Source organism: Butyrivibrio sp. AE3006 (assembly GCF_000424165.1).
Lineage (GTDB): Bacteria > Bacillota > Clostridia > Lachnospirales > Lachnospiraceae > Butyrivibrio.
Map to the genome: position 1 here is coordinate 1 of NZ_AUJJ01000026.1, position 57671 is coordinate 57671.

46 protein-coding genes (1 of these 46 running past the window's edge) are annotated in these 57671 nt (G+C 42.4%); 40 read left to right on the forward strand and 6 right to left on the reverse strand.

Going from position 1 to position 57671, the window contains the following annotated elements; genetic code table 11:
- Both G603_RS0113400 and G603_RS0113410 read left to right on the forward strand, forming a co-directional pair.
- Positions 1-201, forward strand: a 201-nt coding sequence (locus G603_RS0113400) for a transposase (RefSeq protein WP_051198106.1), incomplete at its 5' end; no start/stop codon positions are given.
- 595 nt (positions 202-796) lie between these two features.
- On the forward strand, positions 797-1117 hold the full coding sequence (locus G603_RS0113410) for a hypothetical protein (protein WP_026670554.1): 321 nt from the start codon (positions 797-799) through the stop codon (positions 1115-1117).
- 86 nt (positions 1118-1203) lie between these two features.
- Here G603_RS0113410 and G603_RS0113415 read toward each other — a convergent pair whose 3' ends face one another.
- Together G603_RS0113415 and G603_RS0113420 are read right to left on the reverse strand one after the other, a co-directional pair.
- On the reverse strand, positions 1204-1578 hold the full coding sequence (locus tag G603_RS0113415; RefSeq protein WP_051207878.1) for a hypothetical protein: 375 nt from the start codon (positions 1576-1578) through the stop codon (positions 1204-1206).
- Positions 1562-2614 (reverse strand): phosphodiester glycosidase family protein, encoded by a 1053-nt coding sequence (locus tag G603_RS0113420; RefSeq protein ID WP_026525371.1) that lies wholly within the window; start codon positions 2612-2614, stop codon positions 1562-1564. The genes G603_RS0113415 and G603_RS0113420 overlap by 17 nt, the downstream gene beginning before the upstream one ends.
- A gap of 207 nt (positions 2615-2821) precedes the next feature.
- Here G603_RS0113420 and G603_RS0113425 point away from each other — a divergent pair, with 207 nt between their 5' ends.
- The 5 genes from G603_RS0113425 (at position 2822) to G603_RS0113445 (ending at position 9425) form a co-directional block, all read left to right on the forward strand.
- Positions 2822-3520: an ABC transporter ATP-binding protein gene (locus G603_RS0113425; RefSeq protein ID WP_026670556.1), complete on the forward strand. Its 699-nt coding sequence runs from the start codon at positions 2822-2824 to the stop codon at positions 3518-3520.
- A 79-nt stretch (positions 3521-3599) separates the two neighbouring features.
- The gene (locus G603_RS0113430; RefSeq protein WP_026670557.1) at positions 3600-5990 is read left to right on the forward strand and encodes an ABC transporter permease; all 2391 of its coding nucleotides are present in this window, start codon (positions 3600-3602) and stop codon (positions 5988-5990) included.
- Positions 5991-6190: 200 nt separating this feature from the next.
- Positions 6191-7624 (forward strand): glucuronate isomerase, encoded by a 1434-nt coding sequence (gene uxaC / locus G603_RS0113435; protein ID WP_026525368.1) that lies wholly within the window; start codon positions 6191-6193, stop codon positions 7622-7624.
- Between the two features lie 24 nt (positions 7625-7648).
- Entirely contained in the window at positions 7649-8740 is a 1092-nt protein-coding gene (locus G603_RS0113440; protein ID WP_026495788.1) for a sugar kinase, read from the forward strand.
- A gap of 40 nt (positions 8741-8780) precedes the next feature.
- Positions 8781-9425 carry a bifunctional 4-hydroxy-2-oxoglutarate aldolase/2-dehydro-3-deoxy-phosphogluconate aldolase gene (locus G603_RS0113445; RefSeq protein WP_026525367.1) on the forward strand — a complete coding sequence of 215 codons (645 nt, stop codon included), beginning with the start codon at positions 8781-8783 and terminating at the stop codon, positions 9423-9425.
- On the opposite strand, the gene G603_RS0113450 is transcribed toward G603_RS0113445, so the two are convergent.
- On the reverse strand, positions 9409-9804 hold the full coding sequence (locus G603_RS0113450) for an RrF2 family transcriptional regulator (protein ID WP_026525366.1): 396 nt from the start codon (positions 9802-9804) through the stop codon (positions 9409-9411). The two genes, G603_RS0113445 and G603_RS0113450, sit on opposite strands and share 17 nt — an antisense overlap.
- A 148-nt stretch (positions 9805-9952) precedes the next feature.
- On the opposite strand from G603_RS0113450, the gene G603_RS0113455 reads away from it, so the two are divergent.
- The 3 genes from G603_RS0113455 (at position 9953) to G603_RS0113465 (ending at position 13264) form a co-directional block, all read left to right on the forward strand.
- A complete protein-coding gene (locus G603_RS0113455) occupies positions 9953-11251 on the forward strand; it encodes a hypothetical protein (RefSeq protein ID WP_026525365.1) in 1299 nt (432 codons plus the stop codon).
- A gap of 206 nt (positions 11252-11457) precedes the next feature.
- Complete coding sequence (locus G603_RS0113460) at positions 11458-11814, forward strand: BlaI/MecI/CopY family transcriptional regulator (protein ID WP_026525364.1); 357 nt, start codon at positions 11458-11460, stop codon at positions 11812-11814.
- Between the two features lie 103 nt (positions 11815-11917).
- A complete protein-coding gene (locus G603_RS0113465) occupies positions 11918-13264 on the forward strand; it encodes a M56 family metallopeptidase (protein ID WP_026525363.1) in 1347 nt (448 codons plus the stop codon).
- Positions 13265-13297: 33 nt separating this feature from the next.
- Here G603_RS0113465 and G603_RS22425 read toward each other — a convergent pair whose 3' ends face one another.
- Complete coding sequence (locus G603_RS22425; RefSeq protein ID WP_155831043.1) at positions 13298-13459, reverse strand: hypothetical protein; 162 nt, start codon at positions 13457-13459, stop codon at positions 13298-13300.
- A 212-nt stretch (positions 13460-13671) separates the two neighbouring features.
- Here G603_RS22425 and G603_RS0113475 point away from each other — a divergent pair, with 212 nt between their 5' ends.
- Together G603_RS0113475 and G603_RS0113480 are read left to right on the forward strand one after the other, a co-directional pair.
- Positions 13672-14880, forward strand: coding sequence for a hypothetical protein (locus tag G603_RS0113475; RefSeq protein WP_026525362.1), 1209 nt, complete (start codon positions 13672-13674; stop codon positions 14878-14880).
- A 63-nt stretch (positions 14881-14943) separates the two neighbouring features.
- On the forward strand, positions 14944-15237 hold the full coding sequence (locus G603_RS0113480; RefSeq protein ID WP_026525361.1) for an STAS domain-containing protein: 294 nt from the start codon (positions 14944-14946) through the stop codon (positions 15235-15237).
- Between the two features lie 242 nt (positions 15238-15479).
- Here G603_RS0113480 and G603_RS0113485 read toward each other — a convergent pair whose 3' ends face one another.
- Positions 15480-16244: a hypothetical protein gene (locus G603_RS0113485; protein ID WP_026670558.1), complete on the reverse strand. Its 765-nt coding sequence runs from the start codon at positions 16242-16244 to the stop codon at positions 15480-15482.
- Positions 16245-16368: 124 nt separating this feature from the next.
- On the opposite strand from G603_RS0113485, the gene G603_RS20415 reads away from it, so the two are divergent.
- Positions 16369-18081 carry a PP2C family protein-serine/threonine phosphatase gene (locus G603_RS20415; RefSeq protein ID WP_051207881.1) on the forward strand — a complete coding sequence of 571 codons (1713 nt, stop codon included), beginning with the start codon at positions 16369-16371 and terminating at the stop codon, positions 18079-18081.
- Between the two features lie 29 nt (positions 18082-18110).
- Positions 18111-20438: a ferrous iron transport protein B gene (gene feoB, locus G603_RS0113495; RefSeq protein WP_026670559.1), complete on the forward strand. Its 2328-nt coding sequence runs from the start codon at positions 18111-18113 to the stop codon at positions 20436-20438.
- A gap of 465 nt (positions 20439-20903) precedes the next feature.
- Here the strand turns inward: feoB and G603_RS0113500 are convergent, their stop codons facing one another.
- Complete coding sequence (locus G603_RS0113500; protein ID WP_081669939.1) at positions 20904-21800, reverse strand: helix-turn-helix domain-containing protein; 897 nt, start codon at positions 21798-21800, stop codon at positions 20904-20906.
- 578 nt (positions 21801-22378) lie between these two features.
- Here G603_RS0113500 and G603_RS20420 point away from each other — a divergent pair.
- The 26 genes from G603_RS20420 to G603_RS0113635 all read left to right on the forward strand — a co-directional run.
- Complete coding sequence (locus tag G603_RS20420; RefSeq protein WP_051197997.1) at positions 22379-24328, forward strand: beta-L-arabinofuranosidase domain-containing protein; 1950 nt, start codon at positions 22379-22381, stop codon at positions 24326-24328.
- A gap of 150 nt (positions 24329-24478) precedes the next feature.
- The gene (locus G603_RS0113510; RefSeq protein WP_026525174.1) at positions 24479-25450 is read left to right on the forward strand and encodes a hypothetical protein; all 972 of its coding nucleotides are present in this window, start codon (positions 24479-24481) and stop codon (positions 25448-25450) included.
- A gap of 99 nt (positions 25451-25549) precedes the next feature.
- Positions 25550-27130, forward strand: a complete 1581-nt coding sequence (locus G603_RS0113515; protein ID WP_051197998.1) for a Y-family DNA polymerase — start codon at positions 25550-25552, stop codon at positions 27128-27130.
- Positions 27131-27200: 70 nt separating this feature from the next.
- Entirely contained in the window at positions 27201-27605 is a 405-nt protein-coding gene (locus tag G603_RS0113520) for a hypothetical protein (RefSeq protein ID WP_026525176.1), read from the forward strand.
- 173 nt (positions 27606-27778) lie between these two features.
- Positions 27779-29146 (forward strand): hypothetical protein, encoded by a 1368-nt coding sequence (locus tag G603_RS0113525; RefSeq protein ID WP_026525177.1) that lies wholly within the window; start codon positions 27779-27781, stop codon positions 29144-29146.
- Between the two features lie 377 nt (positions 29147-29523).
- A complete protein-coding gene (locus G603_RS0113530; RefSeq protein ID WP_026525178.1) occupies positions 29524-31002 on the forward strand; it encodes an MBOAT family O-acyltransferase in 1479 nt (492 codons plus the stop codon).
- 64 nt (positions 31003-31066) lie between these two features.
- Positions 31067-32221, forward strand: coding sequence for an alginate O-acetyltransferase AlgX-related protein (locus G603_RS0113535; protein WP_026525179.1), 1155 nt, complete (start codon positions 31067-31069; stop codon positions 32219-32221).
- Between the two features lie 91 nt (positions 32222-32312).
- A complete protein-coding gene (locus G603_RS0113540; RefSeq protein ID WP_026670561.1) occupies positions 32313-33356 on the forward strand; it encodes an NAD-dependent epimerase/dehydratase family protein in 1044 nt (347 codons plus the stop codon).
- A 137-nt stretch (positions 33357-33493) separates the two neighbouring features.
- On the forward strand, positions 33494-34915 hold the full coding sequence (locus G603_RS0113545; RefSeq protein ID WP_026670562.1) for a GGDEF domain-containing protein: 1422 nt from the start codon (positions 33494-33496) through the stop codon (positions 34913-34915).
- Positions 34916-35017: 102 nt separating this feature from the next.
- A complete protein-coding gene (locus tag G603_RS0113550) occupies positions 35018-35977 on the forward strand; it encodes an ArsR/SmtB family transcription factor (RefSeq protein ID WP_026525182.1) in 960 nt (319 codons plus the stop codon).
- A 173-nt stretch (positions 35978-36150) separates the two neighbouring features.
- A complete protein-coding gene (locus G603_RS0113555; protein WP_026670563.1) occupies positions 36151-37977 on the forward strand; it encodes a glycoside hydrolase family 2 protein in 1827 nt (608 codons plus the stop codon).
- Between the two features lie 176 nt (positions 37978-38153).
- Complete coding sequence (locus tag G603_RS21645; protein WP_051207883.1) at positions 38154-41996, forward strand: starch-binding protein; 3843 nt, start codon at positions 38154-38156, stop codon at positions 41994-41996.
- Between the two features lie 185 nt (positions 41997-42181).
- The gene (locus tag G603_RS20435) at positions 42182-43198 is read left to right on the forward strand and encodes a LacI family DNA-binding transcriptional regulator (protein WP_051198001.1); all 1017 of its coding nucleotides are present in this window, start codon (positions 42182-42184) and stop codon (positions 43196-43198) included.
- Positions 43199-43473: 275 nt separating this feature from the next.
- A complete protein-coding gene (locus tag G603_RS0113575) occupies positions 43474-44799 on the forward strand; it encodes an extracellular solute-binding protein (protein ID WP_026670564.1) in 1326 nt (441 codons plus the stop codon).
- Between the two features lie 93 nt (positions 44800-44892).
- Positions 44893-46254, forward strand: coding sequence for a carbohydrate ABC transporter permease (locus tag G603_RS0113580; protein ID WP_051207886.1), 1362 nt, complete (start codon positions 44893-44895; stop codon positions 46252-46254).
- Positions 46254-47516: a sugar ABC transporter permease gene (locus tag G603_RS0113585; RefSeq protein WP_081669940.1), complete on the forward strand. Its 1263-nt coding sequence runs from the start codon at positions 46254-46256 to the stop codon at positions 47514-47516. The genes G603_RS0113580 and G603_RS0113585 overlap by 1 nt, the downstream gene beginning before the upstream one ends.
- Before the next feature lie 13 nt (positions 47517-47529).
- Positions 47530-49380, forward strand: coding sequence for an alpha-amylase family glycosyl hydrolase (locus G603_RS0113590; RefSeq protein WP_196808077.1), 1851 nt, complete (start codon positions 47530-47532; stop codon positions 49378-49380).
- A 198-nt stretch (positions 49381-49578) separates the two neighbouring features.
- Positions 49579-50100: a cysteine hydrolase family protein gene (locus tag G603_RS0113595; protein ID WP_026525191.1), complete on the forward strand. Its 522-nt coding sequence runs from the start codon at positions 49579-49581 to the stop codon at positions 50098-50100.
- A 92-nt stretch (positions 50101-50192) separates the two neighbouring features.
- Positions 50193-52166, forward strand: a complete 1974-nt coding sequence (locus G603_RS0113600; protein WP_026670567.1) for a glycoside hydrolase family 31 protein — start codon at positions 50193-50195, stop codon at positions 52164-52166.
- A gap of 35 nt (positions 52167-52201) precedes the next feature.
- The gene (locus G603_RS0113605; RefSeq protein WP_035793275.1) at positions 52202-52684 is read left to right on the forward strand and encodes a PTS sugar transporter subunit IIA; all 483 of its coding nucleotides are present in this window, start codon (positions 52202-52204) and stop codon (positions 52682-52684) included.
- A 41-nt stretch (positions 52685-52725) separates the two neighbouring features.
- Positions 52726-54165 (forward strand): N-acetylglucosamine-specific PTS transporter subunit IIBC, encoded by a 1440-nt coding sequence (gene nagE / locus G603_RS0113610; RefSeq protein WP_026670569.1) that lies wholly within the window; start codon positions 52726-52728, stop codon positions 54163-54165.
- Between the two features lie 103 nt (positions 54166-54268).
- Positions 54269-54565, forward strand: a complete 297-nt coding sequence (locus tag G603_RS0113615) for an STAS domain-containing protein (RefSeq protein ID WP_026525195.1) — start codon at positions 54269-54271, stop codon at positions 54563-54565.
- A gap of 114 nt (positions 54566-54679) precedes the next feature.
- On the forward strand, positions 54680-56266 hold the full coding sequence (locus G603_RS0113620; protein WP_026670570.1) for a bifunctional metallophosphatase/5'-nucleotidase: 1587 nt from the start codon (positions 54680-54682) through the stop codon (positions 56264-56266).
- A 5-nt stretch (positions 56267-56271) separates the two neighbouring features.
- Positions 56272-56538, forward strand: coding sequence for a GIY-YIG nuclease family protein (locus G603_RS0113625; protein ID WP_026525196.1), 267 nt, complete (start codon positions 56272-56274; stop codon positions 56536-56538).
- A 69-nt stretch (positions 56539-56607) separates the two neighbouring features.
- Positions 56608-57534: an aldo/keto reductase gene (locus G603_RS0113630; protein WP_026525197.1), complete on the forward strand. Its 927-nt coding sequence runs from the start codon at positions 56608-56610 to the stop codon at positions 57532-57534.
- Positions 57535-57578: 44 nt separating this feature from the next.
- Positions 57579-57671: the start of an aldo/keto reductase gene (locus G603_RS0113635; RefSeq protein ID WP_081669941.1), read on the forward strand. The gene runs 1038 nt beyond the window's last position; the window shows 93 of its 1131 coding nt (coding positions 1-93); the start codon lies at positions 57579-57581; the stop codon falls past the right edge of the window.

Below are 57671 nucleotides of genomic sequence, written 5' to 3' on the forward strand. Positions count from 1 at the left end.
AGCATCCAGGGAGCACTCCTTAGAATGAACAGATCCATTCAAGCGGAAGGTACTTTCGGAATCATAAAAAATGATCGTTGGTATAAAAGAATAGTCCGAAAAGGAATAGAATCCGTAAAACTTGAGGTTCTTTTGGTTTCAATAGGTCATAACTTATATAAATATCACAATAAAAAGATGCATCTCCAAGAAGCTGCCTGAGTTTAAAAAGTTTGTAGTTCTTGGGGAAAGGGGTATTATACTCTGTTTTTGCCAGAAACAGCATGCCTCACAAAAAAATGATATAAAAAGGGAGCTGGAAAAAATGATTATCTCATTTTTTCACAGCCCCTATTAAAATCTTAAATCAGAAAAGTTCCAATTGCCAGTGCGCTTGCAACAATTACAAAGCTGCACACTAAAGAAAGGACTTTCCTTCGAAATTCCGCGGCATCAGTGTACCGACCATTGTAGACTACTGTGTCAATAATCTTAGGACTCATTTTCTTAATATTATTTTCCATAATATCTCTCCCTAAACCCAAATGTTGATGGTAACCATAAGCGTTTAGTCTATATTATCGCGAAATTGTGTCTAAATTCGTACAAATGCATAAAGGGAATCTAAAAAAGTATAATAAAATACTAAAAAATTTAATTAAAAATGCTAAAATTGTCAGGCTATCAGCGGATGTTCTTGCAATTCTTCTCCGCGATGATGTAAAATACTGAATGTTTGACGCCGTAAGAATGGCAAATAGCATTAAATGTGGGATTAAAGACACAGAATATTTTAAATCCCGCATCAAGGAGGAACATGACAAAGGACGAATTTTTAAAAGCACTTCTGGCAGAGGGTTTTGTATGCGAAAAGAGCAGCCAGTATCCATCAGTGGTTTGCGATGCAAAGGATGTGAAGAAGACCGCCAAAAAGGTAAGAGCAGTAGCAAAAGATAAGGGCTACTCCTCATCATTCGCCATAAGAAGCTATAGAGATGGAATGGAGCTTATCTCCAAGGACGGCGCGGTTTCAAAGGATATGAGAAATGAGACAGTGGAAGAGCAGACAGAAGCAGCGACAGTTTCAATTAACGAGCCTATCCCCATGACTGCTCGTGCAGAGAATGCAAGCGCATAAGTTTAATTGCTTAATTCAAAGCGAAGTTTACATTCACAATGGATTTACGGTCCCTCTTTACCGAATAAACCGGTAAGGAGGGATTTTTAAATATAATAAACTGCTGCAGCTATAAGTGTTGCAATCAGTAAAACTGTTCCTGCCACAGGATAAACAAAAATCAAAGCATTTGTGGTTCCGTATATCGAGAGTACACCGGCAAATACGCTGCCTACACTATATGTGAGAATCGATGAATTCCATAGATTGATCAGCAATACAGGCAGTTGAATGTTTTTGATAAGCATGAAGGAATAGGGCACAACTCCCATAACCAGCGGGATTGCAAATGCATATATCATATAATATGAGTAAACGCCGTGGCTGAAATATTCATAGATTGCACCGAAGACAGCAAGGAATACCGTGCCCGCCAAACTGTAAATAAGATGATATTTTGCTGTGTCACGCGATGTAAACAATGTCGCTCACTCCTCTCTCTTTGATACTTCTTCCGGAAGTCGGATTATTCACTATCTGACCATTAAAATACATGGTTGATGATCCGCCGCCATCAAGATTATAAGCGGTAGTTACTCCAAGGTCCTGCATAAATTCTGCAAGCTCATAGAGACTAAGTCCTTCACTTTCTGAGGTTCTGCCGTCAGATACTACGAAAACATAGTGATTAGTATCTATGATGCCAATGGCGGTTCTGGGATTACTTGCCATTGCCATATCAACTTCATCATCTGTATCCACTGATATCGCGCCGTTTTCAATAAGCCCTGGGCCAAAGGAAAATGCCTGCCATACGCCTTTTTCCACAAGATCTTCCGCAGTATATTCACTGTCATTAATTACTTCCATTGTTCCGTTCGCATAGATGCACAGCACCTCAGAACCATCACCTTCACTTCTGTATACTATTCCGTTTCTGATCACATATCCGCTTTCCTGAACACCGTAGAAATCGCCGTTGATGGCTAGAATAGCGCTGTTTTCTTCTGCCATTTCCGAAGTGGTAGCTGTGATGTTTTTGCCATAGGTGTCATTGGCAAAAGCAGTTTTTAGGTATTCAGCGGAGGAAAGGGTTACGTCTGCTACATAAATTTTGGTATTGTACTGATCATATTCCGAAAGATTGATTGTTATGTTGTCGTCGCTGTAAGTGGTATCCCCTGTGTAGCTGTCTGACGCATCGATGGAGGATGAGGTCTCATTGGAGGCTTCTACTTCACTGACGGTATTAGTATTCACGGATTCAGAATTATGATGCTTCCTGTGCTTGCTAGTGCCATCCCCCTGAGATTCCTGCTTTATGGGTGTGTCAGAGGTACTTGATGAGCTAGCTGCAGAGTTATCAGCCGCTGCCTCTAAATCCTCAAATGCCGAGGCACTCATGGCCGATGCATTGGTAGTATAGCTTTTTGTAAGTACAAAAGTGTCCAAAGTGATATATATGGTAAATGCCGTCAGAGCAGCCGAGTATCCAATTATCCATAGGTATTTTTTCATTTTAAAAATCCTCAATTAGCGAATGTGCAAAATTTGAATCACCTAAGCCCGCATTTGTAAATACCGGGGTTGGCGATATCCTATAGACTAATTTTGTCTCATAAACCTAAAATTTACCTAAAAGAGAAACATCTAATATTGAAATTGCAGTTAGGCTCTGCTAACATATACCACAGAAATAAAAACAGCACATAAGAAGGGGAGAATATGCAGCTGGAATTACAGAATATTAAAAAGTCATACGGCGAAGGCGGAAGCCGCGTTGAGGTACTGAAGGACATAAGCCTCTGCGTGGAGAAGGGAGAGTTTGTGGTACTCCTTGGGCCGTCCGGATCCGGAAAATCTACGTTACTAAACATCATCGGGGGAATCGACACTGCCGATTCAGGCAAGATCATCATCAGAGAAAAAAGCATGTCCGACATGGACGAAAAGACATTAACTGCCTACAGAAGAGAGCATCTGGGCTATATCTTCCAAATGTACAATCTCATTCCAAATCTCACTGTAAGAGAAAATATTGAGGTCGGCGCATATCTTTCAAAAAATCCACTTAACATCGATGAAATAATTGAGACGCTGGGTCTTACAGAGCACCAGAATAAGGTTCCAAGTCAGCTCTCAGGCGGACAACAGCAGCGCTGTGCTATCGGAAGAGCAATCGTGAAAAATCCCGACATTCTGCTTTGCGATGAGCCCACGGGAGCTCTTGATTACAACACCTCCAAGGAAATCCTTTCACTTATTGAAGAGGTTAACCACAAGTATGGAAATACAGTTATCATGGTAACCCACAATGATGCCATAAAGAATATGGCTGATTTTGTAGTGAAGCTTCGTGATGGCGTTATCAGGAAAAGCTACAGAAACGAGACGAAGCAGACGGCTGCGGAGCTTGACTGGTAAATACAGGTTCCGGACAGTGTTCTTTTTAGTTAGGCACACAGGATAAGTGGCAACCGGCACAGACAAATAGGGGAGTTTTATGAGAAATCCGTTAAACAGAAGGCTTCTACGGGAGCTGACAGGGGATATAGGAAAATACATAGTTATCTTTGTTTTGATGGTATTGTCCATCGGCTTTGTTTCAGGCTTTTTGGTAGCAGGCGAGAGTATGAGTACTGCTTATGATGAAAGCTTTGAAAAATACAACATAGAGGATGGAAATTTCAGAACAGAGGAGAAGCTGACAAAATCCGAGAGAAAACACATAGAGAAAAAAGGTGTCACAATCTATGACAATTTCTATGTAGAAAAAAGCTTCGACAACAACACAAAGCTCAGGATTTTCGCAAACAGAGAAGAGATCGACAAGGTCTGTGTTATGGAGGGAAGACTTCCTGAAAACATAGGGGAGATCGCCATCGATAGAATGTATGCGGATAACAACGGACTTACGGTGAATGATACTTTGACATTAAAGCCCGGTCCCGGCGATAACCTTACTGCATCAGCCGGAAATAAAGCCATAGATAATACTTTATCTTCCGACGGCAAGACCTATAAAATCGTCGGTCTTGTGGCGCTCTCTGACTACAGCGCACTTTTTTACAGCAATAATGACATGATGTTTGATTCCTCTGCCTTTGGCGTAGCTGTGGTTTCAAAAGGTCAGTTTGACGAATATGATGAGGATGCCATTCATTACAACTACGGATGGCTTTATGATGAAAAGCCTGCTAACGAACTGGAAGAGAAAGATCTTTCCGATGATCTCATGGAGAGGATTTCTAAAAAAGTAACTCTGGAAAACTTTATTCCCCGCTATCTGAACCAGTCCATAACCTTTACAGGAGAGGATATCGGAAAAGACAGAGCGATGATGACAGTGCTCTTATATATAATGATTATCATTATCGCTTTTGTATTCGGCATCACAATAAACAATACAATTCACAGGGAATCAAATGTAATAGGAACTCTTAGGGCTTCTGGATATACCATAAATGAGCTTATACGCCATTACATGGCGATGCCTCTTATAGTGACGCTTATTGCAGCACTAATCGGTAATATCATGGGGTATACCTACTTTAAAAATGTTTGCGTGGCGATGTATTACGGAAGCTATTCACTACCTACATATGTTACCCTGTGGAACGCTGATGCATTCCTTAAGACCACAATAATTCCGATAATCATAATGCTTGTGATTACCTATTGTATCCTTAGAAGTAAACTTGCGCTTAGCCCGCTTAAGCTAATAAGGCGTGACCTTTCAGGAAAAAGACAAAAGCGTGCCATCATACTAAATAAGGCAATAAGATTCTTTGACAGATTCCGCATTCGAATACTTATACAGAACAAGAGCAGTTACATAACGCTTTTCGTTGGACTGTTTTTTGCAAATGTACTGCTGTTTTTCGGAATGATGCTGCCACCGCTTCTTACACACTTTCAGGGAGTGGTTACGGATAGCATGCTTGCGGAGCATATATATCTTTTGCAGATTCCCGTAGGAGCTATAGATGATGACAATCAGATAAATGTGGCGTTTTCATACGTTTTCCTGCAAAACAAAATACTTACCAATAATCCGGATGCAGAGAAATTCTCAGCATACAGCCTGAAAACTACGGGCGCAGACGGAAGCAGAGTAGATGAGGTGACAATCTACGGAGTTCGTGATGACAGCCGCTATATACACGCAGATTTCGATGAAAAAACAGTGCTGATATCCTCTGCATATGCAGATAAATACGGATACAAAGCAGGGGATGTAATAACTCTGAAAGAGCCCTATGAGGATAAATACTATGGCTTTAAGGTTACAGGAATTTATCCTTATGACGGCGGAATCACTGTGTTCATGAGCAAAAAACATCTGAATAGCACTGTTGGTATGGATGAAGATTTTTTCTCGGGGTATTTTTCAAGTAGCGAAATTACTGACATCGACAGCAAATACATTGGAACAGTAGTTGATAAGGAGTCGCTCACACGAGTGTCCAGACAGCTTATGATATCTATGGGCAATATCATGTACATGGTGGATGGATTCTCGGTAATCCTTTTTATAGTCCTGATCTACCTGCTTTCTAAGCTGATAATCGAGAGAAATGCCCAGTCCATCTCCATGGCGAAAATTCTCGGATATTCCCAGAAAGAGATCGCAGCTCTGTACATAATTCCTACAGCAATCGTGGTTGTGGCATCGCTCCTTATATCATATCCCATAATCACCTACGTGATGGTGTGGATATTCAGAGTTATGTTAAAGCAGATGATGAGCGGCTGGATGATTATCTGGCTTGACCCTAAGGTATACGCGGAAATGTTCCTTATGGCCATCGCAACCTACGCCGTTGTTGCTGCTCTCGAGTACCGGAAGATCCGCCACATACCAATGAATGAAGCTCTGAAAAACGTCGAATAATCAGGATTTAAACCCTTTGGCAGAAGTTGCCGTGCCAAAGGGTTTTTTCATGCCAAAATTCAAAACATTGCAAAAATTGTTATTCTTGTTGAATATTTTGGTTTATGTCCCAAAAGCTATGTAAAAAGCCGGGGTAAAGACTTAGTATAAGATGCGTAAACATAAATAAAGTAAATAAATATATATAGGAGCATACTTCGATGAAACAGTTTTTAGATAAAGATTTTGTGTTGCAGACTGAGACTGCAAAGCATCTTTTTCATGATTATGCTAAAGACCTGCCCATAATTGATTATCACTGTCACATTTCTCCTCAGGAGATCTATGAGGACAGACGGTTTGAGACACTGGCAGATGTATGGCTTGGCGGATATCAGCCTGACGGCTCAATAGCAGGAGACCACTATAAGTGGAGACTCATGAGATCGAACGGAATGCCGGAGGAACTGGTGACAGGAAGAGGTGACGACTTTGCACGCTTCAAGGGCTTTGCAGAGGTACTTACCAAGGCAATCGGTAATCCCATGTATCACTGGTGCAACTTAGAGCTTCAGAAATACTTCGGAATTACAGAGCCTCTTACACCGCAGAATGCAGAGGAGATCTGGAATAAGTGTAACGACAAGCTTAAAAACGATCCCGGGATGTCAGTCCGTGGCCTGATTAAGCAGAGCAACGTGGCATACGTTGGAACTACCGACGATCCCATAGACACACTTATCTGGCATGAAAAGATTGCAGAGGATAAGACCATAGACTTCCTTGTAAGACCTTCATTCAGGCCCGACAAAGCAGTAAATATTCACAAGGAAGGCTTTGCAGAATACATTGAAAAGCTTGCAAAATCAGTTAATAAGGCATCTCTTGATTCCACTCAGGACGTAATTGATGCACTTATTGAGAGAGTTGAGTTTTTTGCAGAGCATGGCTGCGTGGCATCGGATCACGGCCTTGATTATGTACCTTTCAGAAAGCTTTCTATGGAAGAGTGCGATAAGGCATTCAAGAAGGCTATGAAGGGCGAGGCAGTTACTGTGGAAGAGGCAGAAGGCTATCAGACAGCACTTCTTGTAGCCCTTGGAAAAGCCTATCACAGACTTGGAATAGCTATGGAGATTCATTATTCCTGCCTAAGAAACATCAATGAGAGACAGTTTAAGAATCTTGGACCTGATACAGGATATGACGCTATTGCCAATAATTCCTGCGGTGGAAACCTTGCAGCATTTTTATCTGAGCTTGATAAAACAGAAGAATTGCCAAAGACAATCGTATTTTCATTGAATCCTGCTGATAATGAGCAGATAGGAACAATAATCGGCGCCTTTCAGTCAGCAGAGATTCCCGGCAAGATTCAGCACGGACCTGCATGGTGGTTCAATGATTCCAAGTCAGGAATGGAAGAGCAGATGAAGTCCCTGGCTAACCTTGGTCTTCTCGGTAATTTCATAGGAATGCTCACAGATTCAAGATCCTTCCTGTCCTATACAAGACATGATTATTTCAGAAGAATCATGTGCAATCTCATAGGTAACTGGGTTGAGAATGGCGAGTATCCTAATGATGAAGAGGCCCTTAAATCCATAGTTCAGGGCATTTCCTATTACAACGCTAAGAGATATTTTGGAATATAGAAGGAATAAAAACGGAGGCACAAAATGGATTTTAATTTGAGAAAAGATGCAGCTTTTGATGCAGTATCACTTGGAGAAATTATGCTGAGACTGGATCCCGGCGAAGGAAGGATCAGAACAGCAAGACATTTTAACGCATGGGAAGGCGGCGGAGAATACAACGTAGTAAGAGGTCTTCGCAGATGCTTTGGCCTTAAGACCACAGTTCTTACAGCTTTTGCAGACAATGAAGTGGGTAAGCTTATGGAGGATCTGATTCTTCAGGGCGGCGTTGATACTTCTTTTATTAAATGGATGAAAACAGACGGAATCGGCAGAGAGTGCCGTAACGGTCTGAACTTTACAGAGAGAGGTTTTGGTATCCGCGGAGCTAAGGGCTGCTCAGACAGAGCAAACACGGCTATTTCCAAGGCAAAGCCCGAGGATTTCGACCTTGAGAGACTTTTTGGCGAGCTTGGTGTTAAGTGGCTTCACACAGGCGGCATCTATGCAGCACTTTCAGAGCAGTCCAGTGAGACCGTAATAGAAGTTATAAAAACAGCAAGAAAATACGGCACAGTAATCTCTTATGATCTTAACTATCGTCCTTCCATGTGGAGCGCAATCGGCGGCATCGAGAAGGCAAGAGAAGTAAATAAAGAGATCGCTAAATACGTTGACGTAATGATCGGTAACGAGGAAGACTTCACAGCATGCCTCGGCTTTGAAATAGAGGGTAATGATGAGAATCTTGCTAAGCTCGACATCGAAGGCTACAAGAAGATGATCAGAGAGGTTGTTAAGACTTATCCCAACTTCAAGGCAGTTGCTACAACTCTAAGAGAGGTTAAGACAGCTACCGTTAATGACTGGAGTGCACTTTGCTTCGCAGACGGCGAGATTTACAAGGCAAAGGATTATAAGGGCCTTGAGATCATGGACCGTGTAGGCGGCGGAGATTCCTTTGCATCAGGTCTTATCTACGGCCTTATGACAACAGGAGATGCACAGCTTGCAGTTGATTACGGTGCAGCTCACGGCGCACTTGCAATGACAACACCCGGTGATACTACCATGGCTGATAAGAGCGAGGTAGAGGCTATCATGGGCGGAAAAGGCGCACGAGTACAGCGCTGATTACATAATTACAAGTTAAGTTAGAATGGAGAGAAACAAAATGAGTGACATACTTGAACAACTTGCCGGATATGGCGTGGTACCTGTTGTAGTAATCGACAGAGTAGAAGATGCAGAGCCTCTTGCACAGGCACTGGTAAATGGCGGATTAAAGTGTGCTGAGGTTACATTCCGTACAGCAGCTGCCGCTGATGCTATTAAAATTATGACTGATAAGTACCCTGAGATGCTGGTTGGCGCAGGCACAGTTCTTACAACTGAGCAGGTTGAGCAGGCTATTGCAGCAGGTGCAAAATTCATCGTAAGCCCCGGCTTTGACGCTGAGGTAGTAGATTACTGCCTGGAAAAAGGCTATACAGTTGTACCCGGCGTAGCAACTCCTTCAGAGGCTGCACAGGGTATCAAGAGAGGCCTTAAGGTTCTTAAATTCTTCCCTGCAGAGCAGGCAGGTGGCCTTCCTATGATCAAGGCCATGGCAGCACCCTATACAGGTATCAAATTCATGCCTACAGGCGGCGTAAATGAGAAGAACATGAGAGATTACCTCTCATACGACAGAATCGCATGCTGCGGTGGTAGCTGGATGGTAAAGGGCGACCTTATCAAAGCCGGAAGCTTCGACAAGATCGAAGAAATGACAAGAGAAGCTGTGAATGTTGTAAAAGAGATCAGAGGAGATCGCTAAGCTTCTTATTATAGAAAAAATCATGTTCCATCTTGTAGAATTCTTCCCACATGGGGAGAGTTCTGCAGATGGATTTTCTTTCGCATACGTAGTCTTCGTCAGCAAGACATGCTACAGGTGCAATGGAGCCTTCCATTAGTTCTATTATTTCGCCTACAGAGTATTCGTCTGCAGATCTTGTAAGCTTATATCCGCCATGCTTTCCGCTGGCACCTTCAAGAATTTTTCCTTTAACGAGTTCTTTTGCAATAATCTCCAGGTATTTTTTGGAGATGTCCTGCCTTTCAGCGATATCTTTTAACGGAATATACTGGTCAGAATCCTGCTGCGCCAGATCTATCATAACTCTTAGGGCATATCTTCCCTTTGTAGAAAACATGTAGTACCTCCTATACTGTGAATGCTTTTGCCTATTATAACGCAAGGTAAATGGGTTAATCAATACAAATTTATGTGACATTTTTGTGATAAATGATAAAGTATTGTTTATATGAGATAAAAAATAGATTTATGAGAAGGGGAAAATTATGAAAAACAGAATTGTAACATTGGTAATTGCAGGTATTATGGCAACATCACTTTGTGCCTGCGGCAAAACGACAGAGACTGGAAAAGATGCTCAGACAGAGAACGCTGTTCAGGAAGAGCCCGCCCAGGAGGAAGCAGCTGATACCACAGAAGCTGAGGCAGAGGAGAGTTCCGAAGAAGCTTCCGTTGAAGAATCAACAGGGGAGACAGCAGAATCCGAAGAAACAGCTGAGGAAATCTTTTATGCTCCCGACATCGACATTACAGGTTGCGATACCTTCACGCAGATAATCGATGAAAAGCTTACAGATGGTATGGGCTATGCAAATGAAACCTTGGACCAGACAGATGTTTTCCTGGTTTGCAGCAGTGCCTATGATAACCTTGACGGCAATATGGCCGCCATCGATTCAGCGATTTTCATCTATAAGGATGGAGTTCCTTTCGAAGTAGGAAAGGTTGAGTCCGGCGGCACAGCCAATCCTCTTGCAATCAAGGATGGTAAGCTCTATGTAGGTACTCATCATAATATGACAAAGTACACAATTACGGACGATAAGCTCGTTGTAATGGAGCAGGCAGATGTTACCTATGATACAGACGGTAACGGCACCTATACCTATACATCTGATGATGGCGGCGACTACAGCAACATGGACAGCGCAGAAGCAGAGAAAATCTTCAACCAGCTTTATGAAGAGTATTTTGATGCAACAGTTGTAAACTTCAGCGTAGTTGGTGGCGGCGAAGCAGCTTCAGCAACAACGGAAGGTGCGCTTCCCGCATACGAGTATCCGGGTCCTGAGGTTTTCTATTATGAAGTATATAAGGCTGTAATGAATGAGTTTGGTGCGGGTTATGATCCTGCAGATGTTGGAATACCTTCAATCAACATCGCAGCTGAGGATGATTCAGATCCTGAGGATATGCGTATTTATGGCGATTTCTGCTACTATAACTACAAACTTAATGGTCAGACCCTGGAGACTCAGTCAGGCGGATCATATCCAGGCTGCATACATGTGAAGAACACAGATGAAGGCTATGAAGTAACTAATATCGAGGTTGTTGCTGACGGATCAGATTTCGATGAAAGCGCAAAGAAGATCATGGGCGATCATTATGATGAATTTATGAAGCTTTATTCAGATGACGAAGCAAAGGAACAGACTCGCTTGCAGATCATAGCCAACTATGTTGCGGCAAATGGATTAAATATCACAGCAGTTCAGGATTTTGGTTGGGATCCTGTGACACTTCCTGAAGAAAACATTGATACCTTTTACAGCAATCTGTAATAAAATAATAGATAAAATCTGGCGGGAGCTCCCACAAACATATGTGGGGGCTCCTATTTTGTACTTAAATCATATAAATAACACAATATGTAGAAGACGTTAAATTTTTTGATATTTTTATGGCTTAAGCTGTTGACATGCAGGTCTATGTAGAGTAGACTCTGATTAATAAGTCGATAGCAAATAGACCAAAGAGGGGGGTTGTCATGGCTGTTGAATTAGGAGAAGTTCAGTTGCAGTTTGCCAAGCTTATATGGGAAAAGGAGCCGGTTGGTTCCGGAGAACTGGTAAAGTTATGTTCAGAGGAATTTGGATGGAAAAAATCCACTACATACACAGTTCTTAAGAAGCTCTGCGAAAAGGGCCTCTTTAAAAACGAGGATGGAATAGTTTCATCCTTAATTTCCCAGGACGAATTTTATACAAGGAGAAGTGAAGAATTTGTAGAGGAGACTTTTGGCGGATCATTGCCCGCATTTCTGGCGGCATTTACATCCCATCAAAAGTTGTCGCAAAAGGAGTTGCAAGAGATCCAGAGGATTATTGACAACGCGAAAGACTAACAACAGAAAACAATAATAGGCATAAATACGGCTATCATCATACAAGTGCATAAGTAGTAAAAAACGTGAACAAAAACATACTTAGTCAGACGGAGGAATTGAAATGGAAACGATTTTTATGAAAGTAATTGAAATGAGTGTGGTAGCCGCATGCCTTATTGCTGTTGTTATAATTTTGCGCTTTCCGCTGAAAAAGGGGCCGAAGTGGTTTATGGGAGCACCCTGGTCTGTTGTAGCTCTTAGATTGATTCTGCCTTTTCAGATAGAATCAAGGATTGGAATTCTTCCCAATTTTCATGGCATTATAACTGTTTTTATATACGAAAGGTTTCAGTGGATATGGCTTGCCGGAGTGGCTATTGTCCTTATATACATGGGACACAGCTATTACTCCATCAAAAAACAGACAGAAGCTTCCGTTCAGGTGACAGAACTGGGAGATAACGTATATAAATGTGATGAAATAGATACGCCTTTTATACTTGGTATTTTTAATCCGAAAATATATCTGCCATCAGGGCTTGAAAATGAGACTATTACTAATGTGCTTGCACACGAAAGGGCACATATTCGCAGGGGCGATCACATAAAGAAACAGATCGGGTTCCTGCTGCTCGCAATTCATTGGTTCAATCCACTTGTATGGATTTCATATGCACTATTTTGTAAAGACTTAGAACTCTCCTGTGATGAAAAAGTAATCAGCCGTATGTCACTGGATGAGAAAAAGTCCTATGCTACATCACTTCTCCGGTGTAGCACAAACCAAAGATATGTTTTTGCATATCAGCTCGCCTTTGGCGGCATTGGTGTGGGAACGAGAGTAAACCAGATCTTCAACTACAAAAAGGCCTCCGGTTGGCTCATTATGTTGCTGACGATTATTACATTGGCGCTCTCTACCTGTTTTTTCACAAGCTCCGCTCAAAAGGGTCTTGATCTGGCAGTGGCGGAGGATGAAGAAAACGCCGAGCCTGTGGTAGAATTTCAGGACACTGATGAAGTGCCCGAAGAGGAAATGGTCGTTGAGACCAGTAAAGTAATCGTAAAGTTTCCTCATGCTGCAAGTCAGGAAGTTGTAGTAGAAGAACCGGATTTGGACACGACTGTTTATGCCGAATGGAGAGATGGTAATGTCATGATCATGCGTGGCCAGGAATTAGTGGCATCTCTGAGCAAACAGCAGATCAAACAGCTTTATATGGCCAAAGGATATACCGAGGCAGAATTGTCGGGTATGGAAAATGTGCTGGTCAAGGTTGAAGAGATAACAGATGATGGTTCCGGCGATCTCGCCCTGGATGAGAGCGAAGATAAGTCAGAGCTGGTCATAAAGTTCCAACTGCCCGGTAAAGAAGGGCAGACTGACTCTGTGAGATATGTCATACTACGACTGTTCATGAACGGTGAAGACAGCCGGAAAGACAAGCCGGAATTTGCCCCGGATTGAGGGATTTTATAACGCATGGATTTTCATGCAGATTTACAATATATATTGTACGAGGATAATCGCTATCGCTGCCAAAGCTACGGCTCCGGTGGCGATTATTTTTGATCTTAAAGTGTCTACGTCTATATATTTGCCATTACATTTAACAGCATCGATAATCTTATATTCTTTACTGAACTCATTCGTATTTTCCATAATTTCCCCTCCCCTGGTATACGTGATAAGAGTTAACGTACACACAATTTTGCATTTCAGAAAATGATAATATCAAAATATGTACAAAATAAGTCGGGGTTATAAAAGATTTATAAAAAATTATAAATAGTCTATGTGATAGTGACGGGACCGCGTAATATGTATTATTATAAGATGGAGTGAGTTTTTAATTCATAATTATGGAGGGGAAAATGCATAAAGTACAGTCAGAACACGTAAAGATTGCGAATCTGGAATCAGCACTGGAAGGCGCTTATGGGGCAGTGGATTCCTACATTGCAGAGGCAGGTATCAAAGACAAGAACGCTCTTCGCCTGCGTCTTCTCTCAGAAGAGGTATTAAGGCTTGCTAAATCCATCATAGGATACGGCATTATGGAATTCTGGTTAGAAGGAGATGCCAGAGTTTCAAGGATTTACCTCAAGGCTGAGAATCATCTTGACAGAGACAAGCAAAAGGAGCTGCTCTCTGTATCTTCAACTGGTGAGAATATTAGTGAAAGAGGCTTCTTTGGCAAGCTTTTATCTAATTTTATGATCGAATCACCCAAGAATTCAACCTGGTCATTAAAAGAATATGAGGATGATCTCAGGAAAAAGAAGGAAACCGACACGTTTTCTCAGGAAGCCTGGGATGATCTTGAGAGATCCATCGTAGCTAATCTTGCTGATGATATTGAAGTCGGTATCGACAAGAATACGATTCAGATGGTTGTTACCAAGGACTTTTCCGAGGTCCTTAAAACTATAGGATCAAAGCCTGCTGAAATTGTCAGCGGAATTACTATTATCGAGAGCAGCAAGCTCGATGAAGAAAGAGTATATAACAGAGGTGATGAGCTTATCAGCGAGCTTGAGATTTCACCTAAGGATGCAACCAGACTTAAACTCATTTATGAGGAGACAGTCGGCATGCTTAAAGCAATGACAACCGACTATAAAGCTGAAATCTGGTTCGAGAGATATAAAAAGGAGTGCTGCCTTAAGCTTACAGCCAAGACCGACATGAGTGCACCTGCAAAAAAGGAGCTTATCGATATTTCTTCTGATAAGAAGAACAGCTCTGTTAAGGGCGTTATGGGCAAAATCGGTGATGTCATTGAAAACGGTGTATTACACTATTCTGAGGTTATGAAGCTTAATCAGGAATATGGTGGAACGCCTGTAAACTATGGAACAATGGGTATCTATGGTGCAATGGATGGAATGGATCCCGCAGTTATGTGGTCATTGTCCGATTACAGAGATGCTCTTCCCGAAGTGGATGCCGAGAAAGAGGCGATCAGACAGGCTACAGATGAGCTTGAGAAATCTATCGTCGGAAGCCTGGCAGAAGACGTTCTTGTGGGAGTAAAGGGCAACAGAGTAGATATGACCATCGTTTATGAGCTTAGAGGTTGATTTAGACGCATACAGGAAAATAGACATAAAAACAGACATAATTTCATTCCGGGAGGAGAGAAAATGAAGATCAACAAGACAGAAAATGGAAGCGAGTTACTTATAGCAGTGGTTGGAAGACTGGATACTACCACATCACCGCAGCTTGATGAAGAGCTTAAGTCACTGAATGGTATAGAAAAACTTGTTTTTGATTTTAAAGAGCTTGAATATATCTCATCAGCCGGTTTAAGAGTTCTGCTTTCCGCACAGAAGGTTATGAATAAGCAGGGTAGCATGGTTATCAAAAATGTTAACGAGACCATAAATGAGATTTTTGAAGTAACAGGATTTGTAGATATTCTTACAATTGAGTAAGATCAGGTAGCGGGCAGAAATGTCCAATATTTATGAAAATGGAATATATTATATGAAACGAGCTCCCAAGGTGACAAAACGCCAAGGGAGCTTTATTATTCAATAGGAAATTCCTTCAGATTTCCTATTGAATAATAAGCGCTCCGCTAAGGATGCGACTGGTGCGCAGATGAATTTTGCAAGCTAAAGCTTGCGCGCACCAGCGCGCAAAGAGTCGCGAGCGACTCTTTGTTCTTTAGGATTTACAAGCCGCGGTATTTGCGGGACAGGTACAGAGACAGTAGGAAAAGGCCTATGGTCTCAGTGGCGTGATAGATGAGTGATGTCCAAACGATGCCCACAGAGCGCCCCATAAGGCTCACCGTCTGCATCTGAAAAACTCCGAAGGCCAGCATAAACAAAACCAGAATAACCAAAGATGCAATCCTTAAATAAGGATCACTTAAGAAAATACCGGTCATAACGACACCCAGCAAAATGGCGCAGAGCATTTCTATATATTTAAAGCCGTGAGTCATATTGTAAAGCATTACAAAGGTACCGTCTGAAAGACCATCGCTGCCGGATAGGGCAGTCATCAGAATACTTATGAAACGTCTGTACATGATGGAGGTAAACACATAGATTAATTCAGAGCCCACGAAAATAACAGTCCAGAGCTGAAGAAGCCTGCTCACTGAGGAACCGGACAGGGATGCAATCTTGTCGCCTATGAATTCTTTTTGAAGAAGACCCATTTCTTTTCTGTCTTCGGCAGGAATAAGGCTGATGTAGTAGTCGAGTTTTTTCCAGGCAAAAAAGAATACAAGGGTAGCAAGAATTATCTGGGCAGCGGAAATGAAAAGCTGTGATCTCCAAAGGACGGTATCCAGCATATCAGGGCTTAAAGAGCTCTGTTTTTGCAGGATAAAGCGAAGTCCTGCTTCGCACAGAGCGGCTAAGACTTTTATAATAGCAACCATCATTATGGAGTTGGATAAAATATGTTTCTTGGCATTTGTGTACATATTCTCACCGGATGTTGTATTATAAGAAATAGTATTCTTTTTTTATCTTATCATATTTTGACTAAATAATCGTTAAGATAAGAGAGAATAGAGAGTTTTTTGGGACGGGGAGAAACTATCTTTAATGAGTAATAATCAGGCTAAATCAGGCAAAAGAAGAACTATATCAGAGAAAACCAAGTTTTCCATTTTGAAAACATCTGTAATCGTCGGAATCATATCGCTACTTGTTTCGCTGTCTTTTTATGCCGTGTCGCTGACAAAACAGTATATCAGGGTTGCGGACGGAACAGCTAAACAGACCAGAATGTCCATTATACATACCACGGATGTGGTAGGCTATTCTAAGCAGGTTATGGATATCTATCATAGTCTTACTGAAGATCAGAAGATGCTGGTGGGTACCCGGGCCTACAGAGATTTTTTTGCGGATGTAGATATGGGTAAGGGAAGTACCTATTATTCTTTGACGGATATGCTTGGCGATATTGGCAGTTATCATGACATATATGATGTTTATGTGGCTATGTACGATAGCGAAAGCAGCAGGATTATTTACCTGGTTGATGCAGATGAAGTCCCGGAGGATCGCCTTTTACCGGGAGATTGGGAGCCGGTAAACCATAAGGGAATGATGAGATTCCTTGGAACTGATGGCGATGAGGTACTTACTGATTTTGAGTTTACCGAAAAATATGGTTTATTATGCTCTGTTGCGGTACCGATTGAGGATGCTGATGGCAATATATGTTCATTCGTTCTGGTAGATATTTCAATAAAAGAAATTGTTACCGGAATGGCGGAGTTTTCAATAAGGCTCATCCTTGTGGTGATAGTGGTTACCATTTTGCTGGCATGGATTCAGACCAAACGTATCAAGGTAAAACTGGTTGAACCTATCAAACAGATTGAGAAGGCATCCAGGAACTATGTAAAAAGCAGGCATGAAGGCAATACAAATAGGGAGCTTTTTTCAGCACTGGATATCCATACAGGTGATGAAATTGAGGATCTTAGTAAGACCATGATCCAGATGGAGAAGGAGCTTGACGAATACGAGGAGAACCTTACCAAGATCACGGCTGAAAAAGAGCGAATAGGTACGGAGCTTGCCTTGGCCACCAAGATTCAGGCTTCAATGCTGCCCAACACCTTTCCGCCTTTCCCGGATCGGCATGAGATGGATATTTTTGCCATAATGGATCCTGCAAGAGAGGTGGGCGGTGATTTTTACGATTATTTCTTTATTGATGACGATCATCTGTGTATACTGATAGCTGATGTTGCGGGCAAGGGCATTCCTGCTGCTCTTTTCATGATGGTATCCAAGATTATCATGCAGAGCTGTGCAATGCTTGGAAGATCTGCTGCAGAGATCATGGAAAAAACCAACGAGGCCCTGTGTTCCAATAATAAGCTTGGAATGTTTGTGACTTCCTGGCTTGGAATACTTGAGGTTTCTACAGGCAAAATGACCTGCGCAAACGCCGGTCATGAATATCCGGCAATCATGAGAGCAGGCGGCAAATTCGAGCTTTTCAAGGATAAGCACGGTTTTGTTATAGGCGGCATGGATGGCTCTAAGTACAAGGAGTATGAGCTTACGGTTTCGCCGGGAGATAAGATTTTCCTGTATACAGACGGAGTTCCGGAGGCAACAAACTCTGAAAATGAGATGTACGGAACAAAGCGTATGGTTGAAGCACTCAATATAGAGCCTGAAGCAACACCCTTTAAGATCCTTCAGAATGTTCGAGCCGACGTAGACAAGTTCGTGGGCGGAGCAGAGCAGTTTGATGATCTGACCATGCTATGCGTGGAATATCGCGGAAAATAGCATAAAAATATATTTTTGTAGGAGATAAGATGAATTTAAAGTCATTACCGATCGGACAGTCGGCAGTTATAAAAAGCGTGGGAGGAAGCGGCGCACTGAGGCAGCACTTCCTGGATATGGGTGTGATTCCCGGTGCAGAGGTCACAGTTATTAAGTTTGCACCTATGGGAGATCCCATGGAGCTTCAGATTCACGGTTATGAGCTTACCCTGCGTCTTGCTGATGCTGAAAAGATTGAGATAGAGATTATTTCAGAGAGAACCAATAAACACGAGAGAATAACCAAAATTGAGAATTCCGAGCACCCGGGACTTGGTGAAGATGGCAGATACCATGCACCCGGTGAAGGAGAAAAGCTTCCCGAGGGAACTGTTTTGACTTTTGCCCTAGTGGGTAATCAGAACTGCGGAAAAACCACACTTTTTAATCAGCTGACAGGATCAAACCAACATGTGGGTAATTTTCCCGGTGTTACAGTGGACAGAAAGGATGGACCGATAAAAGACCACCCTAATACTATGGTGACTGATCTTCCCGGAATTTATTCCATGTCTCCCTACAGCAGCGAGGAGATTGTATCAAGGAATTTTGTACTATCAGAGCATCCAAAGGCGATTATCAATATCGTTGATGCCATGAACATAGAGAGAAACCTGTATCTGACCATGCAGCTTCTGGAGATGAATATTCCCATGGTTGTTGCGCTTAACATGATGGATGAGGTCAAGGGCAATAACGGCTCCATCGATATTAACAAGATGGAAGAGCTTCTTGGAGTGCCGGTTGTACCCATTTCCGCAGCCAAAAACGAAGGTGTTGCCGAGCTTATAAGGCACGCCGTTCATATCGCAGAGTATCAGGAAAGACCTGTTAAGCAGGATTTTTGCCAGAAAACAGACCACGGCGGAGCAATTCACCGTGCCATTCATACTGTTGAAAATATAATCGAAGACCACGCCGAGAGAGCGGGACTTCCCATCAGATTTGCCACAACCAAGGCAATAGAAGGGGATTCTCTTATTTATAAACAGCTTGCTCTTGATGAAAATGAGCTTGAGATGATAGAGCACACCATCGTTCAGATGGAAAAAGAAGGTGGAATGGACAGAAGCGCAGCTATTGCGGATATGCGCTACGATTTTATCGAGCGTGTCTGTGAGCAGACTGTGGTTAAGCCCGGTGAGAGTAAGGAAAGAATCCGTTCCGAGAAAATAGATATGATTTGTACCGGAAAATGGACGGCTATTCCCTGCTTTGTCATTATCATGACTCTGGTATTCTATCTGACCTTCAATGTAGTAGGTCCATTTTTGCAGGATTTAATCGCTATGGGCGTTGAAGCATTGCAGGATAAGGTTGATGCCTGGATGACCTTGGCAGGCGTAAATGAGGCCATAAAGTCACTTGTAACAAAGGGTATTTTTGAAGGTGTGGGAAGCGTGCTGAGCTTCCTTCCTATAGTAGTTACGCTGTTCTTTTTCCTGTCGCTTATGGAAGATAGCGGATATATCGCAAGAGTTGCGTTTTTCATGGATAAGCTATTAAGACGTATCGGTCTGTCCGGCAGAAGTATCGTACCTTTGCTGATCGGCTTTGGATGTACAGTGCCGGCTGTTATGGCCACAAGGACACTTCCTTCAAGGCGAGATAGAAGGATGACCATACTGCTGACACCTTTTATGAGCTGTACCGCAAAGCTGCCTATTTATGCATTTTTTGTAAGTGCATTTTTCCCGGGAAGGGGAGGTTTTATCATCACCGGTCTCTATTTCCTTGGAATATTGGTGGGTATTCTTGTTGCGCTCATATATAAAAATACGCTGTTTAAGGGCGAAGCGGTTCCCTTTGTTATGGAGCTGCCCAACTATCGTATGCCGGGAGCAAGAAATGTACTTCAGCTCCTGTGGGAAAAGGCCAAGGACTTTATAACCAGAGCCTTCAGTATCATTTTCCTTGCAACAATTGCAGTGTGGTTCCTGCAGAGCTTTGATCTGCACCTTAACTACATAACTGATTCATCAAGCAGTATTATGGCAAAAATAGCAGGTGTTCTTGTTCCGATCTTTGTGCCCCTTGGGCTGGGAGACTGGAGAGTAGTAACCTCTCTTATCAGCGGCTTTATCGCCAAGGAGAGCGTTATCACCACTATGGGAGTCCTCTTCGAGGACGGCGTGGAAGCTGCCCTCAGCACCACCGCAGCCGCTACTTTGTTGGTATTCTCCCTTCTCTACACACCCTGCGTTGCAGCCATTGCATCCATCCGCAGAGAACTGGGCTCCAAGTACTCCATCAGCGTCGTAGTATGGCAGTGCATCATAGCCTGGATCGCCGCCTTCATCGTGAAGCTGGTTGCATGATGTAAATTCGGAAACTCCCATGCCGGTATGAATATAAGAAGCCTGGGCCCCAGCGGATTATTCCGAAAAGCTCCGGCTGTGGTACAAATGGTCAGACAGGCTTTTTCATTCCGTGACTCAAAGCATTCCCAAATCCTGCGCCGGATATAAACATGTGTGATTTTTGCAAAACTCGTACATTTCCGAAAGATAGCAAAAAGCCCCATGTAGTCATTTCAAGTCTCTATAGCTGAATAATCTCGCGAAGATAACGAGACTTGAAATGACTGCAAGGGGCTGTGCTATCTTTCGGAAATGTCCTCAAACATGTTGCAAAATCACACATATATCCGGCGCAGGATTTGGGAATTTCGTCAGAGGAATGAAAAAGCCTATCCGACCATTCTATCCACAGTCGGAGCTTTTCGTGCTACACATCCGCTGGGGCCCAGGCTTCTACATCATACCGGCATGGGAGTTTCTAATTTAAATATGATATAGTAGCCTCTTGGAGTAGGTATTTCGGTATGCGCTTGGTGTTAATCCTGTAACGCGCTTGAAGGTACGGGAGAAGTTGTGCATGTCGGAAAAGCCCACTTCTGAGGCTATTTCTGTAATGGTTCTGTCACTGTCAGTCAGGTAAAAGCTGGCAGTTTCTATTTTTGTAGATGTTATAAATTGTTTGAGGGAGATGCCTCTTACCTCACTGAAAAGGTGCGAAAGGTACTTTGGGCTGTAGCCAAAGGCGTCTGCAATATCTGTGGTCTTTAAGTTCTTGGAGATATTTCGTCTAATATAGTCTGTGATATCTGAATAGATTTGTTTGTTGCCGATGGAGTCAGTATCCGTGGGAAGTTCTATGGATAGCTGTCCGTAAAGTTCTGTAATAAGGGCGGTTATCTCGGCATTTAGTGAGATATCGGGGTAATTGTTCCTCTCCATATCCTGAAGCTGTTTCATTTTCACTATCATCCTTTGGGGACTGGGAACAGCAGCGGTCTGAGGAATCATGAAGCAGCCTGCTCTTTCATAGGTGATCTGCTCACCTGGGCGGATTCTTGCTGGAATATGCCCCAAATCAACAGTGAAATGCAACCAATAAAAGGAACAATAGGCTTTTTTTAGTCCCTTGCGCACGGAATCACTGGGCGGAAGGATCAGATATTCTCCGGTCATAACCGTGAAATCTTCATCCATATATCTAAGGTACAGAGTTCCTTCTGTGACCACTATCAGCTCATAATCAAATTCAAGAGGCAATACCTCGTGTTTCCAGTTGTCAGAGAGAGCCTGAAATTTCCCTGATCTTAGATAACGAAAAAGTTGTTCCTTGGGGAAAACCATTAGTTTATTTTCCGGTTTAAATGATTTTTTATTGGACATATTGACACCTTATATAGAAAAATGACACAAATATAGCAAAAATAACACCAAATAATACAATAAGTATCATTATAAGCGGTATATGAGCCAATTTTCAATACAATCCAAAATGACACATTTTCTATCCTTGTACCATTCTAATCGAATTCCCAAAATGATAATCTAAAACAAAATAAAATATCCCATTTTACATTTGTGTTGTTGTAAAAACGAATACTTGGAGACAGGTATATAAGATAGAAATATACATAGAAATTATATATCTTTTTGTAAGCGACTGAGCGAGACAGGTATATAAGGATAGAAATATGATGCACTTTTATATACTTTTTTCTGTGCTTTATAAGTACCAGGGGTGAGTGTTACAGGAAATGCTTATCGAAAAAGTATATAAGTCAAATTATCATTTTCAATTTATATACCGAGCGGAGAAGTTACGGGAGAAATAGGTATATAAATTTGACGTAAGAGCTTTTCTTATATATGTTGTGCAAAATGGCGCGTTATAAATATTTTAGGAACACTTTTGTAAAAAGAGAGAATAAAATAAAATAAATCAGAATTATAGGAGATTTTTTATGGAAAAAATGTACTACGCATCAAAACTTGCAGACGTTAGTGTGAACGACAAATATTTGGATGAAGCATTTCATCTTGAAGTAAAGAATCTGCTTTTGCTGGATCCGGACAGGCTTCTTGCGGGATTTCGCGAGACAGCAGGACTTATTAAGGGATTGGATGATGATGGCTGTATAGCACTTATGAAAGGAAAAAAGCGCTACGGCGGAATGTGGGAGGATGGACTTATCGGAGGACATACTCTTGGACATTATGTTACGGCTTTGGCTCAGGCTGTGGTTAATCCCGTGCTTTCTGATTCAGAGAAAAAGGATGTATCAGACAGACTCACATATATTTTGGTGGCTCTTAAGCAGTGTCAGGAGCTTGTAAAAGGCACAGAGGGCGAAGGCTTTTTGTTTGGCGCATCATTCCCATCAAAGGAATTCAGAGACAATCCCTTCTTGCAGTTTGACAACGTAGAGCATGGACTTCAGGAGCTTTTCACACAGGCATGGGTGCCGTGGTATACAATGCACAAGATTTTAACCGGCTTAAATGCATCCTTTAAGATTGCAGGGGATCCTCTTGCGCTGGAGATTGCAAACGACCTTGGAATCTGGATTTCAAAGAGGACAGAGAGCTGGTCAGAAGAGGTAAACAGGACCGTGCTAGGCATAGAGTATGGCGGAATGAATGACTGTCTCTATGAGCTTTATCAGATAAACCGCGATCTGAAGGAGAGCGGAAGTGAGTTGTTCCATCCTGAATTTGAAAGATTTGCGAGGGCTGCTCATCGCTTTGATGATACAGAGCTTTTTGAGAAGGTTTTGTCAGGGAAAGAGAACATTTTTAATAACGTTCATGCCAATACCACAATCCCTAAGTTTATCGGAGCACTTGCAAGATATGAGTCCTTCCATGAGGAGACCAGATATCTTGATTATGCCGAAGCCTTTTTTGACATTGTGATTGGCAAACATACCTATGTGACAGGCGGAAACAGTGAAAATGAGCATTTTGGTGAGGACAATGTCCTTGATGCAGAGAGAACCAATGTAAATAACGAGACATGCAATACCCACAATATGCTTAAGTTCGCAAGACGCCTCTATGAGCAGACAGGTAAAAAGAAATATCTTGATTATGCAGACAGAACCTTTGTAAATGCCATAATGCCTTCTCAGAATCATGAGACCGGCTTTACCACTTATTTTCAGGCAATGGCTACGGGTTATCAGAAGGTATTCAATAACCTGGACGGTAATTTCTGGTGCTGCACAGGAACCGGCTATGAGAATTTTACAAAGCTCCAGGACGGCGTATTTTTCGAGGATAAGGAAAAACTCGTTATTGCTCTTTATATGGCAGCTGAGCTTAAAACTGAGTGTTATTTGGTAGCTATGGACTGCGATTTTGTATCTTCCGATGAGGTAAAAATCATTGTAACTCCTGCAGAAGGCAAGAGCTTTACTAAGGATCTGTATCTTGTTATTCCCACATGGCTTAAGGGAGAGATGACCGTTACATTAAAAGGCAGTAAGTATGAGGCAAAAGAAAAGGACGGATTCATTATTGTTCCCGAGGATGAGCTTTCAGGCGGCTGTGAGATAGTACTTAAATTACCTATGGAAATTACCTGTCACAACCTGCAGGATGGCAAGGATACCTACGCATTTATGTACGGACCTTACGTGCTTTCTGCTAGACTTGGCACAGCAAAAATGCTGACTAAATCCCATGGAGTTGCAGTGAGTGTTGCCTGTGAGAAGGCGGTAGATTCTGATGAGATTGTCATAGAGAGCGAAAAGAGTGTGGATGATTTTATCACCAATATCAGTGATCATCTTGTTAAACGTGATGGCGAGATGGAGTTTGACCTGACAGGAACAAATAGGAATCTTGTTTTCACAACTCACTATAATCAGTACAAGGAAAGCTATGGAATTTATTGGAAATTCAGGGTTTAAAACGGAAAAATTATTGAAAAATCTCCCATTTATATAACGAAGAATGGCTTAAAATAGGCAAAAACCAGCCGTGTTAGACATTTGTTGGACAATGGAAATTATAATTCAAAATGTAAATTTAAAATTTCTTTTGTGAGGGAGAGAAAATCAATGAAAAAGATCACATTTAAAAACGGTATTATAGTTACTCTGGCAACAATGATGGCAATGGCTGCAATGGCAGGATGCGGTAATAGTACAGCTGCTGATGCTACTGAGGAAGATCAGATCGTAGAAGAAACAGTAGCAGATGAAGAGGTTCCTCTTGCTTCCGGAGAAGAGGCTGTTACAGACATTCCTGCAGCACCTTATTTTTCTAAGGGCGTATATGTGAACTACTCTAAGGATGCTGAGAATCCGCCTAAGACCTATTTCTATGTTTTCAGTGATGATTCATATGGTTACACAGCAGACGGTGAGAACGACGACATGGGCGTTCCCTTTGATATTACACAGACTGACGGACAGGTAGAGTTTTCCTTCGGCGGCGCAGAGGAATCCAAGGATGTTCTCGTAATCACAGGTGTTGAGAACGGAATGATCTATGGCTGCTTCGAGGATGTTCCTGAGCGTGAGCTGGTATTCGAGCCTGTTGCAGATGCTGATCCCGAGAATTTCAGTGCTGTTAATTATCTGAGTTCTATGACCGGTGGAGATAATGTATACAGAGATGCAAACGGATGGAGCGTACATTACAATCCTTCATGCATCACAGTTAACCAGGGTGGCCCTGTAACAACATTCGTTTACACAGGTGACTGCGCAGGAACATGCATGATTACTGCTACATACGACGTTGATAAGGATGCAAAGACAGCTGCAGAGGATCTAGCTGCTTCCTATGGCGATCAGGCAATGGTTTCAGATTGCGTATTCCCCGGAACAGAGGATGTTGAAGGCTTCTATGTAGATGCTGTTCCCGGACAGACAGGCCCCGGCCTCTATGCTTCTGCTTTTGTAAGAGAGTATATGGGTGGATACCTTATATTCGAGTTTACACAGCATGTAGCAGGAGATGATGAGATGGATATGGCTGTATCTGACAATCTCTCAGCAATCATTGATTCACTTTCATTTGAATAATATTTATAAATACCAAATGCTGATGTGATAAATCCCCTAAGTAGATATGAAAATCTGCTTAGGGGATTTTTATGTCATAAATATTTTCCAGGCTGCATAATGTTTGCCCTTACTTTGCTACTTTACTATAATATTCATGAGGAAAAAACAGTGAAACAAAGAGCTTATGTGGCAATAGATTTAAAGTCCTTCTATGCATCTGTCGAGTGCATGGATATAAGCCGGGATCCGCTGACCACGAACCTTGTGGTTGCAGACAAAAGCAGGACCGAAAAGACAATATGCCTTGCTGTATCGCCGTCCCTGAAAAAATGGGGAATACCGGGGAGAGCAAGGCTTTTTGAGGTGGAACAAAAGCTAAAAGAAGTAAACAGAGATAGACTTAGAAAGGCACCGGGCGGTGTTTTTACAGGTGAATCCTATGATGACGAGGAGCTTTCCAAAAATCCATCACTCAAAATCGGATACATTGCAGCGACACCCAGAATGGCCAGATACATGGAGCTCAGCACCAGAATTTACAAGTGCTACCTTAAATATATCGCACCTGAGGATATCCACGTTTACTCCATCGACGAGGTTTTCATGGATGTGACGAACTACCTTGGAATCTACAACATGACCCCCAGGGAGCTGGCATCAACCATGATAGAGGAGATTAGGAAAAACACGGGAATTACAGCTACTGCAGGCATCGGAACCAACCTTTATCTGTGCAAGGTAGCCATGGATATAGTAGCCAAGCATGTAGAAGCAGATGAAAAGGGCGTACGTATAGCAGAGCTGGATGAGATGAGCTACAGAGAAAAGCTATGGGAACACAAACCCCTTACGGATTTTTGGCGTGTCGGGAGAGGATATGTGAAAAAACTCTCAGCCCTTGGTCTTGAGACCATGGGAGATATAGCAAGATGCAGTATCGGTGGCGCCAGGGATTTTTATAATGAAGAGCTATTATACAAGACCTTTGGGATAAATGCAGAGCTTTTGATAGATCATGCCTGGGGATATGAGCCCTGCACCATGGAGATGATAAAGGCCTACAAGCCTGAAAACAACAGCCTTAGCCAGGGACAGGTCCTTCATTGCCCTTACACCTATGACAAAGCAAGGATAATTGTCAGAGAGATGGCTGATGCACTGGCTTTGCAGCTTCTTGGTGAACATAAGGTAACGGATCAGGTGGTGCTTTCAATTGGCTATGACAGGGAGAGTCTTGATAATCCTGAAATTGCCCGTAAATTCAAAGGTAATATCAAAAAGGATTACTATGGAAGAGCAGTCCCGGAGCATGCCCACGGAAGCCGGAGTCTTGAAGAATTTACCTGCCTTGGCAGTCATATCATAGATGCGGCACTTTCGATTTTTGATGAAAAAGTAGACCCGGATCTGCTTATCCGGCGCGTGAATATAGTAGCTGCCCACGTGATTGATGAAGCGGATGCAGTAAAGATAGAAAGCGAAGCATTTGAACAGCTTTCGTTATTTGAAGATATAAACCAAAAGGAAGAGAAAAAGCAGCAGGAAAAGGTTCTGAATGAGAAGGAAAGAGCCCTTCAGGAGGCTGCTCTTGAGATAAAAAAGCGATTTGGAAATAACGCTATAGTAAAGGGAACCTCAATGCAGGAAGGGGCAACAGGACTTGACAGAGGAAGGCAGATAGGAGGTCATAAGGCCTGAGTACTGCTAATCTTGGAATTTAAGGCCCGGTTGTAATATAGCGAAGCGGCAACAAAGACAGGATAGGGAAATGGGAAAATACGACGACATAATAAATATGGAAAGACCAATATCGAGAAATCACAGACCCATGGCTCTTGAAAACAGGGCTGCACAGTTCATGCCCTTTGCCGCCCTTACGGGCTATGATGATGCAGTGGAAGAGACCGGGCGCCTTACTACAGAAAAAATCGATCTGACTGAGGAGCGAATACGGGAGCTTGATGAGAAGATTTCAGAAGTTGCCGCACATATCAAAGATGGTCCTGTGAAAATGCTTGTCACATATTTTGTTCCGGATCTCTATAAATCCGGAGGAGAATATGTGACAAAGGAAGTTACCATAAGGAAGATAGATTCATACAAAAAAAGTCTGGTCCTGGCAGATAAAACCGAGATTTTCATACATGATATTTACGACCTGATCACGGTATAAAGCGGGATGGATTCCTACAATAAGTAGGAGCGATAAAACTGAGAAATGCGGCTACGGACATTTGTTGGACATTGTGTGATAAAACAGTGACAGTAAGATTGATATGATGTAATCAGCATCAGATCAAGCGATGTGACTAAAATTATTAATTGTTTCAAAAGGGGGAACAACAAATGGCTGGAAAAGATAAAATTTATACAAATGATAATACTCCTTCAGGAGATAATATTATTGAAAGCTCCGAGAATCAGGAGAAGGAAATAATAGATAATCCTTATTTAAATGACGATCAGAATGATCCTGAACATAATCCTGATGAGAATCAAAATAATAATGTGTTCGGCGATATGTTTAATATCAGAGAGCCCGAGCTTGGAGAAGTATACATCGATGAAGATGTAGAAGAGGTCCTGGAGAAATACAGGGAAGAGCAAAGACAGCGCGAAGAGGAAATTCGCAGAGCAAAGGAAGCTGAGGAAAAAGCTAAGTATGATCTTGAGCATCTCCGTTTTGTAAACAAAAAACCTGAGCTCTATGATATCGAAGATGAGGCAAAGGAAAACCAGGTCAAAGATCAGAATGATAATGATTTTAGTATCTTTTCAAATTATGAGAAGCAGAATGAAGATGAAGAGAAATATGTAAACACACCTACCGGCAATGAAAACTCTGAAGCGAAGAAGCCTGACGACATAGGCGAGAATCCTTTTGCTAAAGCCAAAAAGGATAATGTAAAGAAGGTAAGTGCAAATGACCTTCAGAAAGAAGTGATGGCTCAGCAAAAGCAGGTTTCCGGCATAGAAAAACCATTAAACAAACAGATGGTCGACGATCCCGACATCATTCCTGTAATGGACACTCCTATGCCAATGACTTCTAAATATAAAGGTGATGTCATCGTTAAAGGAAACCATAATGGCATTATAAATGACATTATCAACGCCGGAAGCAAAGAAAGCAGAATTATTGATAATGAATCTGTAATTATCAAGGAAGATAAAGCTGTTAAAAGCATTAACCTGATCAACATTGAAGAATCCGTTAATGGAGGAAATAAACGTCAGAATAAGTCGAAGGGATTGCATTACCAGCCTATCTTAGGTAGTGAGACTCCCGGCTGTCTGAAAAAGACATATCCTGTAAATGGGGATACCGTTTCTTATTTGCAGGCCATGGTTGCTACTGCTAACATGAGCCGTGGATTTTTCCGCGATTCAAGGCAGTACAACGAGTTTGTACACGCTATGGTCATTTGCCATGATTTAGCATGGGATATTAACAAGCATTCAAAGAAAAGAAATTATGACCCGGCAAAGCTGGCTCGTGAACAGAAACAGTACGACGAAGCAGTTGAGCACTTAAAAGAGACAGCCAGAGCTTACAAGGCGTACAAGTATTCAAGTAAGGAAAAAGAACTTGATCCTGCTAAGAAGACGCTTAACAGTGATGACAGGAAAAAGCTTAAGCTTATGGATGATGTTTTAGGGAACAGAAATCGATATTTTAGAGGAAAAGATCCTCTCAATACCATTTCTCTGTAAAAAATGATTTTTTTAATCATATAACCTAAAGTAAATAACAAATTATCCGATAATATTATCAGAAAGATAAAAATACAGGGAACGCGACAAGACTCCGGTTTCTGTATTAGCACTTCCCGAGAGGGCCCGAGCTCTCAGAGGTTGAACCAAACGAAACATACTAAAGAGTAGTAAACCAATAACGGAAGTAACGAGATAAAACTCCTTTTTTAATTCCTCCCATATAATAGTGTTAAAAACAGTCCGGTTCGCCATTTCCGGACTGTTTTTATTTAATGGACCATGGGGACGGGGTCCATATTGCGCTAAATAACGTAACCGTATTAAAATAGGAAATGTGTTTTACACACTAATATGGTAGAAATGGAATTTTAATAATGGTTTTCAGCTCAACAGTATTTTTGTTCTGCTTTCTTCCGGTGACCATCATCGGATATTTCATAATAAATAATCCTACATACAGAAACACCTGGCTGCTTCTAATGAGTCTGGTGTTTTTTGGCTGGTCTCAGCCCGGGTACTTGTGGATCATCATTGTCAGTATCATCGTCAATTACTTATCGGCCTATATAATCGCTTATTCTAAAGAAAAAAAGAACAGACATATTCCCACGGGATTTATCCTGTTTGTGGCAGTTACGGTAAATCTGCTCCTTCTTTTTTACTTCAAATATCTGGATTTCATGATACAGACCGTAAACGACCTGGCTCATTTGAATTTAGAGCTTAAAAACATCGTGCTTCCCATAGGTATTTCATTCTTTACCTTCCAGGGAATGAGCTATGTTATCGATGTCTACAGAGGTGATGTGCCGGTTCAGAAGAATCCTCTTAAGGTTGCGCTCTACGTGGTGCTTTTCCCGCAGCTTATCGCCGGTCCCATCGTTCGTTACATCGATATCGCAAATGAGATCAATGACAGAAAACACACCATCGATGATTTTACCAAGGGAATCACCAGATTTGTGATAGGTCTTGGAAAAAAGGCCATCATCGCCAATACAATGGCGGAGGTTGTGGACAGTGTCTGGAACGCAGGCGTTACCAACAACACTGTTGCAATTGCATGGATTGGAAGTATAGCCTATTCACTACAGATTTTCTATGATTTCTCAGGCTACAGTGATATGGCGATAGGAATCGGAAGAATTTTTGGTTTTCATTTTATTGAGAACTTCAACAGACCCTATATTTCAAAGAGTATTACGGAGTTCTGGAGAAGGTGGCACATTTCGCTGTCCACCTGGTTCAGAGATTATGTGTATATCCCTCTTGGAGGAAACAGAAGGCATCTTTACAGGAACCTCAGTATAGTGTTCCTGCTTACAGGTCTTTGGCATGGAGCTTCCTGGCATTTTGTGCTGTGGGGTATCTGGAATGGCCTGTTCATGGTCATTGAGAGACGCTTTAGGAAAAAGCCCACTGACAAGAACAGCAATGCTGGTAATGGAGCCGTAGCAACAGGCAAATCTTCAGCCGGTTCATCCGGCCTTGCACTGAAGATTCTCGGCCACATTTATGCACTTTTTGTTATAAATCTTGGCTGGGTGCTCTTTAGGGCAGATAATTTCAGCCTTGCTCTTAAGTACATCGGAACCATGTTCGGTGTTGGAATCTCACAAACACCGGGCTTTACCATTATGTGGTATCTGAACAACTGGGTTATTTTCGTATTTATCCTTGCGGCTTTGGACATAGCAGGAGGCTTCATGGGCCTTAGAAAAGCTGTGGAGAACAGCTTAAATCCGGCACTTTGTAAAGTGGCAAAAATAGTTGTGGTTTACGGAATCCTGATTCTCTCTATCATGCGAGTTATGTCAGGAACCTATAATCCTTTCATCTATTTCCAGTTTTAAGAGAGTCGAAAGAATTCAGAGATGTAGGAGCTTACCGTTAAAAACTCCCACGGAGTAACAATATATGGAAAAAAAGATTTTTGAAAAAATATATATCGCCGGCGTTGCGCTGATTCTGCTGCTTCCGGTTCTTACGATAAACAGGGATCCGGACGCCATTTCGGAGAAGGAGAACAGGCCTCTTACCGGACTTCCAAAGATTGTAAGGGATGGCAGCATAAATAAGAATCTTCCTGTGGATATCGAGAGTTATTTAGATGACAGAATCGGCTTTCGCGATCTTCTTATTTCAGCCAATGCTCTTTTGCAATATCACGTATTCGGAAGAATGGAAGACGGCACCAGATACAGACTTGGTCCCGACGGCGAGTTTAACATCATTGAGAGCGATATGGTGGAATCCTATCAGCATGCAAACCTGTTTTCTGATGAGGAATTAGCAGAAGTAACAGCTGATTTTAAATCCATTTCCGATGGTCTTAAGAAGAGAGGCACCGAGTTTTATTACATGCAGTGCTGGGATAAGCAGTCAATTTACCCTGAGTATTTTCCTGACAGTGTGCTGCAATACGGGGATATCTCAAGAACGGACCAGGTGCTTACATCTCTTGCAGAGAACACAGATGTAAATGTGATTCCACTAAAGGATAAATTCATCAGTGAAAAGTCCAATTACGAGGTTTACAGTAAATACGGCGATCCTGTGCACTGGACTCCCAGAGGAGCGCTTATAGGCTATACAGAGACCATGAATGTCATCAATGAGGGAAGGGATGAGCCCTTTAAGGTCCTTACAGATGATGATTTCAATATAACCATGACGGATCAGGGCATGAGCTTTTATGGCGGCGTTAAGAGAAGCAATATGTCCGAGGCATTCGAGCTAAAAGAGACTCATGCAGTCATGAACGAGGATTACGACGAGGAGCATGAGGCCTTTGACGGCTACAGAACATACCATTTTACCAATGAGAATGCGGGAAATGACACAAAAGTCCTTATTATCTGTAACAGCTTTATCGTTAATTATCTTAAGGAGGATTTTGCGGAATCCTTTGGAGATACGCTGGTTATATGGAATGACATAAACAAGAAGCTTCCCAAGTGGATTGAAGACTATGATCCTGACATTGTGATATATGAGATGGTTGAGCGTTATGTATCCTATGAGCATCTCCACAAAGCAGGAAAAGCCATGAGAAAAGCATATGACAAATAATAATAAGCCCTATTGCGAAATATTAACAGCGGTAGGGCTTATTTTTGTCTAGAATTAAATATTAGATGAATAAAAGAGGAGGTACTTTTTAATGAAAGCACTTTTTATTGGTGGTACAGGCACAATCAGTATGGGAATAGTAAAAAAGCTTGCGGAGGATCCTCAGTGGGAGGTTTATTTATTAAACAGAGGAAACCGCGCAGATGAAGTCCCTGAGAGCGTTCATCAGATAACAGCTGATATAAATGATGAAAACAGCGTACTTTCAAAGCTTGAGGGTATGAAATTCGACGTGGTAAGCGACTTTATCGCTTTTGATGTAAAGGCTGCAGAGCGTGATTACAGATTATTTAAGGATAAGACAGCTCAGTATATTTTCATTAGCTCGGCATCCGCATATAACAAGCCGTCAGCAAGCTATGTGATAACTGAGGGAACAACTCTTGCCAATCCTTACTGGGAGTATTCCAGAAATAAGATAGCCTGCGAGGAATTCCTTATGGAAAAATACCGCAGCGAGGGCTTCCCTGTTACAATCGTAAGACCAAGCCATACTTATGATGAGAGAAATGTGCCCCTTGGCGTACATGGAAATAAAGGCTTTTATCAGGTAATTAAGCGTATGCAGCAGGGTAAACCCGTAATTATTCAGGGAGATGGAACATCGCTTTGGGCATTGACCTTCAACAGAGATTTTGCAGTGGGTTACACAGCTCTTATGGGTAACAGACACGCAATTGGCGAAGCATTCCAGATTACAGGTGATGAGATTTTATCCTGGAACCAGATTTATCAGACAATCGCAGATGCCCTCGGAGTAGAGCTTAAGGCCTGCCATGTTTCATCAGAATTTTTGAGCGCTGCAGGAGAGGCATACGGCTATGATTTCACAGGAAGTCTTATAGGAGATAAGGCTGTATCTGTAGTTTTTGATAACAGTAAGCTTAAAAAGCTTGCACCCACCATGACTACTACAATTCCTTTCCATAAGGGTGTTCGTATTTCACTTGATTACGTGTTGTCACATCCCGAGAAATATCAGGAGGATCCTGAATTTGATGCATTTTGTGACAACGTTATAGCTGCAATGGAGAAGGCAAAGCAGGATGTAATAGCAGCAAAATCTGTCAAATAATGGTGAAATGCGATTTTTTGATACTTAATTCATAAATTAATAATAAGTTCATAAGAAATAAATTATCAATGATTTGCTATAATTGTATGTGACACAATATTTGTTGTAACTCTGCATACGAAAGGCGGATTGCAGCTATGAATTTTCAGAATGTGGCAGACTGCATAAGCGCAATGACCTGTATAGTTTCCGTTGAAAAGCTTGAAGGTGGAGGACACGGCACTATACGTATTGTCACGGGCAATAAGGCTTATATTGACTCCATAGAACACCCTATGGATGGGGTTGCTATGCTTACGGATAAGTTTGTTCCAAACTGCGAGTACACCACATATCTGCCAAAGGACCTGAATTTTGAGGATTTCTGCTACAGATCTGCTGTTGAGAAGAAGTGTCTGCATTCCTATGTACATCCGGATCGTTTCGATGTGTGGTTTAATATGACTTTTATGCCGCTGTGGCCTGATGATGGGAATATCTGCTATTGTACGTATTCCATGGAAATCAATCAGGAAGCAGATGCTGCCAGAATGTCCAATATATCCAGCGATATCGCAGCTGCCGTACTTGAGACCTGTATCATGCTCCGTGGAACAACGAATTTTATAAAGACGATAGGCGATATTGTCGGTTTTGTAAGATCATTGTGTAAGGGTGACAGGTGCTGTCTGATTACCATGGATCATGTCGAAAAAACAGTCACTGTTCTTGGAGATGATTTTGATGAGAGCTTAGGAGTCAGAGAAGTAGAGGAAGCTTTTGGTGATAGATTCTATGAGATTGCATCCACATGGGAAGATACAATTTCAGGCAGTAACTGTCTTATAGTTAAGGATCAGCAGGAAATGGAGGTTGTTAAAGAACGCAATCCGGGTTGGTATGAGTCCCTGGTGGCAGCGGGAGTAAAGACCATTGTTCTTTTCCCTCTGAAATACAGACTTGAGCTTCTTGGTTATATGTGGGTGATCAATTTTGAATCTTCTGAGGCACCGCGTCTTAAAGAAGCCCTTGAGGCTGCTTCATTTATTCTGAGTTCTGAGATATACAATTATCTGCTGCTGGGACGCCTTAAAACCCTTAGCTCCAAGGATATGCTTACCGGTGTACAGAACAGAAATGAGATGAATAACATGGTTGACAGTTATGTCAATGGCACTGCAGAGTATTCTGATAAGTCTGTCGGCATCATTTTTGCAGATCTTAACGGACTTAAAGCCATTAATGATAATGAAGGTCATGTAGCAGGTGATGAAATGTTGAAGGATGCAGCTGCGGTACTGGCTGAAGTCTTCGATGAGGATAATATATATCGTGCAGGAGGCGATGAATTCACCATTATAGCTCCGGGAGTTACTGAGAACGATCTGGCAGTTAAGATTGATGAGGTCAGAACCATAGCTGAAAAATATGAGGACGTTTCCTTCGCAATGGGATATGCTGTCGTGGAGAATTCAGCAGAAATAAGAACAGCGCTAAGAAAGGCTGACGAGCGGATGTACGTCGATAAGGAAGCCTATTATGAAAAGCATCCTGACAAGCGCCGGGATGCAACAAGATAACCTGAATTAAACAGCAAAATATTATGATAATCTAATTGGCACCTCAATTTTTGAGGTGCTGATTTTTGAAATGATGCTAAAAGATGGGAGGAAGTATAATCTGTGGCTAAAAATATGCATTTAAATTTGGGGAAGCCTGAAGAACTTACTGCCGTTGGCAGAGCGCTCTCTGTGCCTATAAGGGCGCAGATTTTATCTATTATAAGTAAGCAGGTTTTGAGTATAGCTGATATAGCAAGGGAACTGGGGATTCCTGCATCCAGCTGCGCATCTCATATTAAAGCGCTTCAGGAGGCAGATCTGGTGCGTGTAGAGCAGATTCCCGGTACAAGAGGCAGCATCAAGGTATGCTCCAGAAATGTAGACAGAATCGATATCAGACTTGTGGAACCTGAAAAGGACGTTGATGATGTTTTGAAAATTGAGATGCCCGTTGGAGCATATACTAATGTAAGCGTTGCAGAACCATGCGGACTGGCCGATGAAAACGGCATAATCAGTATGGATGACAGGGAAGAGAATTTTTATCTTCCGGAACACATAAATGCACAGATTCTTTGGTCAGGACAGGGATATATTGAGTATTCCTTCCCCAATCAGATTTTCTCATTGCCGTTTAAGGCGGATGTACACAGAATATATATTTCTGCAGAGATGTGTTCTGAGGCGCCGGGCTTTAATCCGGAATGGAAATCTGACATAACGCTCTGGATAAACGATAAGGAGTGTGCTACCTGGCTATGCGGAGGGGATTACGGTGAGAGAAAAGGCCTTAACAATCCTGATTACTGGCCTAATGGAAGAACTCAGTACGGAGAGCTTGTAACCTTTGAGGTCACCAGGGAAGGAACTTATGTTAATAACAAGAAATGCGGTCAGGTGACAGTGGAAGACTTAAGACTTATGGATTCCCACAAGATCAAGGTCAGATTTGGAAACAAAGAAGATGCCAAACATATGGGAGGATTCAACATCTTTGGCAGGAAATTCGGAGATTACGCCCAGGGAATAGTAATGGGAATCGGTTATCAGTACGCCGGTTCCGGGAAAAACGGAGTTTAATGCTCCGTTTTTTTGTTGTCCTCTTTCCATAGGTCGTTAATTGAACAAAAAAAATATTCAAACACCTAAAATCCCTCAAAAACCACTCCTTTTAACAATAATCATGTTGAATGGTTGATATTAAGGGGACAATAATAATATTGAGATAATTTTGTGGAGAGAGGAATAACTTTATGGGAACAAAAAGCTACATTAAGGATTATCCGAGACCGCAGATGGTCCGCGATGATTTCGAACTTTTGAACGGAAGCTGGGATTTTGCTTTCGATGATGAAAACAGAGGAGAAGAGAAGGGCTGGAATGCGGGTTTTGACTCGGATCTTGTGATTCAGGTGCCCTTTACCTATGAGACAAAACTCAGCGGAATCTGTGATGAGACAAGGCACGATCATGTCTGGTACCAGAGAAAGATCACTTTAGAAAAAGCAGAGGATAAGCAGTACATCCTGCATCTTGAGGGAAGTGATTACCTGACTAAAGTTTGGGTAAACGGAAGTTTAATTGGCAGTCATGAAGGTGCTTATGAGAGAGCAAGCTACGACATGACAAATGCGCTTAAAACAGGCGTAAACCGAATTGTTATAGGAGTATCGGACTCTTTCTCAATATCGCAGCCAAGGGGAAAACAGCGTTGGATAAACAACAATTTCGGCTGCTGGTATGTTCAGACTACAGGTATTTGGAAGACTGTATGGATGGAGGCTGTGCCCAAGGTACACTTCGATGAGTTGAAGATAACACCTGATATCGATGAAGGCGCTGTGGAAATTACAGCAGCAATAAAGGGAATTGTGGGCTGTGCCGATGCCGGAATCTGCGGCGCACCTGCAGATAAGGAAGGCACGAATGATAAAGCCGACCTCAGTTTATATGGTGAGATTTCTTTTGACGGCAAGACAGTAAAAACATTCTGCGAGAATATCCATAAGAATCTGACTGAGCTAAAGGTTGATATTAGAGACTACGAACTGACAGAATGGGGCTTAAAGCTCTGGGATACCTATGATCCCAATCTTTATGATATGACTCTTGAAATCAGGCGAGGCGATGAGTGTGTTGATAAAATCGGCTCATATTTTGGAATGCGCAAGGTCAGCATAGAGAACGGCGAAGTGCTCCTTAACAACAGACCGATTTATCAGAAGCTTATTCTTGATCAGGGCTATTTTGCAGATTCTCACCTTACACCTCCCAGCGAGGATGCGCTTATAGAGGATATTGACAAAATACACCAGCTTGGATTCAACGGTCTTCGTAAGCACATGAAAATTGAGGATGAGCGCTTTTTATATCACTGTGATGTAAAGGGAATGCTTGTATGGAGCGAGATGGCAGCCTGCTATGAGTTTACGGATGAGGCAGTTCGCAAATTCACTGACGAATGGGTTCAGATCGTAAAGCAGAACTATTCACATCCCTGCATCATCACCTGGACTCCATTTAATGAGTCCTGGGGAGTTCCGCAGATCGCCAGAAATGAGAAACAGAAGAAGTTTACAGAGGCTATCTACAATCTGACAAAGAGTATAGATAATACCAGACCGGTCATCGTAAACGACGGATGGGAGCACACTGTATCAGATCTTCTGACTCTTCACGATTACGAAGAGGACGGTGATGTTTTCAAGAAAAGATATGTGGATTACAAGGATGAGATACTTAATGGTACCTACTGCCATAACAGAGCGAATCTGGCTATTGTGGAGGGCTATGACTACAAGGGTCAACCTGTGATCATCAGCGAGTACGGCGGAATCGCATTTTCATCTAAGGATGATGACCAGTGGGGCTATGGTAACTGTGTTTCCGATGAGGAGGCGTTTCTTAAGCGTTATAAGAAGATTACTCATGCCATAATGAGCATCCCTTATATCAAGGGCTTCTGCTATACACAGGTCAGCGATGTGCAGCAGGAAGTAAACGGCCTTATGACCATAGACCGCAAGTTTAAGGTAAATCCTGATAAAATTCGTGAGATCAACAGGGGAATAGGACTGTAATTGTTTTTGAATATAAGCTTTTTGGCAATTGGATTTTATGTAATTCGCACAAATTTAACCAAATAAAAACGCAAAAAATGACCAATTGACTACTATGAAGCGATTTTAATATAATTAGTATCGTTTAAATGGTTAATCGCTTAACGTCACTTTAATACGCTTCATAGGGAGGTTTTATGCGTAAAAATGGTAAATGGGGTAAGCGATTTTTAGCCCTGGGACTGAGTGCTTCTTTATTAGTGGGAGCACCGATCACCACAGGCACAGCTTTTGCTGCAGAGGATGAAACTGTAGCAGATATCGAGACAGTTACAGAGGAATCAGACTTAGCGGAGGAGACTCAGGCAGAGGAAACTCAGGTGGAGGAAGCTCAGGCAGAAGAGTCTGAAACAGAGAAAATCGAAGAGGAGACAAAAAATCAGAATAGTACAGATTCTGAAGAGGTAAGCACAGAACCGGAAAAAGTGCTTGCTGAGGAAACAGAGGATCCTGAGGAAGAACTGGAAATAGACACAGAGGAGACAATCACCTCAGTATTCGAAGAAGAGGAAGAAACAGTTGTTGAGCAGGATACAGACGCTGACACAAGAAAAGCTGAAGTTCTTGCAAAGCAGAAGGAAAGAGCTTATAGCAACGGTAATGAAAACGATTCAGCAAGCGTAAGCAGAGAATCCATCCATGATGGTGCCATCCTTCATGTATTTTGCTGGAATTTTGACACTATAATCGAGCACATGGATGAGATAGCTGATGCAGGCTTTACAGCGATTCAGACATCACCTATCAATAAGGTAATTGATACCCACCCTGCACTCACATTAACCGGTGATGGACAGTGGTACTATCATTATCAGCCTACAGACTGGACTATAGGTAACTATCAGCTCGGTGACAGAGAGGGCTTTAAGGCTCTTTGCGACGCAGCTGATGAGTATGGAATCGGTGTTATAGTAGATATTCTTCCGAACCATACAACACCTACAACAAGCCAGATCTCACAGGATATGATCGATGCTGTGGGCGGCCTTGATAACCTTTATCACAAGGGTAAGAACAGCAGCATGAACTACAGCAATCGTCTGTCTGTTACCTATGATGATATGGGCGGACTTCCGGACGTTGATACAGAAAATGATGATTTCCAGGAGTATTTCTATGCATATCTTCAGGATTGCATCAACTGTGGCGCAGATGGATTCCGTATTGATACAGCTAAGCATATAGCATTACCGGATGACGAAGTATCAGCAGCTTATGCAGATGAGCCGGACAGAAACGATTTCTATCCCAACATGGTAGAGGCGCTTAACGAGTATGCAAATGAAACAGGCAGAAAGGAATATGACAATCTGTTTGTTTACGGTGAGGTACTTCAGGGCTCTGCATCAAGGCTTCCTGCATATCAGCAGTATATCGGCGGAACAACAGCCAGCAACTACGGAAGCACCATCAGATCTGCTCTTGCCAATGACAATTTCGCTGTATCAAGGGTTTCAGATTATGGAATCGCAGACGAAGGCGATTACAAGGCAGATGAGGATAAGCTTGTAACATGGGTAGAGTCACATGACAACTACATCAATGATACTTCTTACACCTCTATAAACGACAGCGATACAGTACTTGGATGGGCAGTTATCACAGCAAGAAAAGACGGAACACCTCTTTTCTTCTCAAGACCTAATAACAGCTCCAAGAACAATCCTTTTGGTGACAACATTTTAGGCGCTGCAGGAAATGATCTCTATAAATCTCCTGAAGTTAAAGCTATAAACAATTTCAGAAGAGATATGGCAGGTAAGGACGAAGCTCTCTCCAATCCCGGCAATGACAATCATCTTATCCTTATTGAGAGAATGGATGAAGGCGCAGAGGTTGCTGACGGCGCAGTACTTGTAAACTCATCATCCAAGTCCGTAGCAGTAAAGGGTGATACCACTCTTGCTGACGGAACATATATGAATGCCGTAGAAGGCGAAAATGATATTTTTGTAGTAAAGAACGGCTCTCTGAGCGGTGTTATCGCTGCAGAATCTGTTGTTGTATTAAATGAAAAGGCAGAAAACGAGTACACAACAGTTCATTTCTACAACACAGAGAATTTAAGCACAGTAAAGGCAAGAATATCCGGACAGGACGAGCTTATTACAGGCCTTGATGAAAATGACGGCTGGGTAAGATTCTATGTTCCTGCTGAGGATTTTGAAATCAGCTTCGGCGATGGCGCAGAGTTTGGTACATACACTTACAGCATCAGCGGCGGCAAAGAAAGCTATATCGCACCTTCCAAGAGCGATGTATTTGATTCTGCAGAGGCTACAGAAGCGGCTCTTGGCATAAAGACAGAGTCAGTATATTTCTTCAACACTTCTCTTTGGGAGGATGTAAAGGCTTATGCATGGTTTGACGATGGAATAATGCTTGCAGGCGCATGGCCCGGAAAGAGCACAACAGACATTGGCGGCTACTGGATCAGAGCTGATCTTAAGGTAAGCGAGGACAATGAAGAGCCTATCAATATTATTTTTAATAACGGCACTTCACAGACACAGGATATAAAAATCGATGATGAAAACATCTATATTGCTATGGATGAGGTTCAGTCATCAGGTGCAAAGAAAGTTACAAAATACGCTTCAAAAGAGGCTGCAGAGGAGGCTCTTGGAATCTCTGCAAATATGACCACAGTATATTTCTACAATATGGACAACTGGGAAGATATCCATGTTCATATGTGGGAAGCCTACGATACAGGCGAATGGCCCGGAATCCCTGCTACTGATGAGGGAGACGGCTGGTGGAAGGTAGTTATTCCCGCAGGTGCAGGCTCTGACTTCAACATTATTTTTAATAATAACAATAATGGCAAGCAGACCTCCAACCTGAAAGTAACAGATATCACTAAGAGATATATTGCAGATAATCAGAATTTTGCATCAAAAGAAGCTGCCCTTAAGAAGATTTCAGGCGTAGTAGAGTACAAGCCGGTTTACTACTATGATGATAACGAATGGGATGAAGTATATGCATACATCTGGGGCGGCACAGACCAGGTATACAACGATCTTCTTGGCGGATGGCCCGGAACTAAAATGACCAAGGGAGAAGATGGCTTCTACAGTGTTGAGGTTCGTGAGGAAGCCCTGGAAGACGGTGATGTACATCTTATCATCAACAACGGTAACGGAACTCAGCTTAATGACAAGATGATAAGAAATGCCACAAACGTATACTTTAACACCGAAGACACAGATGGTTATCCTTCTGCGAAAGAGGCTCTTGGAGACAGAGAGCCCGGATCAGATGAAAACGGCACAGGAGATGAAGAAACCGGTGATTCTGAGGGTGGAAATGCCGAAACAGGTGGCTCAGAGGATGGAAATACTGAGACAGGCGATTCAGATACAGGTAATTCCGAGCAGGACAATGCCGGCACTGAGAATAGCAATGATGTAACAGCACCTCAGGAGACTCAGCCCGCAGTTTCAGAGCCTGAAAAGGTTCAGGAAATCGTAGCTGTTACAGGTGTAAGCTTTGATAAAAAAACAATCAAGCTTGGAAAGGGCGGAAAGCAGCAGCTTTCTGTAAACGTTGCTCCTGCAAATGCCACAAACAAAGACGTGACATATAAGAGCAGCAACAGTAAAATTGCGTCAGTATCAGCTTCAGGACTGGTTAAGGCCAAGAAGAAGGGTACTGCAACAATCACAGTTACAACAAAGGATGGCGGATTTACTGCATCCATCAAGGTTAAGGTAACAGATCCCGTTAAGGTTAAATCAGTTAAGCTTAACAAGAAGAGTAAAACCTTAAAGGTTAAGGCAAGTTATACTCTTAAGGCTACAATTAAGCCTAAGAATGCCACAATTACTGATGTTACATGGAAGAGCAGTAACAAGAAGGTTGCAAGGGTCGATGCAAACGGAAAGGTTACAGCTGTCGGAAAAGGAACAGCAGAGATTACAGTAACAACTAAGGATGGCAAGTATAAGGCAACCTGTAAGATTAAAGTAAAATAATTAACCAGTAAAATTTATTAAGCTTCCCACATTCCGGTATCAGGCATGCATGGATATTGCTGAGATATTAGGGAATTGTGGGAAGTTTTTAATTGTAGCTTGACATAGTTTGTGAGGTTTATATATAGTTAAAATAAGTTAATCGCTAAACCAACAATGATGTTTTTATAGTGATCGGAGTAAAAATGAATCTTAAGACTATTGCACAGATTGCCGGAGTAAGTACAGCAACTGTTTCAAACGTTATAAATGGGAATTATCACAAGGTTTCAGAGGATACCAGGCGTAAGGTAGAGAAGATCATAGAAGAGTCCAACTACAAGCCCAGTGTCATGGCCCGTTCCCTTGCTAAAAAGGAGAGTCATCTTATAGGCGTTGTGGTTCCTTATCTCAGTAAGGACGAAGACTTTTTTTCTAACCCATATAATGCACACATTATCGCAGCCCTTGAGAGATATGTAAGGCAGCACGACTATTACATAATGCTTCGCTGCGTGGGGGCACCAAGGGAGATCATTCCTCTTTTGTCTTCCTGGAACGTGGATGGCGCATTTTTCCTGGGGGTTTATAAGGAAGAGGTCCGTGAGATCAAAGAGAGAATCGATATTCCCATGGTATTTATCGATACCTATGCACCCGGTGAAAACATAGTTAACGTGGGTATAGAGGACTATAGAGGCGGATATCTGTCCGCAAAATACCTCATAGGTAAAGGCCATAAAAATCTTGCACTTGTGGCCCCTGTTATAACAGGAGAGGGCGTTATCAAGGAGAGACAGCAGGGATTTATTGATGCCTGCAAGGAGAGCGGGATTGATTTTAAGCCTTCAAGGGATATATACATCTGCGATTCTATTTACGGCGGAGCTGTAGAAATCGGACAGGACCTGGTATTTTCGGGTAACGGCTACACAGCTGTTGCGACCATGTCTGATATCGTGGCATTTGGCGTTATAGAGGGACTTACCCAGTGCGGAATAAGAGTACCCTTCGATATGTCGGTTGTGGGATTTGACAATCTTCCTGATTGTGATTTTATGACACCTAAGTTAACCTCTGTGGCGCAGGATTTTAGCTGGAAAGCTGAGAAAGCGGGAGATTATCTGTTCCGCATGATCGCAGGAGAAAGAGATCTGGTGGCAGATATACGTCAGCCCATCAGAGTAATGGAGAGACATTCAGTACGTAACCTGGCAGATTAACTTAAATTTAACTGATTACGCAGGATTTAAACCCGGTTTTAACGGATTTTGTCCTGCGTTTTTTAGTGCACCTTTGGTTAAGCGAATAACATAAAACAACAAAATAATCAATTGTGAAAAATCAATAAGAATCAAAGCTTAGAATTATTCAAAGTATAGAAAAGTTAAAAAGAGGTTGACCGCTTAACTAACATGGCGTATAGTCCTAGTAAAGCGATTAACCAAACACGTTAGAGAAACAAATTTTACAAGCAACAAATCTAGGAGGAATTGAAATGAAATTGAAAAAGTTAGGAGCGCTTATGATGACCACTGCTGTTACAGCAGGCGTTCTTGCAGGATGTGGAAGCAGCAACGCTTCAGAAACTGCAGCACAGGGTACAGAAGCAGAGAGTACAGCGGCTGACAGCACAACAGCATCAGATACAGCAGAGGCTACAGAGGAAGCTGCTACAGGCGAGACCGAGGCAGTTAACCTTAAGATCTGGGTTCCTGAAGAGGAAGTAGACATCACAGATCAGATGGTTAAGGATTTCGATGCAGCACATGATGAGTTCGACATTACATACGAAATTGCTGTTGTAGGAATTGACGAAGCACCTCAGGCACTTGAGACTGACGCTGATACAGCAGCTGATATTTTCTACACACCTTCAGGCGGTGTAGCAGATCTTGCAGGTAAGGGCCTTCTTCTTCCCATAACCAAGGATTTTGATACATTAACAGGTGACCTTCCCGAAAGTGCTATCAACGCTGTAACAATTGATGGCCTTACATACGCAGTTCCTTTTTCACCTAATACATACTTCATGTATTACAACAAGGATCTTCTTACAGAAGATGAAGTAAAGAGCCTTGACACAATCATGGCAAAGGATCTTGGTGATGGAAAGTGGAACTTCAGTACTCAGATCACTAACTCATGGTATATCGAGAGTTTCTTCCTTGGTAACGGATGCACACTTTTCGGTGCTGACGGTAAGGATCCTTCAGATTGTACATTCAACGACGCAAACGGTCTTGCAGCAGCTGAGTACATTGTTGATCTTGCAACAAGCAGTAAGTACCTTGAGGATGCTGACGGTGTAGGCGGTTCTGCATTTAAGGAAGGTAATCTCGGAGCAGTAACATCCGGAGCATGGAGCGCACCTGAGTTTAAGGATGCTCTTGGTGACAGCCTTGGAGCAGTTGCTCTTCCTACAGAAAATATCGGTGGCAAGGATGTACAGCTTTCAAACTTTGTTGACTTTAAGACAATTACAGTTAAGTCAAATACAGCTCATCCTTTAGCAGCTCAGCAGCTTGCAGTTTACATGGCAAATCCTGACAGCTGCCTTACAAGGTACAACACACAGGGCGATGTACCGGTTCTTAAGTCCCTTTCCGAAAGTGAAGAGATCAAGAATGATTTTGTAGCATCTGCTCTTAACGATCAGGCAGCACTTGCAACAAACCAGCCCAGCATTCCGAAGATGGGTGATTACTGGGATCCTGCTAAGGCACTTGGCGAAGGCATCTATTCAGGTGATATCAACAAGTCCAACCTTCAGGAGAACCTCGATGCTCTTGTAGACAGTATCACAGGTACACTTACAGAGTAATCTTAAGGCGATTTTGATTAGTTTTGGGGCTGCGTTTCTTAGCAGCCCCATTATATTATGAGCCTGCTAATCGTTATCAAAATGGAGTTCATTATGAATACAGAATACAAAGATAGAAATCTGATCACAATTTTTACCAAGGGTGATATTTTTTCAAAGTTATCATTTATATTTTGCGGTCTAACCAATATTCGTTATGGCCAGGTTATCAAAGGGTCAATATTTTTACTTTTAGAAATCTTATACATTGTTTTCATGGCAGTTAAAGGTGGAACCCTTCTGCATGATCTTTCTACTCTCGGAGAAAATCTTCAGGGTATGGCATACAATGAGTCACTTGGCATTTATGAGATGCAACAGGGTGATAATTCAATGCTGATCCTGCTTTACGGCGTAATGGCGATAGTAATTACTGCAGCATTTATCGCTCTTTGGAACTTCTCAATTCGTTCAGGTGAGAATGCCAGAAAAAATAAGGAAACCGGACATCACGTAAACAATTTTATACAGGATGTAAAAAGTCTTACAAATGAGAATATTCGCTTCCTGCTTCTGTCAATTCCTGTAGCGGGACTTTCAATATTTACTGTAACTCCTCTGATCTACATGATCCTGATGGCTTTTACCAACTATGATTCAGAGCATCAGCCCCCGGGAAATCTTTTTGACTGGGTTGGAATAGAGAACTTCAAGACACTTCTTGCAACAGGTGACAGACTTGCATCAACCTTCTGGCCTGTTTTGGGATGGACTCTCGTATGGGGATTTTTCGCAACATTTACCTGCTATTTTGGCGGAATGATACTTGCGATGATCATCAATTCAAAGGGCATTAAATTCAAGAAGTTCTGGAGAACCATATTTGTGTTTACTATGGCTATCCCTTCTTTCATATCTCTTCGAGTTGTTGCAACAATGCTGGGTGAGAGAGGAATCTTCAATGTTCTTCTTCAGCAGTGGGGGTTCACAAGCAGCGCTCTTCCTTTTTTGTCAAATGCGACATGGGCAAGAGTTTCGGTAATTGTAGTTAACTTCTGGATCGGCGTTCCGGTAACAATGCTTATGGTAAGCGGAATCCTGATGAATATCCCGGGAGAACTTTATGAGAGCGCAAGAATAGACGGAGCCGGTCCGTTCACAATGTTTAGAAAAATCACATTCCCCTATATGTGGTTTGTGACAACACCGTATCTTATTTCAAATCTAATAAGTAACTTTAACAACTTTAACACCATCTTCTTCCTGACAGGAGGAGAACCTCACACACTTACATATTACAAAGGTGCGGGAAAAACAGATCTGCTTGTTACATGGCTGTATAAGCTTACCAAGGACAGCAACGATTACAACCTTGCATCCACAATCGGAATCATAATCTTTGTAATATCTGCAGTGTTTACACTTATCTCGTTTTCAAGGTCAAATGCTATGAAAAATGAGGAGGGATTCCAGTAATGAAAAAAACAGTAATAGGATTAAATCTCATATATTATGTGCGGGCTGCAGCAGGCGCTATCCTGTCCTTTATCTGTCTCTTTTTACCTTATATTTCAAGAGATGGAAGCCGCAGCTCCATGGTTTCTACAGCGCTTGACCTGTTGAAAGCACAGGAGACTTCAAAGATAACATTTTTCGTCTATGTGGCTGTTGCCCTTACGACATTGTCGTTTATCTGTGCTGCTTTTAACTTTGTAAAAACATCAGTTAAGGGCATGAAAATCTGGCAGGCAATACAAGTAGTTAACACAGCGTTCTGGACATTTTTGCTTTTTGCATCAAAGACAATCCTTGAGAAGGCAGGACTCCAGAGCGGCTTCATGAATAAGTATCTGGGAATCGGTTTCTTCCTTGGACTTATCGCAACATATTTCGCACTTGTGTACATTATGAAAGTTACTCAGACAAACAGAGGATATATCATTCTCACAATTCTGGGCGTTATATGGATGTTCCCTATTTTATGGATACTTTTGACAGCTCTCAGAGCAGAGCAGGGCTACTATGTGGGTTATTTCTTCCCTCATAAGCTTACCTTCCAGAACTTCATAGATCTGTTCAGTAACCAGAGCGTACTTCCTTTTGGAAGATGGTGGCTCAACACACTGATAGTTGCGGTTTGCAGCTGTATTATCAATACACTGATCATCCTTATGACTTCATTCACCTTAAGTAGAACCAGATTTAAGGGCAGAAAAGGTTTTATGAATGTTCTTATGATAATCGGCATGTTCCCCGGATTTATGTCACTTATCGCAGTGTATAACATCCTTAAAGGTCTTGGACTTAATCAGTCTCTTGCAGCCCTTGTTATCGTAGGTGCGGCCGGAGCAGCCATGGGTTATCACGTAAGTAAAGGATTTTTTGACACAATCCCGAAGGCAGTAGATGAGGCGGCAATTATCGACGGCGCATCAAGACTTCAGATATTTACACATATTACACTTCCGTTATCAAAGTCCATAATCGTTTATACGGTGCTTGGAAGCTTCCTTGGAGCCTGGTCGGATTATATTTTTCCCAGCATGCTCTTTGGAGACAAGCAGAGTTCATATACTGCAGCAGTAGGTCTTTACTGGCTAACTGACTTTAGAAGAATCGATACATATTACACACAGTTCGCCGCAGGTGCAGTGGTTGTTGCGGTGCCTATCGTAATCCTCTTTGTATGGCTTCAGAGATTCTATGTTGAGGGTCTTTCAGGCTCAGTAAAGGGATGATATGGGTGATTTTATGAAAAATTGGCTAGACAGTATTTACAGCGACGGAACACCCGGCTTTGTGTCAGATGCTGATCCAAAGCTGGGTGACAGCATCACTGTTTCCGTAAGATTATATAAGACTTCTCCCGTGAAAAAGGTCTTCCTGCGAAAAATGACCAATGGCGCGGAAGAATATATTGATATGGAAAAGGGCGAAACTAAGGGGAATCTTACCTACTATAAGGCGCAGATTAAGATAAATGAGCCCTCCGTAAAATATATTTTCGTGTTCATGACAGAGGATATCATCTATTACTACAATCAGGCGGGAGTAACAACCTACGTTCCTGATTACAGGCATGATTTTGTGATCCTTGCAGATAACCACAGACCTGATTGGGTAAATGGAGCGGTGTTTTACCAGATTTTTCCTGAGAGATTCTGTAACGGTGATAGGTCGAATGATGTGAGAAATGCAGAGTATGAGTACAACGGCATACCAAGTATTCACATGGATAACTGGGATGATAAGCCTCTTTTGCCGGATCAGGGAAGAGCTGTTGATTTCTTTGGAGGAGATCTTCAGGGGGTGATCCAAAGGATACCATACCTGAAGGAACTGGGAGTTACCGCGATTTACTTAAACCCCGTGTTTACGGCATATTCCACGCATAAATACGACTGCATAGATTTTTTCCATGTGGATCCTCATTTCGGCGGAGATGAGGCACTGGCAAAGCTTTCAGAGGCACTTCATGAAAACGACATGAAGCTGGTGCTTGATATATCCATAAACCACACAGGTATAAAGCATCCCTGGACAGAGGAGAAGCCGGAATTTTATTTTAAGAATCCTGATGGCTCCCTGAAGGGATGGGCAGGCTTTGCGTCTCTTCCTGTTCTTGATTACAGGAATGAGGAGCTGCGGGATCTGATCTACAGAGGTGAGAATTCCGTGCTCAGGAAATGGCTGAAGCCGCCTTACAATATTGACGGTTGGCGCTTTGATGTGGCGGATGTCCTTGCAAGAAATGATGAGGTTCAGCTTTCTTCAGAGGTTTGGAGGGAAGTCTGCGATGCCATCAGAGAAGAAAAGGAAGATGCCATTATTATAGGTGAGCACTGGGCTGATTGTAACGAATACCTCCAGGGCGACCTTTGGACAACGCCTATGAATTACTATGGTTATGGAAGGATCATCAGGCAATTCATCGGCCTTCCCGAGCTTTTCGTATCAAGGAACAGGGACCTTGCACAGGTGGACTACAAAATGACTGCCATGGATGTGGTAAAAAGAACTGCGGACCATTACAGCAGTATTCCCCAGGCCATTGCGGATTGTCAGATGAATCTTTTTGACAGTCATGATATTCCGCGAGTCCATAATTATAAAAAAATAGACTTTTCCAAATGGAAGATAGCTGTTCTTTCACAGCTCCTTTGGACAGGTATCCCATGTATCTACTACGGGGATGAGCAGGGAATTGACGGTTATACTGAACATGATGCCGGATTTCGCTATCCCATGAACTGGGATGAGATCACAGGCAAAAGAGCAGATTTCTTCAGGATATATCGCAGGATGATCCAGCTGCGAAGGAATGAAAAAGCTTTTGCCCAGGGTGGAAGGAAGGTCCTTTTTAGCGATGGAAAAATACTTGCCGTTTCCAGGTTTCATGGGGACAACATGTTTGTCTGCATAATATCCATGGAGGATGAAACTAAGACCATAAGTCTTCCACTGTGGCAGATTGGCGCAGCAGGAACTTTAGACGTAACAGATGAGTTTGGCGAGATAGTCAGTATCAGGGAAAATTCTGAGGATTTAGTACTTGAGATACCACCCTTTAGCTCATATATTCTGAGACTGTTACCTGTGTGACACTTGTGTGATAAAAGCTCTGATATTATTACATCATAAACAAGCCCCTTCCAAAAACTTTATTCACATATTACACAACAAAAGCCCTGCATTTTTCTTGTGAGAGATGCGGGGCTTTTGTTATAATAATTGTTGAAAAATCAAAGATTTTTTGCCGCTAAATGGCGGATTATTTTTTGACATTTTGGAGGAATGAAAATGAAAGTTTTGGTGGTTGTTGACATGCAGAATGATTTTATAGATCAGGCGCTTGGCACAAAGGAAGCAGTGGGGATCGTGGATAATGTTGCTGCGAAAATAAAGAACTTCGACGGCAAGGTTATTTTTACAAGAGACACTCATCACACAGATTACATGAGCACACAGGAGGGACATAACCTGCCTGTTGAGCATTGCATTAAGGATAGCGAGGGATGGCAGATTTCTTCAGCACTTCCTGTAAGTGAGGATGCGCTGATCATTGATAAGCCCACCTTCGGATCCAAGGAACTTGGACTTTGTCTTGAAAAAATGGCTAAGGAGAATGACATTGAGGAAATCGAGGTCATCGGCCTTTGCACAGATATTTGTGTAATCTCAAACGCACTTCTCATAAAGGCATTTCTGCCTGAAGTGAAAATTACTGTTGATGCATCCTGCTGCGCCGGAGTAACACCACAGAGCCATCAGACTGCGCTGGATGCCATGAAAGCATGCCAGATCAACATAATCGGAGCATAATTCATTTTTGAGAAGTGACGAAGGTTTTTCAAATCGATCCGGACAAACTCATATTAACTAACTAATCATTTTTAACTCGAAAGGAGAGTACTATGTCACTTGAAAATATCAAAAAATACGAATTCGGTAAGCCCTTAAATACAGGTGCTGTTGTTGTGGACATTCCGAAAACAGAGGGAATTCCCACAGGTTTTACCTATGATGAGGGTTCTAAAGAAATCACTACAACTCTTAACAAAAAGGATGTGGTATACGGTCTTGGCGAGACTATCCGCGGTATAAACAAGCGCGGATGGCTCTATATAAGCAATAATGCAGATGAACCGCACCATGAGGAGACCAAGCACGGCCTCTACGCATCTCAGAACTTCCTGATGCTGGATGACGGTAACAGGTGTTTTGGTATTTTCGTGGATAATCCCGGAATCGTCAAGTTTGACATTGCATATACTGACGCAGATAAGTTCACCATCCGTTTTGAAGATAATGATACATATTTCTACGTTATAGATGGAAAGACACCTTATGAGATCGTATCATCCTTCAGAGAACTCATTGGACGTAGCTATATTCCTCCGCTTTGGGCCTTTGGATTTGGTCAGAGCCGCTGGGGCTACAAGACTGCCGATGATGTTCGTGAGGTGGCAATAAGATATAAAGAGCTTGGAATTCCCCTTGATATGATCTACATGGATATCGATTACATGCAGGATTTCAAGGACTTTACCATTAATCCTGAGCGTTTCCCTGATTTTGAGGCATTCGTTAAGGAGATGAAGGATGAGGGCATCCGCCTTGTTCCCATTATCGATGCCGGTGTTAAGATCGAGGAAGGCTATGACGTCTATGAAGAAGGCGTTAAGGAAGGATATTTTTGTAAAAAAGAGGATGGTACAAACCTGGTGGCAGCTGTTTGGCCCGGAAAAGTTCACTTCCCGGATTTCCTTAACAGCGCTGCAAGAAAATGGTTCGGAGATAAGTACAAGCTACTTACAGATGCAGGAATAGAGGGCTTTTGGAATGATATGAACGAGCCTGCTATTTTCTATACAGAGGATCACCTCAAGGAAGTTTTTGCAGAAATAAAGGACTATGAAAATAAGGAGCTTGATATTTGGGGATTTTTCGCATTTAAAAATCTCATAGGCTCCATTGATAACAATCCTGAGGATTACAGGAGATTTTATCATGATTTTGATGGCGTGAAAGTACGCCATGACAAGGTTCATAACCTTTACGGTTTCTACATGACAAGATCCGCAGGCGAAGCCTTTGAGCGTAACAATCCGGATAAGAGAATTCTTATGTTTTCAAGATCGTCCTATACCGGAATGCACAGATATGGCGGCGTTTGGACAGGAGATAACACCTCATGGTGGAGTCATCTGCTGCTTAATATCAAGCAGATGCCATCGCTTAGCATGACAGGCTTTTTGTATTCAGAAGCTGATGTGGGCGGCTTTGGCGGCAATACCACAGAGGACCTTGTTATGCGCTGGACTGAGTTTGGTATTTTCACACCTCTTTTCAGAAACCATTGTGCCCTGGGCGGCAGAGAGCAGGAGCTTTATCAGTTCGGAAAGCCTGAGGACTTCAAGAATATCGTAGAACTCAGATATTCGCTTGTTCCTTATATTTATTCAGAATTCATGAAGGCTGTTTTGAATAATGGAATGTACATGGCACCTCTTTCCTTTGAGTATAGGGATGATGAGAGATGTCGCGAGATAGAGGATCAGCTTCTGGTGGGCGATTCCATCATGGTTGCACCTGTCTATGAGCAGAATAAGACCGGCAGATATGTATATTTGCCTGAAAAGATGAAGCTTATCAGATTCAGAAGCTATAACGATTTTGATGAGGAAATCCTTGAAGCAGGCGATCATTATGTAAAGGCAGAGCTTAACGAGGTCCTTGTTTTTGTAAGACCCGGAAAGGCACTTCCACTGACAAAACCCGCGAAATGTGTGGATGATCTTAGCTGGGAGGGACTTAACTACATTACTTTTGATGCGGATCCTGAGAGCTATGATATGTACAAGGATGACGGTATCAGCAGACTGTAATTTTTTCATAAGATTTTATTCGAGGGGACATAAAAATGGGACTGTTTGATAAGCTTTTTCATGGCAACAAAATAGAGATAGCAGCACCTGTAAATGGAGAGATAGTTCCAATAGAAACTGTGAGTGATCCCACATTTTCGCAGGAAATGGTAGGAAAAGGAGTGGCTATTATTCCTTCTGAGGGCAAGTTCTATGCTCCTGCGGACGGTGAGCTGGTGGCTGTTTTTCCTACGGGACATGCTTATTGCATAAACACTGATGATGGAGCCGAGCTTTTGGTTCACATCGGAATAGACACTGTAAAATTAAATGGGGAATTTTATACAATACACGCGCAGCAGGGAACCAGAGTAAAAAAGGGTGACCTGATCGTAGAAGTAGACATAGAAGGCGTTAAAGGCGCCGGCTACGATATAATAACACCTGTGATTATTTCTAATCACGCCAAGTTTAAGGGGCTTGAAAAGGTGAGTGGTAAGGCGGTAGTCGGGGAACCTGTAATCCTTCTTAGTCAGTAATATAACTAACAATTTAATAAAGTAGTGGGAGGTGTTGTTGTATGATGAAGTATTTACAGAAAATCGGCAAATCACTGATGTTGCCTGTAGCGGTTCTTCCTGCAGCAGGTATTCTCTATGGTATCGGTTATTGGATCGATCCCAGCGGATGGGGCGCAAACAGCGTTCTTGCGGCGTTTTTTATAAAAGCTGCTTCCGCTATCATTGATCAGATTCCGATCCTGTTCGCTATCGGTGTTTCCGTGGGCATGGCAAAGGATCATGACGGCACTAGTGCTTTGGCAGGTCTTGTATCTTTCCTTATGATCACGACACTCCTTAGTTCAGGCGCTGTTGCCATGTACAAAGGGGTTGACGTATCAGAAGTTCCTGCAGCTTTTTCCAAGATCAGCAATGCGTTTATCGGTATTCTCGCAGGTGTTATCGGATCAAGCTGCTACAACAGATTTAAGGACACTAAGCTTCCGGACTGGCTGGCATTCTTTAGCGGAAAGAGATGCGTAGCAATAGTAACCGCAGGTGCATCCATTATTACAGCGGCTATTCTCTATTTTGTATGGCCTCTTATCTTTGCTGCACTCGTTGCTTTCGGAACAGCTATCATCGGCCTTGGCCCTGTGGGCTCAGGTATCTATGCAATGCTTAACCGTGCGCTTATTCCTCTTGGATTGCACCACGCACTGAATGCGGTATTCTGGTTCGATACAGCAGGAATCAACGACCTTGGCCTTTTCTGGTCAGGCGCTGACGGAGCAGTAAAGGGTGTTACAGGACAGTACATGACAGGATTCTTCCCGGTTATGATGTTCGGTCTTCCTGCAGGTGCTCTTGCAATGTATCACACAGCCAAGGATACCAAGAAAAAAGAAGCTGCAGCACTGCTTATGGCCGGTGCTCTGGCATCATTCTTTACAGGTATCACAGAGCCTCTTGAATTTGCATTTATGTTCATGGCTCCCGGCCTTTACCTTGTACATGCAGCTCTTACAGGCGTATCAGCTATCATTTGTACACTGCTTCCTTTCAGAATCGGATTCAACTTCTCAGCAGGTCTTGTAGACTGGATACTCAGCTTCAAGGCTCCTATGGCTGTTAATCCCTGGATCCTGATTCCGATAGGCTTGGTATTTGGCGTTATCTATTATGTTATTTTCAGAATCGTTATTCTGAAGTTTGACTTAAAGACTCCCGGAAGAGCTGATGATGAAGAAGAGGATGAAGGCGCTGTTCTTGCAAATGATGACTTCACATCTATTGCAAGCCTTGTTCTTGCAGGTCTTGGCGGTAAGGAAAACATCAAAGAACTTGACTACTGCGCAACAAGAATCCGTGCTGAGATAAATGATTATACTCAGGTGGATGAGAAGGCTATTAAGAAAGCCGGTGTTGCAGGTATTATCCGTCCTTCCAAGACAACAGTTCAGGTTATTGTAGGACCTAAGGTACAGTTCGTTCATGATGAATTAAAGAAGATGCTTTAATAGAAATTTAATTAAATATGTTGATTTATCGCATGGTTTTATTATGATTTCAAGGTTATAATCTAGTTGAGACTAATAAGTCTTTGAAAGGAGATGCGCAGTAATGACGATTAACAAGAATAAAGATGGTAACAGCTTAAAGGTAGCGATTGAGGGAAGACTTGATACCACGACAGCGCCTCAGCTTGAAGAGGAACTGAAGAGTTCATTTGAAGGTGTAGAGAAGCTGGAACTTGATTTTGCAAAGCTGGAGTATATCTCATCTGCGGGTCTTCGCGTACTTTTGTCTGCTCAGAAGGTTATGAACAAGCAGGGCACTATGGTTATCAAAAATGTCAGCGATGAGATCAGCGAGATTTTCGAGGTGACAGGCTTTAGTGATATTTTGACCATCGAATAATAATATATGATCCAGAGTCTGAGTGTTGTGCGAAAGCGCTTCACTCAGATTTTTTAGTTTATACGCAGGTTAAAGCCTTTTTATAAATTCATTATTCTACTAAGGAAAATAAAAATGAGAATCATTTTTACTTCAGACACACACGGTCATGTTTTTCCAATAAATTATGCCACGGGGGAGCAGGAAAATTCCGGGCTATTGAGCATCGCAGCCCAGATGGAGGGCGAAAAAGAAAAGGATGGAAACACCCTTGTAATCGACGGCGGCGACAATCTGCAGGGTACGCCTCTTATGGCATATTATTTAAGCCACATGGATGAGTATGATTTAAATCCCATGGCGGAGGGTTTTAATGCCATGGGGCTTGATTACTACACATTTGGGAACCATGATTTTAACTATGGATATGAGGCCTTTAAGGATTTTGCAGAGGCCATGAAGGCCACTTTGGTGTGCGCCAATGTTATAGACAAAACATGCGGACTTGACATCAAAAAGCACGTGATCCACATCCTGGAGGATGGCACAAAAGTCGGCATAACAGGCGCTGTGACAGGGTTTGTGAATGTCTGGGAGCAGGAAAGGAATCTCATTAACTATATAATTGAAGATCCGATAGATGCTTTAAAAAAGGAAAATGAAGAGCTTGAGGGAAAGTGTGATATTAAGGTCTGCATTTATCACGGCGGCTTCGAGGAGGATCTGACCACAGGCACCGTGCTTTCAGATACAGCGGAAAATCAGGCCTGCAGGATAATCAGAGAGATGAATTTTGATATTATTCTGACGGGGCATCAGCACAAACCCATTGAAGGCGTTGCCATGAGCGGAACCTACGGCGTGCAGCCTCCGGACAAAGCCATGCAATACTGCGTACTTGACGCTGAATATGTGGGTATGGATGATAACAGGGATATCAAGGGCAGAACGCTTACCCATAGCGGCTTTAGCGTTATGTCATTCCTTATACCGGTGGAGAAGCACTACGCAGATTTTGAAAAGCTTAATGATGCAAATCCGGGACTTAAGAAGATGAATCAGGATCTGCAGATATGGCTTGATGAGCCAATCGGCTGCCTTGAAAAAGAAATAGAGCCGGAACAAAAGCTTGAATGTGCCATTAATGGCAGTAAGGTTGCGGCGATTTTCAATCAGGTTCAATTGGAGTTTACAGGAGCAGATTTTTCAAGTACAAGCATCTCCAATGATCCTCTGGGACTTCCGAAGAATATTACTGTTCGCGATGTGCTTAACATATACCGTTTTGCCAATACAGAGGTTGTGAAGGAGATCACTGGAGCAGACCTAAAGGAAGCCCTTGAGCGCTCCGCAGAGTATTTTTCCATAGATGAAAAAACCGGAGAAATCTGCGTGTCGGAGGCCTTTTTGAAGCCTAAGGTTGAGCACTATAACTATGACTATTTTGCAGGGCTTTGTTATGAGTTCGACATATCAAGGCCTGTAGGTGACAGGGTTGTGATGCTCAAAAAGCTTGATGGAACTGAGATTTTTCCGGATGAAAAGTACACCATCGTGACAAGCAATTACAGGGCCACAGGAACCGGCGGATATAAGAGCATAGCCAGGGGCAGGACCGTAAGAACCTATACCGAGGAGATGCCGGATCTTTTGATTGATTTTATAAAGAGGAATTCTCCCGTAGGAGAGATCGACAATTGCAGGTATAAGGTGAGGTTTTGATAAAAATGAATTACACATATTTAGTTGAATGTGCGGACGGAACCCTGTACTGCGGCTGGACCAATGACCTTGAGAGGCGCATGGCTGACCATAATGCCGGGAAGGGAGCGAAGTACACAAAGCCCAGACTTCCGGTTAAGCTAGTATATTACGAAGCCTTTGAAACAAAGGAGGAAGCCATGAGCAGGGAGTGGCATATCAAGCAGCTTAGCCGCGCAGAGAAGATGAAGCTCATCACAACAAAAAATGATAATACCCATTTCAATCCATAATAAGTAAGAGAGCCCGCAATTTGTTAGCATAAATTGTGCACATTTGATTTAATGACAGGAGGAAAAATCATGGATTATATAAATGTAGCAAATGGGCCTCAGAACGTATCAAGAATCATTCTTGGATGCATGAGAATGCCTGCTCTTGACGTAGATGGTGCTGCTAAAATCATTAAAACCGCATCAGAAGCCGGAATCAATTATTTTGATCATGCCACCTGCTATGGGGATGGCGAGGCAGAAACACGTTTTGGCGATGCATTCCCGCTTACAGGACTTAATAGAGAGGATATTTTCATTCAGAGCAAATGCGGCCTACATTTTGACCGCCAGGAATTTGACTGGAGTAAGGAAGATATTTTAAGCAGTGTTGACGGCATACTTGCAAGACTTAAAACAGACTATCTTGATGCACTTTTGCTCCACCGCCCGGATCTTCTTTTTGATCCTGAGGAAGTGGCAGAGGCCTTTGACAAGCTCCATTCAGAGGGAAAGGTAAGACATTTTGGTGTCAGCAACGTTACTCCCGGTCAGCTTGAGCTTTTAAAAAAATATGTTAAACAGCCTCTTGTTTTCAATCAGCTGCAGTTTTCACTTGATCAGACACAGCTTATAGATACTGTGCTATACTTAAACAATAAGACAACAGACCGTTCAATCGACAGAGATAACGGCATTCTGGATTACTGCAGACTTAACGATATTACTATTCAGGCTTGGTCACCTCTGCAGATCGGCATGTTCCAGGGCTGCTTCGTTGATCATCCTGATTTCCCTGAGCTTAATGCAGCACTTGCAAAGATCGGCGATAAGTACGGAATTTCCAAGACCGCTGTTGCAATCGCATGGATCTTAAGGCATCCCGCAAAGATGCAGGCTATCGCAGGCACCATGAATCCCGCACATCTCAAGGATATCTGTGATGCAACAAAGGCTAATCTTACTCACCACGAGTGGTATGAACTGTATCTTGCATCAGGCAAGTTTTTACCGTAAAAAGTTAATAAACGCAGAAATAAGCGTAGGTTGGAGGACTATATATGGATAATTCATTTCCGGAGATTAAAAAATTATTTGGCTTTGGCTGCATGAGACTGCCGATGAAGGGCACAGAAGTAGATATCGAGCAGTTT

What these genes read in the sequence shown, in the direction of transcription:
- G603_RS0113410 (WP_026670554.1), top strand. Translation starts at nt 797, where the DNA reads ATGACAAAGGACGAATTTTTAAAAGCACTTCTGGCAGAGGGTTTTGTA.
- G603_RS0113420 (WP_026525371.1), bottom strand. Translation starts at nt 2,614, where the DNA reads ATGAAAAAATACCTATGGATAATTGGATACTCGGCTGCTCTGACGGCA.
- G603_RS0113425 (WP_026670556.1), top strand. Translation starts at nt 2,822, where the DNA reads ATGCAGCTGGAATTACAGAATATTAAAAAGTCATACGGCGAAGGCGGA.
- G603_RS0113430 (WP_026670557.1), top strand. Translation starts at nt 3,600, where the DNA reads ATGAGAAATCCGTTAAACAGAAGGCTTCTACGGGAGCTGACAGGGGAT.
- uxaC (WP_026525368.1), top strand. Translation starts at nt 6,191, where the DNA reads ATGAAACAGTTTTTAGATAAAGATTTTGTGTTGCAGACTGAGACTGCA.
- G603_RS0113440 (WP_026495788.1), top strand. Translation starts at nt 7,649, where the DNA reads ATGGATTTTAATTTGAGAAAAGATGCAGCTTTTGATGCAGTATCACTT.
- G603_RS0113445 (WP_026525367.1), top strand. Translation starts at nt 8,781, where the DNA reads ATGAGTGACATACTTGAACAACTTGCCGGATATGGCGTGGTACCTGTT.
- G603_RS0113450 (WP_026525366.1), bottom strand. Translation starts at nt 9,804, where the DNA reads ATGTTTTCTACAAAGGGAAGATATGCCCTAAGAGTTATGATAGATCTG.
- G603_RS0113455 (WP_026525365.1), top strand. Translation starts at nt 9,953, where the DNA reads ATGAAAAACAGAATTGTAACATTGGTAATTGCAGGTATTATGGCAACA.
- G603_RS0113460 (WP_026525364.1), top strand. Translation starts at nt 11,458, where the DNA reads ATGGCTGTTGAATTAGGAGAAGTTCAGTTGCAGTTTGCCAAGCTTATA.
- G603_RS0113465 (WP_026525363.1), top strand. Translation starts at nt 11,918, where the DNA reads ATGGAAACGATTTTTATGAAAGTAATTGAAATGAGTGTGGTAGCCGCA.
- G603_RS22425 (WP_155831043.1), bottom strand. Translation starts at nt 13,459, where the DNA reads ATGGAAAATACGAATGAGTTCAGTAAAGAATATAAGATTATCGATGCT.
- G603_RS0113475 (WP_026525362.1), top strand. Translation starts at nt 13,672, where the DNA reads ATGCATAAAGTACAGTCAGAACACGTAAAGATTGCGAATCTGGAATCA.
- G603_RS0113480 (WP_026525361.1), top strand. Translation starts at nt 14,944, where the DNA reads ATGAAGATCAACAAGACAGAAAATGGAAGCGAGTTACTTATAGCAGTG.
- G603_RS0113485 (WP_026670558.1), bottom strand. Translation starts at nt 16,244, where the DNA reads ATGTACACAAATGCCAAGAAACATATTTTATCCAACTCCATAATGATG.
- G603_RS20415 (WP_051207881.1), top strand. Translation starts at nt 16,369, where the DNA reads ATGAGTAATAATCAGGCTAAATCAGGCAAAAGAAGAACTATATCAGAG.
- feoB (WP_026670559.1), top strand. Translation starts at nt 18,111, where the DNA reads ATGAATTTAAAGTCATTACCGATCGGACAGTCGGCAGTTATAAAAAGC.
- G603_RS0113500 (WP_081669939.1), bottom strand. Translation starts at nt 21,800, where the DNA reads ATGTCCAATAAAAAATCATTTAAACCGGAAAATAAACTAATGGTTTTC.
- G603_RS20420 (WP_051197997.1), top strand. Translation starts at nt 22,379, where the DNA reads ATGGAAAAAATGTACTACGCATCAAAACTTGCAGACGTTAGTGTGAAC.
- G603_RS0113510 (WP_026525174.1), top strand. Translation starts at nt 24,479, where the DNA reads ATGAAAAAGATCACATTTAAAAACGGTATTATAGTTACTCTGGCAACA.
- G603_RS0113515 (WP_051197998.1), top strand. Translation starts at nt 25,550, where the DNA reads ATGTTTGCCCTTACTTTGCTACTTTACTATAATATTCATGAGGAAAAA.
- G603_RS0113520 (WP_026525176.1), top strand. Translation starts at nt 27,201, where the DNA reads ATGGGAAAATACGACGACATAATAAATATGGAAAGACCAATATCGAGA.
- G603_RS0113525 (WP_026525177.1), top strand. Translation starts at nt 27,779, where the DNA reads ATGGCTGGAAAAGATAAAATTTATACAAATGATAATACTCCTTCAGGA.
- G603_RS0113530 (WP_026525178.1), top strand. Translation starts at nt 29,524, where the DNA reads ATGGTTTTCAGCTCAACAGTATTTTTGTTCTGCTTTCTTCCGGTGACC.
- G603_RS0113535 (WP_026525179.1), top strand. Translation starts at nt 31,067, where the DNA reads ATGGAAAAAAAGATTTTTGAAAAAATATATATCGCCGGCGTTGCGCTG.
- G603_RS0113540 (WP_026670561.1), top strand. Translation starts at nt 32,313, where the DNA reads ATGAAAGCACTTTTTATTGGTGGTACAGGCACAATCAGTATGGGAATA.
- G603_RS0113545 (WP_026670562.1), top strand. Translation starts at nt 33,494, where the DNA reads ATGAATTTTCAGAATGTGGCAGACTGCATAAGCGCAATGACCTGTATA.
- G603_RS0113555 (WP_026670563.1), top strand. Translation starts at nt 36,151, where the DNA reads ATGGGAACAAAAAGCTACATTAAGGATTATCCGAGACCGCAGATGGTC.
- G603_RS21645 (WP_051207883.1), top strand. Translation starts at nt 38,154, where the DNA reads ATGCGTAAAAATGGTAAATGGGGTAAGCGATTTTTAGCCCTGGGACTG.
- G603_RS20435 (WP_051198001.1), top strand. Translation starts at nt 42,182, where the DNA reads ATGAATCTTAAGACTATTGCACAGATTGCCGGAGTAAGTACAGCAACT.
- G603_RS0113575 (WP_026670564.1), top strand. Translation starts at nt 43,474, where the DNA reads ATGAAATTGAAAAAGTTAGGAGCGCTTATGATGACCACTGCTGTTACA.
- G603_RS0113580 (WP_051207886.1), top strand. Translation starts at nt 44,893, where the DNA reads ATGAATACAGAATACAAAGATAGAAATCTGATCACAATTTTTACCAAG.
- G603_RS0113585 (WP_081669940.1), top strand. Translation starts at nt 46,254, where the DNA reads ATGAAAAAAACAGTAATAGGATTAAATCTCATATATTATGTGCGGGCT.
- G603_RS0113590 (WP_196808077.1), top strand. Translation starts at nt 47,530, where the DNA reads ATGAAAAATTGGCTAGACAGTATTTACAGCGACGGAACACCCGGCTTT.
- G603_RS0113595 (WP_026525191.1), top strand. Translation starts at nt 49,579, where the DNA reads ATGAAAGTTTTGGTGGTTGTTGACATGCAGAATGATTTTATAGATCAG.
- G603_RS0113600 (WP_026670567.1), top strand. Translation starts at nt 50,193, where the DNA reads ATGTCACTTGAAAATATCAAAAAATACGAATTCGGTAAGCCCTTAAAT.
- G603_RS0113605 (WP_035793275.1), top strand. Translation starts at nt 52,202, where the DNA reads ATGGGACTGTTTGATAAGCTTTTTCATGGCAACAAAATAGAGATAGCA.
- nagE (WP_026670569.1), top strand. Translation starts at nt 52,726, where the DNA reads ATGATGAAGTATTTACAGAAAATCGGCAAATCACTGATGTTGCCTGTA.
- G603_RS0113615 (WP_026525195.1), top strand. Translation starts at nt 54,269, where the DNA reads ATGACGATTAACAAGAATAAAGATGGTAACAGCTTAAAGGTAGCGATT.
- G603_RS0113620 (WP_026670570.1), top strand. Translation starts at nt 54,680, where the DNA reads ATGAGAATCATTTTTACTTCAGACACACACGGTCATGTTTTTCCAATA.
- G603_RS0113625 (WP_026525196.1), top strand. Translation starts at nt 56,272, where the DNA reads ATGAATTACACATATTTAGTTGAATGTGCGGACGGAACCCTGTACTGC.
- G603_RS0113630 (WP_026525197.1), top strand. Translation starts at nt 56,608, where the DNA reads ATGGATTATATAAATGTAGCAAATGGGCCTCAGAACGTATCAAGAATC.